Here is a 57,671-nt window from a genome sequence, read left to right on the forward strand (position 1 = left end):
CAGGCGTTATTTACTGATCGCCTGATTGGGGTGGTGCGCGCTGGACATCCGCTGAGCCGGGCCGAGGTGAGTGCTGTCGCTTACGCGGCGGGCGCGCACATTGGTGTTTCCTTGCGGGGCCTGGATCACAGCGCCATCGAACAGGCCTTGGGGCCTATGAACCTGATACGGGAAATCGCGATTACCGTACCGGGTTTCTCCACCGCGCTGGGCCTCGCCCGGTCCAGCGATCTGATCGCCAGCGTGCCTGAGCGCTATACCACCCGCCTGCGTGCCGGCATGCACAGCTTTGCGCTGCCGTTTGCGGTGCCGACATTCACGATTTCCATGCTTTGGCACCCCCGAATGGATGCCGATCCTGTGCACCGCTGGTTTCGCGGTTGTCTGCGGGAAGTGTGTTCAGGCAAAACCGTAGATATCTAGCCGCCATTAATTAGTAGCGTTTCGCTGGCACTTAGTTGCTAGAAGTGCGACGTGATTGGCAAATAGGTGGTTAACCTCATTTAATATTTAAATAGAGTTTTGTCCTACAATCTTTAATGTCGCCGTCGAAATACCTGTACTAACGGGGCGCCGTGTATCTTTTGCCGTTGTTGAAGGCATGAGTGTGAAAAGGGGGCAAAAAAATTCGCTGGACGTTTGATTTCCAATTGTGTCAGTTTTCTTGCGTCCTCATTGGGCGAGTGATAGGACGCTCTCGCCAGAGATTGTTCTATCTGACAAAAACTGTTCCATTGCAAACAAGGAAGTGTGTTTATGTCGAAAATCAAAACCAGCGCTATTGACTCTACCGAACAACTGCTCTGGGCGCCGCAGTCACTGGCGGCGGCGAGCAATGCATTCAATCAGATCAATAGTTTCAGCCACCAATACGATCGGGGCGGCAACCTGACCGTCAATGGCAAACCCTCGTACTCCGTGGACGAAGCTGCCACCCAGTTGCTGCGCGACGGTGCGGCCTACCAGGACCGGGACGCCAGCGGCAAGATCGAGCTGACCTACACGTTCCTGACCTCCGCCTCCTCAAGCACCATGAACAAGCACGGCATCAGCGGTTTCAGTCAGTTCAGCGCCCAACAGAAAGGCCAGGCGGTCCTGGCCATGCAGTCTTGGGCGGACGTGGCCAATGTCACGTTCACCGAGAGAGCCAGCGGTGGCGACGGCCACATGACCTTCGGCAACTACAGCAGCGGCCAGGACGGCGCGGCGGCATTTGCCTATCTGCCGGGCACGGGCGCCGGTTATGACGGGACCTCCTGGTACCTGATCAACAGCCGCTACACCCAGAACAAGAACCCTGAACTGAACAACTATGGCCGCCAGACCCTGACCCACGAAATCGGTCACAGCCTGGGTCTGGCGCACCCTGGCGACTATAACGCCGGTGAAGGCAGCCCGACCTACGATGACGCCACCTATGGTCAGGACACCCGTGGCTATAGCCTCATGAGTTACTGGAGTGAAAGCAACACCAGCCAGGACTTCAGCAAGGGCGGCGTCGAAGCCTATGCCTCGGGTCCGCTGATGGATGACATCGCCGCGATTCAGAAGCTCTACGGTGCCAACACCAGCACCCGGACCGGCGACTCAACCTACGGCTTCAACTCCAACACCGGTCGCGACTTCTACAGCGCATCCTCGTCTTCGGACAAAGTGGTGTTCTCGATATGGGACGCCGGTGGCCGCGACACCCTGGATTTCTCGGGTTTTACGCAGAACCAGAAAATCAACCTCAATGGCGCCTCGTTTTCCGACGTTGGCGGCATGGTGGGTAACGTGTCCATCGCTCAGGGGGTGACCATCGAGAATGCCATTGGCGGCTCGGGCGGTGACTTGCTGATCGGCAACGGCGTGGCCAACGAACTCAAGGGCGGTGCCGGCAATGACATTCTTTGGGGCGCGGGCGGTGCCGACAAACTGTGGGGCGGTTCGGGCTCGGACACCTTCGTGTTCGCCGCCAGTTCTGACTCACGGCCAGGTGCGGTCGATCAGATCCTCGATTTCGTCAGCGGCCTGGACAAGATCGACCTGACCGGCATCACCCAGGGCGCAGGCCTGCACTTCGTGAACGCGTTCACCGGTGCAGCGGGTGATGCGGTGCTCTCGACATCGGGTGGCAACAGCCTGCTGTCGGTGGACTTCTCCGGGCACGGCGTGGCTGACTTCCTGGTCAGTACCGTGGGCCAGGCGGCTGTCTCGGATATCGTGGCCTGATGCCCCTATCCCGTGGGAGCGGCCAGCGCTCTTGCGGGATCCCTCAGGATTGAACAGATGTGCAGAAATCCCAAACCCCGTGGTGCCCAGGCAACTGCCTGGTTACTCGCTACGCTGATGATGTTTACCGGAGAAGTCACCATGGCGCGCAGCCTGTTGTTAGCAGAACCCTCACAGTTGGCCGGTCAGTGGCAGGCTGTTCTGTCGGGGCCGCAGGCGTCTGCGCAAACCCCGCCGCCCGAGGACCCACCGTCCAGCATCTGTCTTGTCGAGCTGCGGGCGGATCAAACCCTGGGCGGGCAAACCGATTGCCTGGGCAAGTGGCTGGGGGATGAGCCGGTCCGTTGGTTCACCGAGCCCGACGGCCTTTCACTGATTGGCAAGCAGAACACCCGGGTTCACTTGCAACTGCATCAAGAACAACACTATCAAGTCACATTGAAGTCAGGTCGGAGGGTGACGCTCGAACGGAGTCCGTCCCAAGCCACGCCTTAACAAGTTAGTACAGTTGCCGAAGACTCCAGGTGTGCTTGTTTAAACAGGCCTGCACCCTGACGCGGTCCGATGTAAACCATTTAAAGATTGGCAAGTTGAATAACCTGGCAAAGCCAACAGCAAGGATAACTTCATGAGCATGGCAAGGAGCACGGCCACGGTGCCGTTGTTTAGAGCGCTGGCCGATTATAAAAACATTCTGGTCAGCGTCGGTTGTTTTACCGCCCTGATCAATGTCCTGATGTTGGCGCCTTCGATTTATATGCTCCAAGTGTATGACCGGGGCCTGTCATCCCAAAACGAAACCACGCTGTGGATGTTGTCGTTAATGGTGGTGGGCTTTTTCGTATTTATCGGGCTGCTGGAAATGGTCCGCAGCTTCATCGTCATCCGCATCGGCAGCCAGTTGGAAAGACGCTTCAACCTTCAGGTGTACAAGGCCGCGTTCGAGCGAAACCTGAGCCAGGGCGAGGGCAACGCCGGGCAGTCGCTGGGAGACCTTACCCATATCCGCCAGTTCGTCACGGGACCTGCGCTGTTCGCATTCTTCGACGCTCCGTGGTTTCCGGTGTATTTGCTGGTGATCTATCTGTTCAACGTCTGGCTCGGCGTGTTCGCCACCGTCGGCACGTTGCTGCTCATTGGCCTGGCCTGTCTGAACGAAACCATGACTAAAAAGCCCTTGGGGCAGGCCAGTGTTTACTCGCAACAGTCCAGCCAACTGGCGACCAGCCACTTGCACAACGCCGAGACCATCCAGGCCATGGGCATGCTCGGCGCATTGCGCGGCCGCTGGTTCGCCGTGCATTCGCGCTTTCTCGGTCTGCAAAACCAGGCCAGCGATACCGGCGCGGTGATCAGCTCCCTGAGCAAGACCCTGCGCCTGTGCCTGCAATCGCTGGTGCTGGGGTTGGGCGCGCTGCTGGTGATCAAGGGCGACATGACCGCTGGAATGATGATTGCTGGCTCGATCCTGATGGGCCGGGTGTTGAGCCCCATCGACCAGTTGATCGCCGTGTGGAAGCAGTGGAGCGGAGCCAAACTGGCTTATCGCCGTCTCGACGCGCTGTTGCAGGCTTACCCAACCCAGGACGAGGCGATGACATTGCCATCGCCCAAGGGCCAGGTGAGTTTCGAACAGGTCAGTGCCGGCCCGCCGGGGCAGCGCAACGCGACGCTGCATCAGCTCGGTTTCAGCCTGAGCGCCGGGGAAGTGCTCGGGGTACTCGGGGCGTCGGGGTCCGGCAAATCCACCCTGGCCCGCGTGCTGGTGGGTGTATGGCCCACCTTCGCTGGCACAGTGCGGCTGGACGGGGCTGACATCCATCGCTGGAATCGCGACCAGCTTGGCCCGCACATCGGCTATCTGCCCCAGGACATTGAGCTGTTCAGCGGCAGCATTGCCGAGAACATTGCCCGTTTCCGCCAGGCCGACCCGCAAAAAGTCGTCGCCGCCGCGCAACAGGCCGGCGTGCATGAGCTGATCCTGCGCATGCCTCAAGGCTACGACACTCTGCTGGGAGAGGATGGCAGCGGTTTGTCCGGCGGCCAGAAACAGCGCGTCGCCCTGGCCCGGGCAATGTATGACCAGCCGAGTCTGGTGGTGCTCGATGAACCCAATTCCAATCTCGACACGGTTGGCGAAGCAGCACTGGCCAGCGCCATCGCGCAGATGAAAGCCCAGGGCACCACCGTCGTGCTGGTGACCCATCGCTCCTCGGCGCTGGCCCAGGCCGACAAGCTGCTGGTGCTCAATGAAGGCCACTTACAAGCGTTCGGTCCAAGCCAGGAGGTGCTACGGGCATTGTCCGGCCAGCCACAATTGCAACGCGACAAACCCCAGGCAGCCCCCAACGGACTGAGCATGAGTCGCCAGTACCCGGCAGCCAGCAAACCCAGCGGCGCATGAGCAAGGATCGCGACATGAATCTGCAACACTCTCAAGACCTCGAACGGCCCGAGCGCGATGCCCGTTTCTTCGCCCGCCTGGGGTGGGCACTGGCAATCATTGGCGCCGGCAGTTTTTTCACCTGGGCCAGCCTGGCGCCGCTGGACCAAGGTATTGCGGTGCAAGGCACCGTGGTGGTGTCCGGCAAGCGCAAGGCCGTGCAATCGATGAGCAGCGGCGTGGTCAGCCGGATCCTGGTGCGTGAAGGCGAGGCGGTTAAACAGGGCCAGCCACTGTTCCGCCTGGACCAGACTCAGACAGCGGCCGATGTGCAATCGCTGCAAGCCCAGTACCGCATGGCTTGGGCGAGCCTGGCACGTTGGCAAAGCGAGCGGGACAACCTCCCGCAGGTCAGCTTTCCGGCTGAATTGAGCCACGACCCCGACCCACGCTTGGCGCTGGTACTCGAAGGCCAGCGGCAGTTGTTCAGCAGCCGACGCGTAGCGGTGGCCCGGGAGCAGGCCGCGCTGCGCGCTAATATCGAAGGCGCCACGGCGCAGCTGGCGGGCATGCGCCGGGCGCGCAATGACCTCAATGCCCAGGCCCAGTCCCTGCGCCAGCAGCTAAGCAACCTGCAACCGTTGGCGGATAACGGCTACATCCCGCGCAACCGTCTGCTGGATTATCAACGGCAACTGTCGCAAGTGCAGCAGGAACTGGCGCAGAACAGTGGCGAAAGCGGCCGGGTGGAGCAGGGCATCGTCGAGTCCCGCCTCACGCTTGAGCAACACAATGAGGAATACCAGAAGGAAGTGCGCAGTCAGTTGGCCGAGGCGCAACTCAAGAGCGAAACCCTGCAACAGCAACTCAAGTCTGCCGCGTTTGAGCTGCAGCACAGCGAGATCCTTGCCACCGCCGACGGCATCGCCGTGAACCTGGGCGTACACACTGAAGGCGCCGTGGTCCGTCAAGGCGATACCTTGCTGGAAATCGTGCCCCAAGGCACGCGACTGGAAGTCGAAGGGCACCTGCCGGTCAACCTGATCGACAAGGTTGGCACCCATTTGCCAGTGGACATTCTCTTCACCGCGTTCAACCAGAACCGCACACCGAGGGTACCGGGGGAGGTCAGCCTGATTTCCGCCGACCAGATGATCGATGAAAAGACCGCAGAGCCGTATTACGTCCTGCGCAGCAGCGTCAGCGAAGTGGCGATGGAAAAACTCAACGGGCTGGTGATCAAGCCCGGAATGCCGGCGCAAATGTTCGTGCGCACGGGTGAGCGCTCGCTCATGAACTACCTGTTCAAACCGCTGCTCGACCGAGCCGGCTCCGCGTTGACCGAAGAATAAGGATATCTGGGGGTATGAAGGGACTTTACTGGCTCGCCGCGCTGGCGGCGGTTATCTGCAACAGTGCCTGGGCCATGGGCCCATTCGAGTTTTATGAACAAGCCCTGCGCAATGACCCGGTCTACCTGGGCGCGATCAAGGAGCGCGATGCCGGCCTGGAAAACCGCGCCATTGGCCGCGCCGGGCTGCTGCCGCACCTGGGCTACAGCTACAACAAGGGACGTAACCAGTCCAAGGTCACCTACCTCAACGAGCGCGGCGCCAGCCAGCATGACGACCGCAACTACAGCAGCTACGGCTCCAGCCTGACCCTGCAACAACCTTTGTTGGACTACGAGGCCTACGCCGCCTATCGCAAAGGCGTGGCCCAGGCGCTGTTCGCCGACGAAAACTTTCGTGGCAAGAGCCAGGAGTTGCTGGTGCGGGTGTTGAGCGCCTACACCCAGGCGTTGTTCGCCCAGGATCAGATCGACATTGCCCAGGCCAGGAAAAAGGCTTTCGAACAGCAGTTTCATCAGAACGAGCACCTGTTTGCCCAAGGCGAAGGCACCCGCACCGACATCCTTGAAGCGGAGTCGCGCTATGAGTTGGCGATTGCCGAAGAGATCGAGGCCCGCAACGAGCAGGACGCTTCCCTGCGCGAACTTGGCTCGTTGATTGGCGTCCCGACCCTGAACATCGGCGACCTGGCGCCCCTGAGGGAAACGTTCCAGACCTTTGCCTTGCAACCGGCCAGTTTCCAGACATGGCACGAACTGGCCGTGAGCAACAATCCGACCCTGACGTCCCAGCGCCAGGCCGTGGACGTGGCGCGCTTCGAAGTCGAACGCAACCGCGCCGGACACCTGCCCAAGGTCAGCGCCTACGCGACGATGCGCCAGAACGAGTCGGAAAGCGGTAACACCTACAACCAGCGCTATGACACCAACACCATTGGTCTTGAGATCAGCGTGCCGCTGTACGCCGGTGGCGGGGTGTCGGCGTCGACCCGCCAGGCCAGTCGCAACATGGAGCGGGCCGAATATGAACTGGACGCCAAGACCCGGGAAACCCTGATCGAACTGCGCCGCCAGTTCAGCGCCTGCATGTCGGGGGTGAACAAACTGCGGGCATACCGCAAAGCCCTCAGCGCCGCCGAGGCGTTGGTGGTCTCGACCCGGCAAAGCATCCTCGGCGGCGAACGGGTCAACCTCGATGCCCTGAACGCCGAACAACAGCTCTACACCACCCGACGCGACCTGGCCCAGGCCCGTTATGACTACCTCATGGCCTGGACAAAGTTGCACTACTACGCCGGCACCTTGGGCGCGCAGGACCTGGCGCAGGTGGATGAGGCGTTTGTGTCCCCGGCGCTGACCCAGTGATTGGCAGCGCTGTAAGAACTTCGCCGGTTTCAGCAACCGTTCCAACAACAAAAAAAGAGGTCATCACAATGGGTATCTACGACTATAAAAACCTCGGCACCACCGAGTCCAAGGCGCTGGTCAGCGATGCAATGGCGATCATGCTGTATTCCTACCACAACCTGGACCACGGTTTTTCCGCCGGCTACCAGCAGAACGGCTTCGGTGCGGGACTGCCCGCCACGCTGGTGACGGCGTTGCTGGGCGGCACCGATTCGCAAGGGGTGATCCCCGGCGTGCCGTGGAACCCCGACTCGGAGCAACTCGCCCTGGAGGCGGTGCAAAAGGCCGGCTGGACCCCGATCAGCGCATCGCAGCTGGGCTACACCGGCAAAGTGGATGGCCGTGGCACTTTTTTTGGTGAGAAGGCTGGCTACACCACCGCGCAGGTGGAAATTCTCGGCAAGTACGACGCCGATGGACAACTGACGGAAATCGGGGTGTCGTTTCGTGGCACCAGCGGCCCACGGGAAACCCTGATCAGCGACTCCATTGGCGACGTCATCAGCGATCTGATGGCGGCGTTCGGGCCTCAGGACTACGCGAAAAACTACGTCGGCCAAGCGTTCGGCAACTTGCTCGGGGACGTCGCGGCGTTCGCCCAGGCCCACGGCCTGACGGGCCAGGACGTGCTGGTCAGTGGCCACAGCCTCGGTGGGCTGGCGGTCAACAGCCTGGCGGACTTGAGCGCCAGCCAATGGTCGGGGTTCTACAGCAGCGCCAATTACATCGCCTACGCCTCGCCAACCCAAAGCAGCACCGACAAAGTGCTGAACATCGGTTATGAAAACGATCCGGTGTTCCGGGCACTGGACGGCTCCACGTTCACCCCTGCGTCGGTGGGCGTGCATGATGCCCAGCAGGAGTCAGCCACCAACAACATCGTCAGCTTCAACGACCATTACGCCTCGGCGGCCTGGAACGTGTTGCCGTTTTCTATCCTCAACATCCCCACCTGGATATCCCACCTGCCCACCGGTTACGGCGATGGCATGGGCCGGATCCTCGATTCGGCGTTCTACGACCTCACCGAGAAAGACTCCACCGTCATCGTCGCCAACCTGTCGGATCCCGCACGCAGCAATACGTGGGTCCAGGACCTCAATCGCAACGCTGAAACCCACACCGGCAGCACGTTCATCATCGGCAGCGAGCGTGATGACCTGATCCAGGGCGGGCGGGGCAATGACTATCTGGAGGGCCGCGCCGGCAACGACACCTTTCGCGACGAGGGTGGGTACAACGTGATATTGGGCGGGCAGGGCAGCAACACCCTGCAACTGCAGTCCTCGGTGAAAGATGCAAGCTTCGTCCAGGACGGCGCCGGGACCTTGTACGTGCGCGATGCCCAGGGTGCAATCAGCATGGCCCGCGACATCGACACGCTCGTCAGCAAAGAGCCTGGTTTGTTCTGGGGCCTGCTCAAGGACGAGGTCAGCCACAGTGTCACGGCCAACGGTCTGGTGGCGGGCGGCAAGCTGACGGCGTATGCATCGTCGACCACAGGCACCTCGGCTGACGATACCTTGACCGCCCGATCATCGGGGGACTGGCTGTTCGGGCATGACGGCGACGATGTGCTACTGGGCGGCACGGGTCACGACACCTTTGTCGGCGGGTCGGGCAATGACCGGCTGCAATCGGGCGGCGGCACTGACACGTTCTTTTTCAATGACGCGTTCGGCCACGACCTGATCAGCGGTTATGATGCCGGCGACACACTGGTGTTCCTTGGCGTGCAGGGCGCCGGGGAAGGTTACGACTACCGCCAGCACCTGTCTCAGGTCGGCAATGACACGCTGCTGGAGGTGGGTGACAGTTCCGTGACCCTGGTGGGGGTCAATCCGAGCCAGGTAGGAGGCGAATTTGTGTTCGCCTGATCCAAGGTTGTTTTGAGCACGTTGTGCTGAGGGGATGCGTGTGTCCCCTCGGCACAAGGGGAGTGCAGCAGTGAGCAGCAAACAAGCCTCACAACCGCTGCCTGCGATTGAGGGATCAGATGATGCGGCGAAAAGGCGGGCCGATCCGTTGCGAAGAAGGCAGTCCGACACCCGCAATGGGCACCGGATTCAGCCGATGACATGGGATCAGGCCCTCTCCGGGCGAAGAGGGCTGCAATAAACTCAGTCTTCCTTGCGAACTGTCGCCACTTCATCGGCGCGGACCCGGACTTTCTTGCCGGAAATGTCTTCGAACTCGTAGAAACCGTCGGCGGTACGGGTGTTGGGGGCATCCTTGGTCAAATACTGGGTACCGTTCTGCAAGGTCACCACCGTGGGTGACGAGCAGCCGGCCAGAGCCAGGAGCGCAGCGGCGACCAAGGGCAGACCCAGAATCCTGATGTTCATATCCGTAACCTCTCAATCAAAAAGACGCAGTTCAGTTGATTAGACCGCGGCATCACTGTGTTGACCGCCATTGGTCTCGCTTGCCGTAGGAAAGTTCATCACCGACTGCAGGATTTCCCTGCTAAATGCAGGTGACCACTCATCTTTTGCAGTTGCCTGGCCCCGCCGCAGCTGATATCTGTACGCATAACCAGTATTCCAGCAGGCATGGCACCTCTTTCCGTGACAAATAACCCTCTCGACGACCCGTTCTACTACCTGAACAACTTTCAGCAGGTGCTCGCCTGGCTGACGCAGCGTTATGCCGACGTGCTCAGCGCCGAGGAGCAACGTTTCATCGAGCATTTCGCCACTTTGCCTCGTGCGTCCCAGGGGGTGTTGGTGCGCATGGTGATGCGCAAGGGCCTGCGCTTTCGCCATAGCAAGCTGCATTACCCTGAGATCGGTGATATTGGCAGCGCCATCGAACCGCTGTTGGCACAGGGTTGGGTCGAGGAGCAGGCGCCTCTTGGCCTTGTCGAGCTGTTCGAGGTGCTGCTTAAACAGGAAATCATCCTGTGCCTGGGTCACCTGATCGAACAACCCAAGGCGACAAAGGGCCAGTGGTTGGAGTCCTTGCAGGGTCATTTCGATCAACCACAGCCTTTTCGCAGCTGGTGCCCGCAACTCGAAGACCGTCTTTTCAGCCTGACGATCATGGACCTCTGCGACCGGCTGCGGTTGCTGTTTTTCGGCAATCTCTATCAGGACTGGTCAGAGTTCGTGCTGGCGGACCTGGGCATCTTCACCTATGAAACCGTCGAGTTCAGTGCCCAATCCCGTGGTCTGCGCAGCCGCCAGGATGTCGATGCCTGCCTCTTCCTGCACGAATGTCAGCAGCGTTTCGAAGCCGGCGAGCCTCTTGAAGAGATCGTTGCCCAAATCCATGCCCTGAACCTGGACAATCCGTGGCTGGAGCGACGCCGGGGCAAGCTGCTGTTCCAGATCGGCCAGCACGGCGAGCGCACCGGTGATTTCACCCTGGCTTTACGCATCTATCACGATTGCAGCTACCCCGGCGCACGGCTGCGGATGATCCGGGTACTGGAGCGCATCGGCGAGTACGCCCAGGCCCTTGAATGGGGTGAAGCGGCCGCTAAGGCGCCGCAAAGCGCCGCCGAAACCCAGGCACTGCTCAGGATCCTGCCCCGGCTGCGCCGCAAGCTGGGCAGGCCTCCGGTGCCGCGAACCATGGCGCGCAAGGTGGAGCGGCTGGACCTGCACCTGCCTCGTGTCGATCCAGCCTTGTCGGTGGAGTATCACGTTCAGGCCCATCTGCACGATGAAACCGCGCCGGTGCACTACGTGGAGAACAGCCTGATCAATTCGCTGTTTGGCCTGCTGTGCTGGCCGGTGATTTTTGCCCCGTTGCCGGGGGCGTTTTTCCACCCGTTCCAGCGCGGGCCGGTGGACCTGCTCAACGAAGACTTTCACGACCGACGCGCCGAGCTGTTCGCCGCCTGTTTCGCGCAACTCGACGATGGACGCTACCGGGACACCATTGTCCGTCGTTACACAGAAAAATGGGGGGTGCAGTCGCCTTTCGTATTCTGGGGCGCGCTGTCCGAAGAGCTGCTCAATCAAGCCCTCGACTGCCTGCCTGCCGAACACCTCAAGCACTGGTTCAGCCGCCTGCTGCTGGATATCAAGGCCAACCGCGCCGGCATGCCGGACCTGATCCAGTTCTGGCCGCAGCACAAAACCTATCGCATGATCGAAGTCAAAGGCCCCGGCGACCGCCTGCAAGACAATCAATTGCGCTGGCTGGAGTTCTGTCATGAACACCAGATGCCGATCGCCGTCTGTTATGTGCAGTGGGCGGAGCAGGGCGCATGACCTTGGAACCGGGCTACAGCATCGCCGTTCGCGCGCTGTGCGAGTTCACCGCCAAGACCGGCGACCTGGACCTGCGCTTTACGCCGTCGCCCACGGCCATGGAAGGGATCGTCGGCCATCGCACCGTGGCCGCGCGGCGTAGCGAGGGTTACCAGGCCGAAGTTAGCCTGGAGGGCCGCTACCAGACGCTCAAGATCAAAGGCCGGGCCGATGGCTACGACCCGGCCTGCAACCGTATCGAAGAAGTGAAGACCTACCGGGGCGACCTGGACAAGCAACCGGCCAATCATCGCCAGTTGCATTGGGCCCAGGCGAAAATCTACGGCTGGCTGATGTGCCAGAAGTTGCAACTGCCGCGGATCGACGTGGCGCTGGTCTACTTCGACATCGTCAGCGAAAAGGAAACCTGCCTCACCCAAAGCTTCGAAGCGACGCAGCTTGAGATTTTCTTTGAACAACAGTGCGCGCTGTTCCTCGCCTGGGCCGAACAGGAAATGGCTCACCGACAGGCGCGCAACCTGGGGGCTCAGACGCTGGCATTTCCCCACGTCGGCTTCAGGACCGGGCAACGACACCTGGCTGAGTCGGTGTTCAAGGCCGTCAGCACCGGCCGCTGCCTGATGGCCCAGGCGCCCACCGGCATTGGCAAAACCGTTGGCACCTTGTTCCCGATGCTCAAGGCGCTGGCGCCACAGCGACTGGACAAGGTGTTCTTCCTTACGGCCAAGACCCCAGGGCGCAAACTGGCGCTGGATGCGGCCCGGGTGATCACCCAAAGTGCACCGTCGATGCCGTTGCGGGTGCTGGAGATGATCGCCCGGGACAAAGCCTGCGAGCATCCGGACAAAGCTTGCCATGGCGAAGCCTGCCCGTTGGCCCGCGGGTTCTATGATCGGCTGCCGCGCGCCCGCGCGGCGGCGAGCCAGGTCACGCTGCTCGATCAGGCGGCGTTGCGCGATGTTGCCTTGGCCCATGATATCTGCCCGTACTACCTGAGCCAGGAGATGGCCCGCTGGGCAGACGTGGTGGTCGCTGACTACAACTATTACTTTGACTTCAGTGCCTTGCTCTTCGGCCTTGCCCAGGCCAATGGCTGGACCGTCGCGACCCTGGTGGATGAAGCCCACAATCTGGTGGAACGGGGCCGGCAGATGTACAGCGCGACCCTCGATCAATCCAACCTGGCAGTGGTGCGCAAAACCGCTCCCGAAGCGCTGAAGAAAGCCTTGCAACGAGTCAGCCGCCAGTGGAACGCGCTGCATGAGTCGCAGATCGCGGTCTATCAGGCCTATGAAAAACCACCGGATAAATTGCTCCAGGCTCTGTCGCTGTGTACCACGGCTATCAGCGATTATCTCAATGACCATCCCCAGGGCCTGGATAGCGGTTTACAGGCGTTTTACTTCGATGCCTTGCAGTTTGCCCGTGTGGCGGAAGCCTTCGATGAGCATTTTCTGTTCGACATACACAAGCGCGAATATGGGCGCCAACGAAGCGCATCGACCCTGTGCCTGCGCAATGTAGTGCCGGCCGCTTTCCTGCGACCCAGGCTGACGGCGGCCCGTAGCAGCGTGCTGTTTTCCGCCACCCTGAGCCCCCGCAATTACTACAGCGACCTGTTGGGGACCCCGGCCGACACCGTATGGATCGATGTGGAATCGCCATTCCAGGCGCAACAGCTCGATGTACAGATTGTCAGCCGGATCTCCACCCGGTTTGCCCATCGCCATGCGTCCCTGGAACCTATCGTCGCGTTGATGGCTCGCCAGTTCAGCGAGCGTCCGGGCAATTACCTGGCCTTCTTCAGCAGTTTTGATTACTTGCAACAAGTGGCCGGACTGTTTGCCGAGCGCCACCCGCAGATTGCCACCTGGTCACAATCACGCGGCATGGGCGAAGCGCCCCGGCAGGCGTTCCTTGAGCGATTCATGGAACACAGCCAGGGCATCGGGTTCGCGGTGTTGGGCGGCGCGTTCGGGGAGGGCATTGATTTACCGGGCTCCCGCCTGATCGGTGCGTTCATCGCAACCCTGGGGCTGGCGCAGTTCAACCCGGTCAACGAGCAGATGAAGCAGCGCATGGCGGCTATTTTTGGCGACGGTTACGACTACACCTATCTGTACCCCGGTCTGCAAAAAGTGGTGCAGGCTGCTGGCCGTGTCATCCGAACGCAGCAGGATCGTGGGGTGGTGATGTTGATCGACGATCGATTTGCTGAGGCGAGGGTGCAGCACTTGTTGCCGCGCTGGTGGTCAGTTAGTCAAGAGCGGCACAACTGCTGTGGGAGTGAGCTTGCTCCCACAGAGGATCTGTGGTGAATCTCATATCGCGAACAAGCTGCTGATTCCCACGGATTTAATCACTATTTCCGATGCCGCACTTGCTCCATACTTCGCAAAAAATCCTTCTGGATGCCTTGGCCAAAAAAATGCTTGAAGACGCCCCCAAGACCGCACTCATCAACCAGGAACAGCGTTTTCGCCTGCTCATCGACGCCGTGGTCGACTACGCCATCTACATGACCGACCCGTCGGGCATCATCACCAGTTGGAACTCCGGCGCCCGGCGTTTCAAAGGCTACGAGGAGTCCGAGATTCTCGGCCAGCACTTCTCACGCTTCTACACCGATCAGGATCGCGCAGACGGTCTTCCGCAACGGGCGCTGGACACGGCCTTGCACGAGGGCCGTTTCGAAGGTGAGGGCTGGCGGGTGCGCAAGGACGGAACGCTGTTCTGGTCCCATGTCGTTATTGACCCGATCATCGATAGCCAAAGCGGCGACTTGCTCGGCTTTGCCAAGATCACCCGCGACCTGACCGATCGCAAGATGGCCGAGGAAACCCTCAAGCAAAGTGAGCAGCAGTTTCGCCTGCTGGTACAAAGTGTCACCGATTATGCCATCTACATGCTCAACCCTGACGGCCAGGTGACCAACTGGAACCTGGGCGCGCAACGGATCAAGGGCTATCTTCCGACGGAAGCCATCGGCCGGCATTTTTCGATGTTCTACACCCCCGAGGACCGCGAGGCCGGTGAGCCACAGCGCGCCTTGAGCATCGCCGCCAGTGAAGGGCGCTTCGAAAAAAGGGGCTGGCGATTACGCAAGGATGGCACGCGGTTCATGGCTCATGTGGTCATTGACGCAATCCGCAGCGACACGGGGACGCTTCTGGGTTTTGCCAAAATCACCCGCGACATCACCGATGCCACCCGCGCGCAGCAAGCCTTGGAGCAGGCTCGTGAAGCGCTGTTCCAGTCCCAAAAACTGCAAGCCATCGGCCAGCTCACCGGTGGTATCGCCCATGACTTCAATAATCTGCTGACGGTAATCCTCGGCAACCTGGAAATCGTGCGCAAGCGCATGCCCGGCGATCCGAAACTCACCCAATTGCTGGATAACGCCACCCAGGGCGCGCTTCGCGGTGTTTCGCTGACGCAACGAATGCTGGCGTTCGCCCGCAGGCAGAAACTGACCTCTGAATCGGTGGAGCTATCCACGCTGGTACAGGGCATCAGTGGTTTGTTGCAAAGCTCCATTGGCCCGTCGATACACATCCAGACCGACTTTGCTCAAGCGCTTTCACCGGTGCTGGCCGATGTCAACCAACTGGAACTGGCCATCCTGAACCTGGCGACCAACGCTCGGGATGCCATGCCGCATGGGGGGCGGATACTCATCACTGCCCAGGAGCGCTCAGGCACCGAGGCAGGAAAGGACACACCGATGGCGCCAAGGCGATACATTTGCCTGTCCGTCACCGACGAGGGCGAGGGCATGGACGAAGCGACGCTGGCGTCGGCCGTGGAGCCGTTTTTCACCACCAAAGGCGTAGGCAAGGGCACGGGCCTGGGTCTGTCCATGGTGCACGGGTTGGCCGAGCAACTGGGCGGCCGCCTGATGCTCAAGAGCCGCATAGGCGAGGGCACTACCGCTGAGCTGTGGTTGCCGGTGGCTGACGATTCGGCGCCAGACAAGGCCCCGCCTCAGACCACGACGACACAGCCGGTGAACGAGCTACGGGTGCTGGTAGTGGACGATGACAGCCTGGTGCTGACCAGCACCCGGCTGCTGATCGAAGACCTGGGCCACCGCGTGTTTTGCGCCCCATCAGCGGCTCAGGCGCTGCGAATGTATGAACTCAATCCGGACATCGATCTGGTGATCACCGACATGGCCATGCCGCAGATGGACGGTGCGCAGTTGGCGAAACTGCTGCGTGACCGTCAACCGAATCTGCCCATCATCCTGGCCACCGGCTACGCCGAACGGTTGGAAGGATTCGCCACGCAACTGCCGCGGCTGACCAAACCGTTCAAGCAGATCGACCTGGTGCAGGTCATTGCCCAGACGATGAAATAGACCCCACACCTGGGCCTGCCGCAGGTTCATTGAGTATTTTTCTTGAACCCTCGCAAGTTCATCGCACACAGGCAGAACTGCAGCACGATCAACGCATAGGCGTCCGAGTGCAGCCCCCAGACGACCCACAGGATATTGCTCGCAATAAAACAACTGAACCCGGCTACCCGCCGCCGAGCTTGGCGCGAACCGATCAGCCACGCGGCCAGAACCGTCACTACCATCGCTGGCCATTGCACCCACCCAAGATAGTCCACAGATCCCTCCTCATGCTTTTGGTGATTTAGAGACCCCGACACTTGAAAAGCGTTTCGTGAACGCAAAGGTTGCCTCTGGTCCATCGGCTTGAACTTGCCTGTCGGCCATTTCCTCTAATGAGTCCAACCCACACCCGAGGCGCAGCCTGCGCAATGCCCAGAATACTCACCAGTCAGACGCCGGATGAAGAACTGACGGAACACAATGCCAAGCTGTTCGGCTCGCCCAAGGAACGCCTGGATTTTTATCGCCGGGAGATCCAGTATGAAACCAGCATCCTGGCCAATCGGACCGATGCGTACCTGGCCGCCCAGTCTTTCCTGGTGATCGCCTTTGCCTCATGCATGGCCAACCTGAATCCGGAGTGGGGCAAGTTGTTCACCTTGATCGTGCCGCCGTTCCTGGCTCTGCTGGGTTTCTTGAGCTCGCTCAACGCCTGGCCGGGGATTCGCGCGGCTTACCAGATCATCGACCATTGGCACTTCAAGCAAAGCGAGTTGCTGCGCGCAGAGCCGTTAATGGGCCTGGCCTACGACGAATCCCCACTGTTCAGCGAGCAGGAATCGACCCACAAGGGTTATCGCAAGTCGTTGCTGTTTTCGGTGCGTACGCCATGGATCTTTGCCACGTTCTGGGTGTTGCTGGGGGTGTACTCGGTTTATATCCAGGTGAGTGATCCAGGGGGCTGAGGGCTCAGCTCGATTTTTTGTGGCGCTCATACCAGGCCAGTATGGGTTGGGTACTCAAGCCATGGACCAAAATACTCAGGGCCACCACCGACAGCGTGATATTGATACATAGCCGCACCATCTCTGGCTGTAAATCATGGTTTACGGCATAGAACAGATAAAACAGACTGCCGATGCCGCGTATGCCGAACCAGCCAATCAGCAGCCGTTGTGGCCTGTCCAGCAGCCGCCCCCAAGGCATCATCAACAGGCTCAACGGACGAATCACGGCAAACAGCAGGCCGCCAATGACCAGCGCCCGCCAGTCCCAGTGAGTGGCAAGTACCACGCCCAATAGCGTCACCAAAAATACTTCCATGGAGCGCTCCACCAGACTGCCGAAGGCGAGCATGTCGCTCATCATGACTCCCGCGGCCACCTGACCATCCTCCAGAGACTCGGCGTCACCCCGAACCGCGTCCCGGGGGGTGACAGCTTCATGCCCCACGACCGGTTGCACCAGGTGTTCTGCCGGAAGTGAGTGTTCATCCGTCGATTGCACCTCGGCCTGGCGCAGGCCCAGGCCGGCGGCGAACACCGAAAGAAAGCCATAACCCTGGAGGGCTTCGGCCACGACGTAGGCCAGGGCAATCAGCGCCAGGGCCAGGTAATCGTTGGGCGAGAGCGTGCTGTCGGCGTTCTTGATGCGCATCGACAGGGTCAACCAGCCGATACCCCGGCCCATCCAGTAACCGGTGAGCAAACCGACCGGCACCGCCCACAACACATCCTGCAGCATCCAGTCACCGAGAAAGCCAAGGTCGTCCTCGCGTAGCAACAACAAGCCCAGGATCACAAAAGGGAAGGCCGTGCCGTCGTTCAAACCGGCTTCCCCCGACAGGCCAAACCGCACTTGATCATCATCCCGGGCATCGTTGACCTGCACCAGCGCCGCGAGCACCGGATCAGTGGGCGCCAGGATCGCACCGATCAACAACGAAACACCCCAACCGAGACCAAACAGGTAATGCAGCGTCAGCGTCAGGCCCGCGATGGTCAGGATCATCACTGGGCCGGCCAGCGTGTAGGCCACCCGCCAGCTTCGGTGCTTGAGGGGCAAGCGAAGCTTGAGGCCGCTGACGAACAGCGAAAACACCACCGCGATTTCCGTCAGGTGCTCCATCCAGGCCGAGGAATCGGCAATGTCCAGCCTCAATAGCTCCAGGCCCGCCGGCCCGATAGCAACGCCCAAGCCCAGGCATATCGCCGAGGTGGTCACCGGCATCCAGCGCAGGTAGGAGGAGGTCAGGGCCAAGGTCAGCAACACGGCGCCGAGCACCGCTACCCATACCGTGAAAATCATTGTTGCTCCTTGGGTAGCCTCGAGGGATAGCTTTGAGAAATAGCTTCTAGAGATAGCCCCGAGGTGAAACAGACACCGTGAAGCCAGTATCCGGCTCCTGTCACTCATTCGAGGGCCGCAACCAAGCGTGGGTTCCCGTCGAAGCGCAACGGCTCCGTTTATCCGGCAGCCTTTCAACTCAAGGGAATTTTTCGTCGTTTCCGGTGCTCTGCAAAATTAGAGACGTGCTGATTCAGCGTCCTGCCGAGAACCCAAGAGGCCCTTATGACTGCGCTGACACCCCTCCAATCCCGGCCTGCCACCGTGCATTCGTTTGCTGATGCCGGGAACGTACGCCAATGCTATGAACGGCTGCTCCATGGCCCCGACGATGCTGACAAGCAAGCCGTCGCCCACGCCTTCCTCCAGCAATGCGTGGCGCAGGCTGCGGCACTGCCCCTGGAAACGCCAGATGATCCCATGGCCCTGCCAACCTGGGTCGAGCAGCACAGAGCCGGTGTAGCCCGCCAGTACGCCGACTACCTGGAGCGACGCAAAAACGCTGGCCCACGAGAGTTTTTCACCTGCAAGGCCCACGCCTTGTATTTCCTGCAGGCCGTCGCGCCCACCAAACTGGTGGACGGCGCCTGGTTGTATGGCGTGCTCAAGCATTGGCACGACCACCGTTTTGAAGGGCTGTTGTGCACCTATCTGGAAGAGTTGGGGGACGGCAATCCGTCGCAGAACCATGTGGTGATCTATCGCAAGCTGCTCGCCGAACACGACCTCTCGGACGCGCCGGACATTGAAGACGATCGCTACCTGCAAGGTGCCGTTCAGTTGGCCCTGGGGTACGCCGGGGATCAATACCTGCCCGAAGTGATCGGTTACAACCTGGGCTACGAACAATTGCCCCTGCACCTGTTGATCAGCGCTTATGAGCTGAGCGAACTGGACATCGACCCCTATTACTTCACCCTCCACGTGACGATTGACAATGCGAGCACCGGTCATGCCCACAAGGCCATCCAGTCGCTGCTGCAACTGATGCCGGTGGAGGCGGACCGCGAAGACTTCTGGCGACGGGTCACCCTGGGTTATCGCCTCAATGACCTGGGGCAAGGCAGCCGGACGATCATCGAGTCGTTCGACCTGTATCGCGAAGTACTGGACATGCTCGAACGCAAACGTCCGTTCGGCCAGCACATGCATTCCGACTACTGCAAGTTCGAAGGCAAGACCGTCAATCAATGGCTCTCGGCCCCAGGACAGCTGGAAGGCTTCCTGACAGCGATGCAAAACAAAGGCTGGATCAAACGTCATGAAGACCCGCAGAACAGCCGCTTCTGGACGCTGATCGAAGGGGCGGGCGCGGCCATGTTCGGTGTGTTCAGCCCCTATGAAAAACAGTTGCTGCACGACTGGATCGCCGGTGACTGGATGAAGGCCGGGGCGAGGAAAAGCCCACGACGCAGCCATGGCGCGGCCTGCGAGCCGCAAATGCCGATCGAGGATCCCGATGTGCAGAGCCTGCAACAGACCCTGCGCGGCCAGACGCCGGACGCACAGATGCAGACCCTCCTGCCTTGGCTCTCGGCTCGCTGCCACAGCCATCCGGCGGGATTGCTGGCGACGCGTCGATTCATCGAACTCAAATCCGCACTGCGTTAGGAGCCCTGCATGAATCAGGAAGAACGCCTGTCAGAACCCGACCTGGCGCTATTGCAACTGGGACGGCGCCTGCAAGCCGATGGCTATCGCTTCATCACCCCGACGCCCCTGACCCATGAGCGGGTCAACCAACGGCCTGGCAATGAACGTTCCAGGACACTGAGGGATGTGTTTGGCTGGTCCCGCCCGTTTGTCCCTGGGCTGATCAGCGCCGATGAACAGCGTCAATTACAGGAAGCCGAGGTGCTGGAAGCGCGCGACGGCCTGCTGCACAGCCGCGTGCGTTGGTCGAGCCTGGATGGCCTGTTGTTCGCCCATTCGCAATTTCCGACCGAAGCCAACGACGCGGTGTTTTTCGGCCCCGACAGCTACCGTTTCGCCCAACTGATCCATACTTATCTGCAACAGAACTTCACGGCGGTGCATCGGGCCGTGGACATTGGCTGTGGCGCCGGCGTCGGGGCGATGGTCATTGCCCACGCCCGGCGCGAGGCACAGGTGCTGGCCGTGGACATCAATCCGATGGCCCTGCGCCTGAGCGCGGTCAACGCGGCGCTGGCCGAGGTATCCAACGTCGAGATCGCCCGCAGCGATGTGCTCCAGGATGTGGAGGGCGATTTCGACCTGATCGTCGCCAATCCACCTTACATGGCTGACCCCAGCGAACGGGCCTACCGCCATGGCGGCGGAACACTGGGCGCCGGGCTGTCGCTGCGCATCGTCGAACAGGCCCTGCCACGACTCACGCCCGGGGGCTCGCTGGTGCTCTACACCGGCGTGGCGATGGTCGATGGTCGTGATCCGTTTCTCGAGGCCTTGGCGCCTTGGCGCGACTCGCCGGATTTCGGCTGGACCTACAAGGAATTGGACCCGGACGTGTTTGGTGAGGAACTGCTCACGCCGGGTTACCAGGACGTGGAAAGGATCGCCGTGGTGGCGTTGGTTGTAACTCGCATCGGCGCGGGTATCGGAGGGACTATCGATGAACAGGCGACTGAAGTTCGGCATTGAAGAGGAGTATTTCATCACCGATCTGCAAACCCGTTGCATGCCAGACCAGCCACCGGCAGAGGTTGTCGTGGCGTGTCAGGCGCTCCTGGGCAAGCATTTCGCCCATGAAATGTTCCAGTGTCAGATCGAGATGGCGTCGCCTGTTTTTCGCAACCTGCCCGAGGCGGCCGATTACCTTTCCCAAGTCCGCACAGGCCTGACCCAGCGGCTGGCACCCCATGGCCTGGGCCTGCTCAGCGCCGGCTCTCATCCCATGGCAACCCTGGGCCTGCAACCCACCGACGAATTGCACTTCCAGCAACTGTTCGACGATTACCAACGGGTAGCCCGCCGGAGCGTGGTCTCGGGTCTGCATGTACATGTCGAGGTACCGGCCGATCAGGATCGGGTGCGGGTCATGAACGAGGTGCTGCCTTGGCTGCCAATGTTTCTGGCCCTGAGCGCTTCGTCGCCATTCTGGAACGGCGCCTACAGTGGGTTCAGCAGCTATCGCCAGGTCGCTTGCGATGAATGGCCGCGCATGGGCGTGCCAGAGTTCTTCGAGAACGAGTCGGCATTTGCCGGCTACGTCGACATGCTCATGCGCACCGGATCCATTCGCCAGCCCAGCGATTGCTGGTGGGTGATGCGGCCTTCGTCGCGTTATCCCACGCTGGAACTGCGAATCTGCGATGCCTGCCCGCGCGTTGAAGATGTCCTGTGCCTGGCCTCGCTGTTTCGCCTGATGGTGACCCATGCCATAGCGCAGCCGCGTCCCGGCGCGGATTTCAGCCTGATGTCCCACTGGATCCTCAAGGAAAATCGCTGGCGGGCCAAGCGTCATGGAATCCTCGCCGAATTCATTCTCGAGGGGCAGGAGCAGCCGATGATGATCGGGGAATGGATCACACTGGCGGAGCAGACCTTTGGCGAAACGGCCGCCGCCCTGGGCGTCGAGGATGTGTTCAAGCAAGCACGCCGTATCGTCCAGGAAGGCACCAGCGCTGATCGGCAAATCGTGCTCTACGAACAAGGGTTGCTGCTGGGCGACTCCACCGAGCATGCATTGAGCCGGGTCGTCGATCAATTGTTGTCAGAAACTGCCGGGATGCCCGTGGCCAACCCCTCGCTGTTGCAAGTGGCAGGTGGTCCATGAGCAGCAAGACCCTGGATGACTACAACCGGATGCGTGACTTCTCCGCCACCTCGGAACCGGCGGCCAAGCGTTCACGCAAATCGGCGAAAACCGCCCATGCCTTGCAGTTCTGCATTCAAAAACACGACGCCTCGCGGCTGCATTATGACTTTCGGCTGGAGCTGGACGGTGCACTCAAGAGCTGGGCGGTTCCCAAGGGGCCGTCCCTGGACCCCAAGGTCAAGCGCCTGGCGGTGCATGTCGAAGACCATCCGCTGGATTACGCAACGTTCGAAGGCAATATTCCCGAAGGCCATTATGGCGCTGGCGACGTCATTGTCTGGGACCGCGGCGTGTGGATTCCCCAGGGCGATGTCCATGAGGCCTATGAAAAAGGCCGGCTCAAGTTCGAGCTGCAAGGGGAAAAACTCAGCGGCCTGTGGAACCTGGTGCGTACCCACATGCCCGGCAAGCAGGAGCAGTGGTTCCTGATCAAGCACCAGGACGCGGCGGCCCGCCCCGAAAGCGAATACGACGTGGTCCAGGCTGAGCCGGACAGCGTGCTCAGCGATCGCACCATCGTACCCAGGCGCCGTGGCAAGGCAGCCGCCGAGGTCAAGGCAGTCAAGCCACCTGAAAAGGCCACCAAGGCGAAGTCGCCGAAAAAAACCTCGAAAACCACCCTCAGCGGCGCGATTGCCGGGCCCGTTCCCGAGACGCTCAAACCGGAACTGGCCACGCTGGTGGAAAGCGCGCCTGACGGCGAATGGCTCTATGAAATCAAGTTCGACGGTTACCGCGTCATGGCCCGTATTGAAAACGGCGACGTCAGACTGATCACCCGCAACGGCCATGATTGGACCCACAAGCTGCCCAAGCAGGCCGAGGCGCTGGCCGGATTGGGACTGGCGTCCGCCTGGCTCGACGGTGAAATGGTGGTGGCCAATGAGCAAGGCGTTCCAGACTTCCAGGCCCTGCAGAACGCTTTTGACGCCGGCAGCAGTAGCAAGATCGCTTATTACCTGTTCGATCTGCCTTACCTCAATGGCATGGACCTGCGCAAAGTGCCGGTGGAACAACGCCGGGCCGCGTTGGCCGCGGTGCTTAAGCGCAACGAAGATCCGTTGCTGCGTTTTTCCGATGCCTTTGAAGAAACCCCTGAAGCCTTGCTCAACAGCGCTTGCCAAATGCAGATGGAAGGATTGATCGGTAAACGAATGGGCAGTGCCTACGCTTCCCGGCGCAGCAACGACTGGATCAAGCTCAAGTGCAAGAATCGCCAGGAGTTCATCGTCGTCGGTTTCAGCGACCCCAAGGGCGCCCGCAACGGCTTCGGTGCCTTGTTGCTAGGGCTGCACGATGCCGACAGCGGCCAACTGCGCTATGCCGGCAAGGTCGGCACAGGGTTCAACGAACAAACCCTCAAAAGCATTCACCAACAGTTGTTGCCCCTGGAAAGAAAGAAGACTGCGGTGGTCAACCCACCCACCGGATATGACGCCAAAGGTGTGCACTGGCTTGAGCCGACTTTGCTGGCGGAAGTGGCGTTTGCCGAGATGACCAAGGAAGGCTCGGTGCGCCACGCCGTGTTTCATGGTTTGCGCAACGATAAACCGGCCAAGGCGATCACCCAGGAGCTTGCCAAACCCGTGAAGAAGACCGCCGAAAAAACCAAAGCCCCAGCCAAAGACGCACCTGAAGCGGGGCCAACCAAATCCGGCACGAAAACCAAAGCCAAGAGCAAAGCCACTCAGCCGCCAGCCATGGACGGCAAGGTCCGCATCACCCACCCGGAGCGTGTCATCGATGCCAGCAGCGGCACGACCAAGCTGCAACTGGCCGAGTACTACGCCAGCGTCGCCGAATTCATTCTGCCGGAACTGGCCGAGCGCCCGGTGGCACTGGTCAGGGCACCGGATGGTATTGCCGGTGAGTTGTTTTTCCAGAAAAACGCCGAGCGTCTGGCGATCCCGGGCATCACCAGCCTGGACAAATCCGTGACCGGACAGCCGGTGATGATCATCAATAACCCCGAAGCGTTGATCGGCGCGGTGCAGATGAGCACGGTGGAGCTGCACACCTGGAATGCCACTTCGGTGGACCTGGACAAGCCTGATCGCTTCGTCCTTGATCTTGACCCCGATCCAGCGTTGCCCTGGAAAAGCATGGTGGAGGCGACGCAACTGACCTTGTCGGTGCTCGATGAATTGGGGCTCAAGGCATTTCTCAAGACCAGCGGCGGCAAGGGGATCCACATTGTGGTGCCCTTGACCCGCAAGTTGGGCTGGGACGAGGTCAAGGGCTTCAGTCATGCGATTGTCAGCCACATGGCCAAGCTGTTGCCGGATCGATTCTCGGCGGTCTCGGGGCCGAAGAACCGGGTAGGGCGGATCTTCATCGACTATCTGCGTAACGGTCTTGGCGCCACCACCATCTGCGCCTATGCCGCCCGTACCCGTGAAGGGTTGCCCGTGTCGGTGCCGATCTTTCGCGAGGAAGTGGCCGAGCTCAAAGGCGCGAATCTGTGGAACGTGCACAACGTCCATGAGCGTTTGGCGCAAGTGGGTCACGAGCCTTGGGCGGGTTTGAAGAAGACCCGCCAAAGCATCACCGCCGACATGCGCCGGCGCATTGGTATGAAAAAGACCGATAAGTAGCCTTGCTCGGTGCCTCCCGGACTCATCAGCTCACTGGCACGCGCAGATATTCCGGCTGCAACACGTTGAACCACAGCAGGATCATTTCCACCAGGATGGTCACCAGCACCAACAGTCCTACGCCCCACACGCTGGCCGAATACAACAGGCCTTGGTCCTTGTTGAGATTCATGAACTTGGGCAGTCCGACAAACAGCAAAAAGGTCGAGTACACCGACGCCATTGCCAGCACGATCACCGCCAGCCAGCGGTTGGGGTAGAGCCCGAAAATCCCGGCCAGGAAGTATGGCGTGGCGGTGTAGGCGACGAAACCGATGCACTGGTTGACCGTCGGACGGGCATCGAAGGTGCGGGACATCCAGCGGATGAACACCCCCATGAGCATTACGCCGGCCACGATGGTCAGGTACAGCAGCACACACAGTTGAAGGGCGCTGGCAGTGCTGAGCCGAACCGTTTCATTTTCGGCCAGGCTCCAGCCGGTCCAGGTGATCCCGATGAACAAACACACCACGGGAATCAGGGCGAGTAACAGCAGATGAGCCAGATAATGGCGCGGCTGAGCTTGCTCCTGTTCGCGGATGTCTTTCCAGGCAAACTCGGGATGGGTAAACAGTTTGACGAAAGGGGCGGACATGGCGACCTCCTGATCAGTACAGCCTCTGGTGAGGCCCATACGGATTTGAGGTACCGGATCGGCCGGGGGTTCATTTATTTGGAGGTCGCGTGGGGCGGCATGATCAGAGGGAATGAATCAATACGGCCGGGGTCAATCCATCAGCACCTCCTGAAGGACTGTATGCCATGACTGTTGCTTGCTCCCTGGTTGATTATTTGCGTGAACACCGGCTGCGCCTGACGACGGCCGAGTCCTGCACGGCCGGCAAGATCGTCACCCTGCTGGCCGAAGTGCCCGGCAGCGGCTCGCTGATTGAAAGCGGTTACGTGGTGTATTCCCCGGAGGCGAAACAACGATTGCTGGGGGTCAACCCGTGCACCATCGAGACCTTCAATCTCACCAGCTGTGAGGTGGCCGAGGAAATGGCCCTCGGCGCCCTGCGCGACGCCAATGCCAACGTCGCCGTGGCGACCACCGGCATTCTCGGGCCGGATGACATGGACGGCATTCCGGCCGGCACCGTCTGTTTTGCCTGGGCGTTCGATATGGGCGGCGAGCGGGCGCTGTTCAGTCGCCAGGAAAGGTTTTTCGGAACGCGCAACCAGGTCCAACTGTGGTCCGCCGAACATGCGCTTGTGCAGTTGCGGCACTTTCATCAACGCGCGCTGGCGGGTGAGCGCAGATAGGGGAGCACCATGAGCCATCCCACTGAACCCGAGGAATTGCGCAGCCGCGAGTTCCCGGTCCACGAAGACATGGCCTACCAGCTCAAGGTTTGGCGTTTCGAGCGGGTGGGCTGGTACGTGTTGGTATTGCTGGTGATCCTGACGCTGCTTGGCCTGTTCTCTCGTGGCCCGTTGAGCACCCGAGATGTACGCAGCGGTGATGGCCGACTTGGCGTCGAGTACGAAATGTTCCACCGCAACGGCTCCACCAATCCCATGGTGATTCATCTGAAGGGGCAGCCCAACGCTGTGCTGGAGGTGGAACTGGTCGGCCAGTGGCTGGAGGGTTTCGAAGTGCAAACCCTCCAGCCCCAGCCCGTGCGCTCGGCGAGTGCGGAGCGGGGCCTGAAGCTTTGGGTCCAGGCGGATGCCAAGGGAGAGGCCAGCCTGTATCTGTCACTGCTGGGCGATGGGCTGGGGCGCTATCACAGTCGTATCGCCACGCCCGGTGGCGTCGCGGTCAGTTTCGATCAATTCATTTTCCCCTAGGTGACGTATGGACTCTGTGTTGCGAGCTGCCGCGATTTATGTGGCGTTGCTGGTGCTGTTCAAGATCGCCGGGCGTCGCTCGCTGGCGGAGATCACCACGTTTGATTTTGTCCTGTTGATGATCATCGGCGAGGCCACCCAGCAGGCATTGCTGGGGGACGATTTCTCGTTGACCAATTCGTTGATGGTGATCGTGACGCTGATCGCCATCGATGTGGGCTTGTCGTTGCTCAAGCAACGCTCCCAATGGGTCTCGCAACTGATTGATGGCGGCCCGACCATTATTGTGGAGGATGGGCGAATACTGAAGGCGCGCATGCGCCATGCCCGACTCATAGAAGAAGACATCATGGAAGCGGCACGGTCGAGCCAGGGGATCGAGAAACTGGAGCAGATCAAGTTCGCCATTATCGAACGTAACGGCAAGATTTCGGTGATCGCCAAGGAGCAGTGAGCCGGCCGCCCCAACACACTTCACAATATTTGTGGCGAGGGTTAAATCCCCTCACCACAACAACTGCGTATCACTGCGGGACTCACAGGATCGGCTTGCCGCCCGTAATCCCATACCGGGAACCGGAAATGTAGCTCGCCTCATCCGAAGCCAGCAGTACATAGATCGGTGCCACTTCCACCGGCTGGCCAGGGCGACCAAGGGGCGTCTGGGAACCGAAATTCTGCACTTCTTCCTCAGGCATTGTCGCGACAATCAACGGTGTCCAGATCGGCCCTGGCGCCACGCTGTTCACTCGGATGCCCTTGGGCCCGAGCATCTGCGCCAGACCGCCAGTGAAGTTGGCGATGGCGCCTTTGGTGGTGGCATAGGCCAGCAGAGTCGGCTTGGGCATGTCGGAGTTGACTGAACTGGTGTTGATGATCGAGCCACCCGCTTTCATGTGCGGGACGGCGGCCTGGCAGATCCTGAACATCGAGGTGATGTTGATATCGAAAGTGCGCACCCACTCCTCGTCGGGGATGTCTTCCAGGTTTTCGTGGGTCATCTGGAACGCGGCGTTGTTGACCAGAATGTCGATATGCCCGAAGCGGGCGACGGTTTCGTCGACGATCTTGCGGCATTGGGCCTTGTCCGCCAGATCGCCGGGCAGCAACAGGCATTGGCGGCCGGCCTGTTCTACCCAACGGGCAGTTTCCCTGGCGTCTTCATGCTCGTCCAGGTAGGAAATGGCAACGTCTGCGCCCTCGCGGGCGAAGGCAATCGCCACGGCCCGACCGATGCCGCTGTCGGCGCCCGTGATCAACGCGATCTTGCTTTCCAGGCGCCCGGAACCGGCGTAGCTCTGTTCTCCGCAGTCTGGATACGGGTCCATCTTGCGTTGAGTGCCGGGCACCGGTTGGCTTTGTTTTGGAAAGGGCGGGGTAGGGTAGTCAGTCATGTCATTCTCCACGCTGGATGGGTTGGCGATGGAGGGTGGACTGTGTGCCTTCACGCAGAGTTCGGTCCGATTCTATGCCCGGTCGATGAGCGCGAGGCGTTTTGTTGATCGATGATCAGCATCGGCTAATGTTGGGAAAGTACGAATAAGGAGCGGGGCATATGTTCAGTCACATACAGATCGGTGCGCGGGACCTGCCAGCCATGGTCGCGTTTTATGATGCCGTGCTTGGCTGCCTGGGGTTGGTGCGCATGCCAAGCGAAAACGACTCGGGCCCGCCGGGAGAAGGCTGGCATCAACCTGGCAAGCATTGGCCCCAGGTGTTCGTGCAACTGCCGTTCAATGGTTTGCCCGCGACCTGGGGCAATGGCATGCAAGTGAGTTTTGCCGCCGACTCACCGCAAACCGTGCACGCCGCCTGGGCCCAGGCCATTGCCCTGGGCGGCACCGACGAAGGCCCGCCGGGCCCGCGCCCCCAATACTCGGCAGGGTATTTCGGGGCATATTGTCGGGATCCGGAGGGGAACAAGTTGTGCTTTGTTTATGCGCCGGATATGGATGAGTGACTGAGCACCCAGTTTCTTGGGTGAACCTATTTGTGGCGAGGGGATTTATCCCCGCTGGGCTGCGCGGCAGCCCCAATGAAAAGCCCATGAAATTAGCCTGACACACCGAGTGATCCGTTTTAGGGCTGCTACGCAGCCCAGCGGGGATAAATCCCCTCGCCACAGATGAGTTCCAGTCAAGTGGATGAATTAGCCTCTGGCCTTCAGGCTTCGCTCCATCCGCGTAATTCCTTCCTCCAGCAGCGCCCGTGGGCAGCCGAAGTTCAAACGCACGAACTGCCCGGCATCGTCGCCAAAATCCAGTCCGGCGCTCAGTCCTACCTTGGCTTCTTTCAGGAAGAAGCCCTGCGGGTCGTCCAACCCCAGTCCCGAGCAATCCAGCCAGGCCAGGTAAGTGCCCTGGGGCACGGTCATGGTGATGCCTGGCAGGCGGGTCTTCACGGCGTCGACCAGGTAGTCGCGGTTGGCTTGCAGGTAGGTCTTCAATTCTTCCAGCCACGGGCCAGCTTCGCTGTAGGCCGCGCGGGTCGCTTCAAGGCCCAAGGCGTTGACGCTATCGACCATGCCGGCCCGGGCGCCGTTGACCCGCTCGCGGATCTTGGCGTTCTGAATGATGGCGAATGAAGTTTTCAGCCCGGCAATGTTGTAGGCCTTGCTGGCCGACATCAGGGTGATGGTGCGCTCGGCAATCTCCGGGCTGAGGGTGGCGGTGGGGATGTGTACACGACCATCAAAGCACAGCTCGGCATGGATTTCGTCAGAGATGATCCAGGCATTCTGCTCCAGGCAGATATCCGCCACGGCCTTGAGTTCTCCCCGGGCAAACACCTTGCCCAGCGGGTTGTGAGGGTTACTCAGCAACAATGCACCGCCACCCTGCAACGCGTCGCGCAGCGCGGCCAGGGGCGTGTGAAATTCACCGTTGAGCGGGTTGAACGGCAGTTCAACCTTGTTCAGTTGCCAGTGAGCGGGGGCATTGCGCAGCGGCGGGTAATTGGGCACCTGTACCACAACGTTCTGCGCCGGCTCCACCAGGGCATGCAGCGCCATGTTGAAGCCTGGTTCGACACCCGGCAGGAAGACGATCTGCTGCGGCTCGACGCGCCAGGCGTATTTGTTCCAGAGGTCCGCAACGATGGCGGCGCGCAGTGAGTCCTGGGCCACGCTGTAGCCGAGCATCGGGTGTTCGAGACGTTTGTGCAGCGCGTCGATGACCACCGGCGGAGCAGGGAAATCCATATCAGCCACCCACATGGGCAACACATCGGCGGGGTAGCGACTCCACTTGGTACTACCGGTACCGTGGCGCTCCAATACCGTGTCGAAATCGAAAGTCATGGTGGTTCCATCAGGTCTGGGATTGAGATGGCGAACATCATAAAGCAAAGACCAGTAGAAAAAGGTAGATGGCTCAGTGCCACTAATCGAGGGTAATCAGCTACAGTTCCATTCCGACACGCCGATAAGACCTGAGACCAGCATTGGTAACGGACCCTCCAAGCCCCCGAAAAGGACAGCCCCATGACATCGCCCGTGCGCTTTAACGATCACTACCGTAAAGCTGATCGCATCATGCTGGGGCTGCTCTGGCTCACTCTGCTGTATTCCCTATGCCTGGCATTCATGCATTCGACGTTCAGCCAGGCGTTGCTGGTAGGGGCGACGACTTGCCTGGTGACCACCGTGCTTTATCGCGGCCTGGCCGGCACCCGCGCCATGCGTTGTGTCATCGCCGTGGCGTTAATGGTCATGGCGGCTTTGCACATCAACCAGACCCGTGGCGTGATCGAGTTTCACTTCGGGATTTTCGTACTGCTGGCGGTGCTGACGTTCTACCGCGACTGGCTGCCAATCGTAGTGGCCGCCGTCACCATCGCCGTTCACCACGTCGGTTTTCACTGGCTCCAGCATCAAGGCTATCCGGTGTTCGTCATGGATGGCCACAGCGGCTGGGCGATGATCTTCATCCATGCCTTCTACGTGGTGGTGGAAAGTGTGATCCTGATTTACCTGGCGAACCAGAGCCTGGTCGACGCCACAGACAATCAGGACGTGCTCGACAAAGTGTTGGCCGCCGCCATGCAGTTGAGCAGTGACACCCAGACCCAGCGCAACCGGGGGGACAAAGTCTCTTCGTCCGAGCGTTTCGATCATTTCCTGCAGCAGATCACCAATCTGGTAGACGGCGTGGTGCGCGATACCCGCAACCTTTCGGACTTGGGCCAGGACCTTTCTCAAGTCGGCCAGACACTGGAGCACGGCGCCAGGCATCAGCTCAATGAAGTGGCACAGATGAGCGGCGCGATTGGCCATTTGGTCCAGGCCATGGACCGCATTGCCGGGCATGTCGGCCAGACGGTACAACGCGCCGGCCAGGCCAGTGAACAGGTCAGCCGCGGGCGCAGCACCGTTGACCAGAGCCGCGAGGAGATTGTCGAGTTGGCCGGTCGCCTCAACCTGACCAACGAAACCGTGCAAGGCCTGGCCGAGCAAGCGCAACAGATCGGCCAGGTGCTGGACGTCATTAACAGCATCGCCGAACAAACCAACCTGCTGGCCCTCAACGCCGCCATCGAGGCCGCCCGAGCCGGGGAGCAAGGACGCGGTTTTGCGGTAGTGGCGGACGAAGTCCGGACCCTGTCGCAAAAGACCTCAACGTCCACCACGGAAATCCAGCAGATCATCGCCAAGCTGCAACAGGGCAGCCGTCAGGCAGCCCTCGCCATGCAAGACAGCCAGGAAGGGGTACAACGCTGCGTATCGGCCAGCCACCTCGCCTCGCAACTGCTGCATGCAGTGGTAGAGGACATCGCGGCGATCAACCACTTCAACGACCTGATCGCCAGCACCACCCAGGAACAGTCCGAGGCCTCGAAGGGCATCAATGAACGCTTGCAAAGTGTCCAGGCCGTCGCTGAGCGCAACGCCGATAACATTGGCATTCTGACTCGGAGCAGCCAGTGCCTGCCACCGTTGGCGGAACGCTTGGCGGTGTTGGGGCAGGCGTTTCATCGTAAAGGTGAGGCGGTTTGAGGTTTTTCTCGCTGGGTCTTTCCAATCCACACCCGGTAAAGAAGGCCGGCGATCGACGGCAAAACGCACCTGACCTAGCAGGACGCCATCATTTTGATATTTTTTTTAGTTTGGAGAAAAGTGTGCGGTTTAGAGCGCTTGTGATTAGTTTTTTATTGATACTGGCCGGGTGTACCAACATTAAAGTTGAACCGGTAGAGCGCCAATATCAAATTTCGAAGATTTGTATTGAAGAGAATCCAAAAGTTGTCGTTAGCGACTTTGTCGATGGTTTGCAACTCCTCTTACGCAAGCACCATATCGAGAGCCATCTCTATACCCGATCTGTGCCGAGCACCTGCGAGTACCGTTTGACCTACACCGCGATTCGCTCGTGGGATTTTTCTGCCTACCTGTCCGATGCCAGTATTTCTCTTTATAAGGGCAATCAAAAAATCGGCTTTGCGCACTATCATCTGACGGGGGAGGGAGGATTCGATCCGTCTAAAGTGGCAACGGTCGAGGAAAAAATGGAGCCGGTGATCAATCAGTTGTTGGGGCAGAACAAATGAGCGCGACAATAAAAAAAATAACAGGGCTGGTACTCCTGCTCCTATTGACCGGCTGCGGCCATACAACTTCCAACCAGCCCTATTTCGAGCCTCCGTTGCCACCTCAAGGTAAAGCGCTCGTTTATCTGGCGCGGACGCATGTCATTCAAGGCAGCTTCTATGACAGCATATTCAGCATTAATGACAGCGCGGTAGTGGGCCTCAATGAACGGACCTATTCCTGGGTCTTCGTGAGCCCCGGCCAGCACAAGATAGCTGCTGGACAGAACAACCATCCCCGAAACGTATTCCTGAACCTCCAGATCGAGGAGGGTAACGAGTATTTCGTTGAATACACTCAGGAACACATGGTTGAGCTTATTCGGGCTCGGAATATGCAGGAAGGAAAAGCAATGGTCAGGGGCTATTCGTACATCCCCGTACGATAGTGCATCTGGAAATTCACTCCGTCACGTCATCTTGAACGGCAGCTCGCGCATTGGCTTGCCTGTCAGACTGGCAATGGCATTGGCAAAAGCCGGGGCCAACGCCGGCAGGCCGGGCTCACCCATCCCCGTGGGTGGTTCGGCGCTTGGCACGATGTGCACGGCAAACTCCGGCATGTCGGTGATGCGCGGCACGCTGAAGTCAGCGAAATTGCTCTGCTGCACGACGCCGTCTTTCAAAGTGACGGCGCCACCCGGCAGGCACATCGACAACCCCATCAGCGCAGCGCCTTGTACCTGGGCTTCCACGCTGCGTGGGTTGACGACCAGGTTGCAATGGACGCCTGCGGTCGCCCGGTGCAGTACCGGACGCCCGTCCTGCACCGACGCTTCGACGACGTAAGCCACCACCGAACTGAACGACTCGTGCACCGCCACGCCCCAGGCATGACCAGCAGGTAGCGGGCGTTTACCGTACTCGCTCTTATCCACCGCCAACTGCAACGCCGCACGATGGCGTGGGCTTTGATCGCCAAACAGTTTCATCCTGTAAGCCACTGGATCCTGCTTGGTCGTCCGGGCGATCTCGTCGATCAGCGTTTCCATCACGAAGGCCGTATGGGTGGAACCCACGCTGCGCCACCACAGCACGGGTACATTGAGTTTCGGGTGATGAACTGTCAGGCGCATCGGCAGCGGATAGGGATTGCGCATCCCTTCAGTCGCGGTAGGGTCGATGCCGTTCTTCACCCGCCCACCAAACACCGTACCGGTCATGATGGATTGTCCGACCAGGGCGTGATCCCAGGCCAGCACCTTGCCGTTGTCGTCAAATCCGATGCGCGCACGGTGCAGGTGCATGGGGCGATAGTAGCCCCCCTTGATGTCGTCCTCCCGGCTCCAGAGGGTGCGGATAGGGGCGTTGACCCCGGCGGTGCGTGCGGCCTTGGCGACCTCGCAAGCCAGCACGGCGAAATCGTTGGTGGGCACGCCGCGCCGGCCAAAACCACCGCCGGCGGTCTGCACGTTCACCTTGATCTGCTCTGGCTTGAGGTCCAGCACCTTGGCAGCCGCGGCACCATCACCGCCGGGGAACTGCGTACCGACCCACAGTTGGGCGCCATCGCCCGCTAGCTGCACGGTGCAATTGAGGGGCTCCATCGGAGCATGGGCGAGGTAAGGAAACACGAACTCGGCGTCCAGTTGATGCGGCGCGGTAGCAAGCGGCGTCATGTCAGCATCAAAGTGCAGCGGGCCGGGCTGGCTGGCCAGTTCCCGGTATTGAGCCAATTGTTTCTCGCTGTCCACTTTTTCTACAGCGTTCACATCCCACTCCACTTTCAGCGCATCGCGTGCCAGCTTTGCCTGCCAGTAACTGTCGGCGACCACCGCAACACCTTCGGCACCGCCGTCAAGCGGTACGCGCAACACGGCTTTCACACCCCGGGTTGCACGCGCCGCACTGTCATCCAAAGAGGCGATTCGGGCACCGAACACCGGTGGTCGGGCGACCACGGCAGTGAGCTGCCCAGGCAGGTGCATGTCGATGCCAAAATCCTGCTGGCCGCTGCTCTTGGCCTTCGCATCGATGCGTGTCGTGGCCTGGCCAATGATGCGGAAGTCCTTGGGATCCTTGAGCGTGATCGTTTCCGGCACGGGCAGCGCCATTGCGGCTTCGGCCAGTTCGCCGTAGCTCGCTTTGCGCCCGGCTGGACCGAGCACCATGCCGGCCTGGGTGCTCAGGCTGGCCACGTCCACGTTCCAGCGCGCTGCCGCAGCAGCAAGCAACATTGCCCGAGCCCGGGCACCCAGTTCGCGGTATTGGGTATAGCTGTTCTTGATCGAATTGGAGCCGCCAGTGAGGTGCATACCAAAGATCGGATCCTGGTAAGCCCCGTCACTGCTGCCGTTGCGGGCTCGCACCAGATTCCAGTCGGCATCGAGTTCCTCGGCAAGAATCATCGGCAGGCTGGTCTGCACGCCCTGGCCAAACTCCAGGCGGTTGATCGTCACCGTCACCATGCCGTCAGGTGCGATCTGTACGAATGCGGAAGGCTGCTGAGTCGGTTTGAGCGGCCCTACGGCAGCACCATTGGCTTCTTGCGCCAGGGCCAGGTGCGGAAAAGCGCCCAGGGCCAGGCCACCGATGCCGACAATCTTGAGGAAGCTGCGGCGGGGAAGGGTGGTAGGGCCGTCAGCCTGATCGCGTTCAAGCATATGTTGCAGGGCGCGAGGGAGCTCGTCGGAAAAAATTTCGTTCAACATGGTGGGCTCCGATCAGGCAAGGGTTTTGGCCGCATCTGCCACAGCAGCACGGATGCGGGCGTACGTGCCACAACGGCAGATGTTGCCAGCCATGGCCGAGTCGATTTCGGCCGCCGTAGGCTGCTTGCCCTTGGGCTGGGCTTTGAGAAACGCCGTGGCGCTCATGATCTGACCGCTCTGACAGTAGCCGCATTGCGCCACATCGTGCTTGACCCAGGCCTCATGCACGGCGGTGCCGACCGGGTCACTGCCATCTGTGGCCGCTTCGATGGTGGTGATCTTCTTGCCTTGGGCAGCGGAGATTGGCGTCACGCAGGAACGAATGGCCTGCCCATCCAGGTGAACGGTGCAGGCGCCACACAGGGCTGCACCACAACCAAATTTGGTGCCAGTCATGCCCAGCGTGTCGCGCAGGGTCCAGAGAATCGGGGTGCCTGGGTCTACGTCGACCGTATACTCACGGCCATTGATGTTGAGGGCGCTCATAGCGATTCCAGCTCCAGAAGGTTTGGCTCTGGTTAACTATAGGAAGCAATCCAGGGGGCTGGTTGCATAATCCGCGCGAATGATTGCCCAATCGTGCGAATCAGCCGACGTTGGGAAAACGCTGATAAAGAGCCAGGAGAGTTTCACGCAAGTTCGACTCCCTGGCCCTGAATAGCGCTGGGCGCTTACATCAACGGAATGCTGTAACTCACGATCAGGCGATTCTGGTCCTGGTCGCGAGCCACTTCACTTCTGGACATCGCGTTGCGCCAGCCAAAGCCCAGGTTCTTCAGCGTACCGCTCTGGATCACATAGTCCAGGGAGAGATCGCGTTCCCACTCACTGGCGTCCTGGCCGCTGGCGGTCTGGATATTGTCGCCCTTGAGGTACATCACCGACGCCTTCAAGCCTGGAACGCCAAGCGCTGCGAAGTCGTAGGCATACTGGGCGAATGCCGTGCGCTCACCCGCCTGGATGAACGTCTGAATAGTGCGGTCGGTGTAGAGATAAAGGCTGGCGCCGGCTTCGCCTTTATCCACCAGGCCACCCTGGTTGAGTTGGGCAAAGTTGCTGTCTTCGGAAACGCTTTGATAGCCCGCGGTAATGGCATGGCCACCCAGCGAGTAAATGAACGCCGCACTCCAGGTATCGTTGTCGATTTCGCCGCTACCGTCCTTGGTGTAGCCGCCCAGTTTGTAGCCACTGGCGCGACCGGCGGCGCTGCTGTTCTTGCCATCGGACGTGGTCTTGAAGTAGCGCAAATCGGTTTTCAGCGAACCGTATTCGCCCAGCGGCAACACATGCAACAACCCGGCGAAATGCTGTTGGTAATAGTCTTCGAGATTGGCGTAGTAATACTGTGCGGTCAGATCCTTGGTCAGTTTGTAATCGCCACCGGCAAAGGTGAATTTATTGCTTTCCTGGCTGCCGCCCGCAACGGCCAGCCCGGCGCGGTCACTCGATGCACGCCCGGTGGCGTGTTCCAGTTGGCCGGCGGTGAACGTCAGGTTGTCGATTTCATTGCTGGTGACTTGGCCACCTTCGAAAGTTTGTGGCAACAGGCGGCCATCGTTGGACACCAGGATCGGCAGTTTCGGTTGCAAGGTGCCGTAGCGCAGTTCGGTCTTGGAGACGCGCATCTTCGCCGTTGCGCCGAGACGAGCCCATTGGTCGGCAGCCTTGTCCCCGTCGTTGGGAAACATCGAGCTGCCAACATGGCGGCCCGCGCCACTGTCGAGTTTCAAACCCAGCAGACCGATGGCATCCAGACCAAACCCCACAGTGCCGTCGGTAAACCCGGACTGATAATTGAGCATGAAGGCCTGGCCCCATTCCTCAGTCTTCGAGGGCGCGGCGGCACCGTCACGGTTGTCGTTGTTGAAGTACAAATTGCGCAAGTTCAAGTTGGCTTTACTGTCGCTGATAAAATCAGCAGACGCCAACGGGCTCATGACAATACTCACGCCGCCGGTTAATAAACTCAGTACTTTGAATAGAGCTTTCATCAGGACGAACTCCAGCGCGGAACCTTTGTTCCGGGCACAGTGAAAAGGCAGCAGGAAGCCGTCGGCCGATCACATGATTGGCCGATGCGTTCAATAACTCGTTAGAAAATCTTCAATGAATAGAGTGGGTAGGGATTAAATCTCCAAAGCAAGCCATCAGTGAAAGTCCCTGGGTTATCAGTCGATCAATCCATGAGCGTCATAAAACGGATACGGTCCGCGATACTCGCCAAACACGCCGTTATGGGTCACCAGTGCCTGCCCATGCCAGTGGTGCAGCAGATACCCGGGCGGTTCCAGATTGAAATGCGCGGGAGCGGTTGGCTGTAGATCCAGGACGATTTGATGTGAGGTACCGGGGCACACGCAACTCAGGCTGCCGCCGAAACGCCGTTGCATCGGCCGATGCAAATGTCCGCACAGCAAGCGCTCCACCTGCGGGTGTCGGGCAATGACCTGCTCCAGTGCCGCCGCGTTGATGAACGGTTCACGGTCCATATGGCCAATCCCGCTTACAAACGGCGGGTGATGCAGAACCAATAGCGTCGGCGCATCGGGGCGACGCGCCAGTTGTTCATCGAGCCAGCGCAATTGGCTGTCCAGTAGCTGACCGCCATGGGCACCGGGAATGGTGGTGTCCAGACCGATAAGGCGTATCGGATGCTCCTCCACCACCCAGTCCAGGGGGGCGTCAGCCCGTATCGGCAGGTAGCGGTGGTCGGCAAATGCCGCCCGCAAATGCTCGCGATTGTCGTGGTTACCAGGCACCAGGTAGCAAGGCATGTGCAGGCGCGCCAGTTCAGGGTGCAGCGCGGCATATTCATCAGGGCGGCCGAAGTCCACCAGATCGCCACTGACCACCACGATGTCGGGACGCGGTACCTGGGTGTTCAAATGATCAACCGCACGACGCAGCGCAGCGCGGGTATCGACAACGCCGTAAGTCAGTTTTTGCCCGGCTTTAAGGTGCAGATCACTGATCTGCGCGATGAGAAACGGATGATTCAAAATAAGCCCTCTGCAAACACAAAGATCACGATGACAGGGTGAACAACACTTGTGGCTCGACGGCCAGGGCAATCAGGGCACCGGGGGCGTGGATAGCGCTATCGGTGCTGTCCACCAGCAAAGGCTGAGCCGCGCCAACATCCACCAGCAGACGGCTTTGAGCCCCCTGGAAAAACTGGCCCACCAGACGCCCGTGCAGATGCCCCTCGTTGTCCATCACCCGCAAATGCTCGGGGCGGCAATAGACAGTGGCGGGCAGATCGGCACCATTCCACGGCAACTCACCGCCACTGACCTTCAAGCCATGGAGCGTGTGCTCGATCACCGAAAAAGCATTGAGATTGCCGACAAAACGGGCGACGAAAGCGTTGGCAGGTTGCTGATAGATGTCCCGCGGGCTGGCCAGTTGCGCGACGCGGCCGTGCTCCATGACCAGGATGCGATCTCCCAGCGCCATGGCTTCGCCCTGATCGTGGGTGACGAACACAGCGGTAATGCCCAAGCCGCGTAGCAACTGGGCCAATTCGCTGCGCAGGCGTTCACGTAACTGCGCGTCCAGTGCCGCCAACGGTTCGTCGAGCAACAACACCCGGGGCCTGGGTGCCAGGGCGCGGGCGAGGGCGACTCGCTGGCGCTGACCGCCGGACAACTCGTGGATACTGCGCTTGCCGTGATCCTGCAAGCCGACAAGTTCCAGCAATTCCAAACAGCGCTTGTTGCGCTCGGCGGGTGACACACCGCGAACTTTCAGGCCATAAACAATGTTGCCGGACACATCCAGATTGGGAAACAGCGCATAGTTCTGAAACACCATGCCCACGTCGCGACGTTCGATGGGGAGGCGGGTGACGTCACTGTCGCCAAAAAATACCTGGCCCACGTCCGGACGCTCGAGACCTGCGATCAGGCGCAGGGTGGTGGTTTTACCGCAACCGGACGGGCCGAGGATCGCCAGGGTTTCTCCAGCATCAATGGTCAGGTCCAGGTCATGTACGGCAACGGTGCCGTCAGAGAACGCCTTGCGACAACCCTTCAGGCGAATGGTGGTTCCGCTCATCGATTTTCTCCACGGGAAAGACGCGCGCTGATGGCCTGCAGCGCAACAAGCAGCGGCACAATCATCAGCAGGAATATAAGGGTGTAGGCGCTGGCGACTTCCAGCCTGGCCGAGGCATAGCTGTCGGCCAGGCCCACCGGCAAGGTTTTGGTCATCGGGGTGTGGAGCATCCAGGTCAGGTTGAACTCACCCAACGACAGGGTGACGACCATCAAGACCCCGGCGAGAATCCCTGCCCGACAGTTGGGCACCACCACGCTGAAGAAGCGCCGGATCGGCCCGGCGCCCAGGCTGGCGGCGGCTTCTTCCAGGACCGGCAGGTGCTGGCGTTGCATCACCGCCATCACCGGTCGCACCAGAAATGGCAGGGTGAACAGCACATGGCCGACGAGAATGAATAACCAACTGCTGCGAAACCCGCCGAACTGACCATAGGTGAGCAGCAATGCCAAGGCACTGGCCAGACCGGGCATCGCTACCGGCAACACCATCAGTTCCTCGAACGCGCGGCTGAAGCGGTTGTTCATCCGTACCAGTGCGTAAGCCGCCGGCACACCCACCACACAGACACACAGCGCACAGGCGGCGGCCAGTTGCAGGGACAGCCAGACCGTCGGCGAATACGCCTGCCAGACTTGCAGCAGCCAGTCGAAGGTCAGGCCGCTGGACAGCCCCTGGAAGTAATTGCGCGTCAGCCCGGCCAGCAGCGACATCACCACGGGCACCAACATGAAAGCGCACACCAGCAAGGTAAACATCAGTTGCCCGACAAACAGCGTTGAGCGTTTCACAAGACCGTCCTCGAATCTTTGGCCAGCCGCCGGGCCAGCAACAGGACCGCCCAGGTCACCAGCCCCAACACCACCGACAGCGCAGCGGCCACGGCGAAATTGGCGTAGTTGGTAAACACGTTGTAGATCGCCACTGGCGTCACGTTGAGCCGGGTACCCAGGGTGAAGGCGGTACCGAACGCGCCCATGGAGGTGGCAAAGCAAATCGCCCCGCAGGAGACCAATGCCGGTGCCAGGCCGGGGACAATGACATCACAGAGCACACGCCAATGACTGGCCCCCAGTGAACGGGCGGCCTCTTCCAGGCTGCGATCCAGGCTTTCACAAGCAGCCATCACCGTAAGAATCACCCGCGGAATCGAGAAGTACAGGTAGCCGATGCACAAGCCCATCAACGAGTAGGCAAACACCCAGCGCTCACCCACCAGGCCGAGACCCAGGCTGGCGAACAAGCCTTGGCGGCCGGCCAGCAGGATCACCAGAAAACCAACGACCACCCCGGGAAATGCCAGCGGGAAGGTCAGCAACGCGACGAGTACCGAACGGCCGAAGAAACGCTGGCGACTGAGAAAAAAACCACTGAAGCCGCCCACCAACAGCGCTGCGAGGGTCGTTGCCAGTGCCAGCAGGCAGGTCTGCGCCAGACTGCCCAGGTATTGCGCGCTGCTCAGCACCTGCCAATAACCGCTGTCGCTGCCATCGCGACTTTGCCCACCGAGCAGGACCAGGTGCGCCAGCGGCAACAACCAGAAGGCCAACAGCACCGCCGCCGCTGGCGCAAGCGCCCAGGCAGCGGTCGGCCGCAAGCGCGGCACCATGGCCCAGCCCGACCGTACGTCCCGGGCTTTTACTGCCGAGGCGGTCACTTACTTGACCTCGCTCAGATAACGTGCGGAAAAGGCTTCCTGCGCCGCGGCCATCTGCTCGTAGTTGACCACGCCGGCCCGGGCGTAATCGCTGTCGGGCAGGAACTGCGCGGCGACGTCGGCAGGCATTTTCATCGCCCGCACCGGCCGCAGGTACGCCTTGGCCCAGAGCGCCTGGCCTTGCTCGGACAAAACGAAATCCAGGACCTTCTCGGCGTTGGCCCGATGGGGGGCGTTGTCAACGATGCTCATCACGTAAGGCACGCTGATGCTGCCTTCCTTGGGAATCACGAAGGCAACGTTGGCCTTGTCTTTGTAACGAGCCCGATAGGCGTTGAAGTCGTAGTCCACCAGAATCGGCAACTCCCCGGACAGCACCCGCGCATAAGCCGTCTGCTTGGGCACGATCGGCGAGTTTTTCGCCAGCTTTTGGAAGTAGTCGATGGCTGGGGCGAAGTTATCCAGATTACCGCCCATGGCCTGGTTGATCGCTACCGCCGAGACGTAACCGACGAAAGCGCTGGACGGGTCAAGGTAGCCGACCATGCCTTTGTACTCAGGCTTGAGCAGGTCGGCCCAGCTTTGTGGCACGGGCAGGCCGCCCAGCGCATCGACGTTGACCATGATGCCCAGGGTGCCGGAGTGAATGGCAAACCAGTGCCCGTCGGGATCCTTCAAACCCGCCGGGATCTGCTCCCAGCCCTTGGGTTTATACGTGCCGACCACCCCGGCTTTTTGCGCCTGCAAACCGAACGTCACGCCGTAATACACCACATCCGCCACCGGCGCGGCCTTCTCGGCGACCAGTTGCGCCAATGACTGTCCGGAGTTCTTGTTGTCCAGCGGAACCTGCACGCCAGTGGTATCGGCAATCGCCTTGAGCTGCGTGCCCCAGTCAGCCCATTCTGGTGGACAGTTGTAGCAAATCGCCGTTTCGCCGGCCTGGGCCAGGCTGGCCGCGCCGCATAACAGCAGTGTCGCCAGGGTTTTACGCAAGTGGATCATCAAGCGTCTCCTCGTAGGGTTGAGTACTTTCGCCCGGCCGGATATGGCAGGGCAGACAATGGGAAACCGGGGTGGCGCCAGCGATCTGCGCCAACAATTGATCAATCACGGTGCAGGCCAGTGCCTCGATGGGCTGAACAACACTGCACAGCGTCGGGTGCATTTGGGTGCCAAGGGCGATGCCGTCAAAGCCGATAACCGAGAGTTGCCGGGGCACTTGCCAGCCGTTGCGGCGCAGTTCGGCGATCAAGCTGATTGCCAGCAAATCGTTGGAACAGAGCAGCGCACTGAGCGCCTGGGGGCCATGCAATAACGGCTCGATGGCGGCGAAGTCAGCCTGGGTATGGGCGGGCATTTCAATCACCGGCAGGCTGGTGAGACCGGCCCCACGCATTGCCTCGCAATAACCGGCATAACGCAGGCGAGCACGGTCCGATTGCAGGGCAGGGCCGGCGACCATGCCAATCCGCGTGTGCCCGGCCTCCAGCAGATAGCGGGTGGCGAGCGCCATGCCTGCGCGGTTGTCCACCGACACCGCGCTGTAATCCGGATTACCCGGCTGGTGATAAGCCAGCACAAAAGGCGTGTCCTCGCTGTCCAGGCTTTGCAGCACCCGGTTGCTCTCGGCGTCGGTTACCGTGAGGACCAGGCCATCGACGCGCTGGCGCAACAACTCCTCGACGACCGCGCTTTCGCGCTCGCTGCTGTAATCGGTGGTTGCCAACAACAGGTTGTACCCATGCACGCGCGCAGCGCGCTCCATCGCCTGAAACTGCTCGGCGAACACCGGATTGAGCAGGTTAGGTACCACGACACCGATCAGCTTGGTCACTTGCAGGCGCAGTTGGCGACCAAGGCGGTTGGGCCGAAAACCCAGCTGGCGCGCCGCGGCGAAGACTTGTTCCCGGGTAGCCGGACGGACCACTTCAGGGGAGGCAAAGGCTCGCGCCGCGGTCGCCCGCGAAACCCCTGCCAGCCGTGCAACTTCTTTCAAATCAGTCATTGTCACTCGCTTGAGATCGATCTCATTGGCGAGGACATTACTCAGGGTGTATGGCGTTTCGGCGACGCAGTGATGACAATTTGATGTCAGCCACTGATGTCTATCGGTGAGGGCTATCCAGGACGCATGCTGGGCTAACGCGGATAAAAATGTGGGAGCGGCTTGCTCGCGAAAGCGGTGTGACAGCCGACCTCTATGTGTCTGATACACCGTATTCGCGCAGATTCAGCGCATGAGTCGCACCCAGACCATCAAGGCGACGACGAAGTGACTCATCGCTTGGCGAGCAGCCCAAGGCATTGTTGCAATACTGGCGATACGTCTCCGGCGCGGTAGCTCACGACGATGGGTGAAGTGGCGCTGCTGTCCAGCAGCGAGGTGTAGCCAATGTCATCGCGGTGCAGTCTTTGCACCGAGGCGGGTACCAGGGTAATACCGATGCCTGCTGCCACAAGGCCGATGGCGGTCTGCAGCTCGTTCACCGTTTGCACCACCCGGATCCGCAAGCCCTGTGCGGCGAAGATGCCCAAGACGTGGTCGGCATAGCTCGGGCGCGGGGTGCCCGGGTAGAGGACAAAAGGTTCTGCTGCCAGTTGCTCCAGGGTGGCCGGTCCCGAGAGCAGCGGGTGACCTGCCGGCAGGGCTGCGACCAACGGGTCCTGGCGCAGAATTTCCTGGGTGATGGTGGGATCATCGAACAGCATCCTGCCAAAACCAATGTCGATGCGGCCACTTTTCAGCGCTTCGAGCTGCTGCAGGGTGATGAGTTCCGAGAGCCCCAATTCCACATCGCCGAGGTTACGCAACTGACGGATCAACTCAGGTAACGCGCCGTATAGCGTGGAAGGGGCAAAGCCAATACCCAGCCAGCGTTTCTGGCCTGCTGCGACGCGACGCGTATCGTCGCCAATGCGCACCAGCTGTTCCAGCAGTTGGCTGGAGTGCTCATGAAAGAACCGACCCGCTTCGGTCAACCTCAGCGGCCTGGAACGTTCAAGCAACGCCACCCCCAGTTCATTCTCCAGTTGCTGGATCTGGCGACTCAGCGGTGGCTGGGCAATGTTCAACTGCTCAGCGGCGCGAGTGAAATTCAGGGTTTGCGCCAGCACGCGGAAGTAACGCAAATGACGAAGTTCCACGATACCTCCAAGGTATAAAGCGAGACTTAATCAATATTGGACGGTCTGCTTCCCCAGCGTCAATCTTTGTCCAAGAACAAACACAACGCCGACGGAAAGATTATGACTGCTGTCACCCTCGAACGCTTCGATACCCAAATTGTTGACCTACCCACGATCAGGCCACACAAATTGGCCATGCATACCATGCATGGCCAGACGCTGGTCATTCTGCGGATCCAGTCCAGTGACGGCATCATCGGCGTCGGCGAGGCCACGACCATCGGCGGCTTGGCGTACGCCGGGGAAAGCCCGGAAAGCATCAAGGTGAACCTCGACAAATGGTTCGCACCGCTGCTGATAGGGCAAGACGCGAGCAATCTCAACGCGGCCATGCAACGGGTTGACCGGGTCATTCGTGGCAACACGTTCGCGCGTTCAGCGGTGGAAACCGCGCTGCTCGACGCCCAAGGCAAGCGCCTTGGACTGCCGGTGGCGGAATTGCTCGGCGGACGTGTACGCGACGGTGTGGAAGTGGCCTGGACGCTGGCCAGCGGCGACACCGGCCGAGACATCGAAGAGGCCGAACACATGCTCGATGTACGTCGTCACCGGCATTTCAAACTGAAGATCGGTGCCGCAGAGCCGGCTCACGACATCGCCCATGTCGCGGCGATCAAGCGTGCCCTGGGTGACCGCGCCAGTGTGCGCGTCGACATCAACCAGGCATGGAGCGAAGCGCTGGCCATACGGGCCTGTCGACTGTTGGCCGATGCGGGTGTCGAGCTGATCGAACAACCCTTGTCCCGACACGACCGGCCGGGCATGGCCCGCCTCAGTGCCCACAGCCCGATCCCGCTGATGGCCGATGAGGCGATCGAGTCGGTGCAAGACAGCTTTGCCCTCGCGCAGATGGGCTCCGCTTCGATTTTTGCCCTGAAAATCGCCAAGACCGGCGGCCCCCGGGCAGTGTTGCGTACTGCTGCGATTGCCGAAGCCGCCGGTATCGGGCTGTACGGCGGTACGATGCTCGAAGGCAGCGTCGGCACGCTGGCGGCCGCTCATGCCTTTGCCACGCTGGACAAGCTGGAATGGCATACCGAGCTGTTCGGACCGCTGCTGTTGACCGAAGATATCCTGGTGGAACCGCCTGTCTATCGGGACTTTCAGCTCATGATCCCGCGCACGCCCGGTTTGGGCATCGAGCTGGATGAACAACGGCTTGCGCGTTTTGCGCGCCGCTGACCTGCCCAAGCCAAGAGGATACCCACGAGATGCTTTTCCACGTACGCATGACCGTCAGGCTCCCAGCCGATATGCCGGCTGAAACAGCCGCTCAGCTCAAGGCCGACGAGAAAGAACTTGCGCAGCGCCTGCAACACGAAGGCACCTGGCGTCATCTGTGGCGCCTGGCCGGACTCTACGCCAACGTCAGTGTGTTTGATGTGCCGGATAACCAGGCGTTGCATGACACCCTGATGCAATTGCCGCTGTACCCCTACATGGAGATCGACGTGACACCGATGTGCCGACATCCATCTTCGATCCATGCCGACGACCGCTGAGTTCACCCGATTCGCAGCACTGACATCGACAAGAACAAATAATACTGATGAGGGCCAAAGCCATGACCGTTCGTATCTCCCAAACCGCTGAAGTGCAGCAATTCCTCGAGAAAGCATCCGGTTTCGACCAGCCCACCGGGAGCCAGCGGATGAAGCAGGTGGTGCATCGTGTCTTGAACGACTCGATCAAGCTCATCGAGGACCTTCAGGTAACCCCCGAAGAGTTCTGGAAGGCTGTCAACTACCTGAACGATTTGGGCCACCGCCAGGAGGCTGGCCTGGTCGTCGCGGGGCTGGGGCTCGAACATTACCTGGACATGCTGATGGACGCCGAAGATGAACAGGCCGGCCATGTCGGCGGCACGCCACGGACCATTGAGGGCCCGCTGTATGTGGCCGGCGCGCCGCTGTCGGAGCACTTTGCCCGCCTCGATGACGGCCAGGACCCGGGCACGGTGTTGTTCATGACCGGCCAGGTACGCGACACCGATGGCGAGCCCCTGGTCAACGCGGTGGTCGATGTCTGGCACGCGAATACCGGCGGTACCTACTCCTATTTCGACCCTTCGCAGTCCGAATTCAACTTGCGTCGGCGGATCCTGACGGACGCCCAGGGACGCTATCGTTTCCAAAGTATCGTGCCGTCTGGCTACGGCTGCCCGCCGGATGGTCCGACCCAGCAATTGCTTGACCAGCTGGGGCGTCATGGTCAGCGGCCTGCACACATTCATTTCTTCATTTCGGCGCCTGGACATCGTCACCTGACGACGCAAATCAACCTGGCTGGGGACCGATACCTGCACGATGATTTTGCTTATGCAACCCGTGACGAATTGATCGCCGAGATCCGCTTCAGCGACGATGCCAACGGCCAGCGGGCGGATATCGAGTTCGACTTTGTCCTTCAACCGACCGCCGCGCCCAAAGACGAAAGCCGTCCCGAGCGAGTGCGAGCGCTGGAGGTGTGATTCACCGTTACGCCTGACACCAAGCCCCCGCAGCGATTGCTGACGGGGGCTTTGTGGCTTCAGCCTGGTCTTGAGCAAACAACAAAAAGAGGCGCAAACATGACCGTGTTATTGAGTGAGCGCAGCCAGATTTTCGACCGTGCAGATGCCCATGCCGTGTCGGATTACGTTAACCAGCACGTGGGCAGTCACTGCATTCGCCTGCCGCCCAAAGGCCGCCCTCAGGCCAGCATCAGCCATCGCACGTTTTCGAGCCTGGACTTGTGTCGTATCAGTTATGGCGCCCCCGTGCGAGTCACCTCGACGGCGCTGGAGACCATCTATCACCTGCAGATCCTGCTTAACGGCCATTGCCGGTCCGCCGCCCGAGGCCAGGAGCAGATTTTCCGGACCGGCGAAATTCTGCTGATCAACCCGGATGACCCTGTCGATCTGACGTATTCGGCCGACTGCGAGAAATTCATCGTCAAATTGCCCGTCAGGCTGCTGGAGAACGCCTGCCTGGAGCAGCATTGGACACTTCCCCAGCAAGGGATCCGGTTCGTGACCGAGCGCCATGAGCTCAAAGAGATGAGTGGTTTTGTGCAACTGCTGGGGCTGATCTGCCATGAAGCCGAAAACGCGGCGCAAGGGGAGGTCCAGTGCCTGTACGAGCGGATCGTCGCCAACAAGTTGCTGGCGCTGCTGGCAAGCAACGTCTTGAGAGTCGCCCCCCAGGCTGAAGAGGGCAAGGGATTCGAGCGCGTGCGGCAGTTCATCGAGGAGCACCTGACCCAAGACATCAGCGTCGAACAGTTGATGGCCGTCGCCCGGGTCAGCGAGCGCTCGCTGTACACGCTGTTCGAGCGCCAGGTCGGCGTTTCACCACGGGACTATATGCGCCAGCGCAAGCTGGAAAGGGTGCATGCGCAGTTGAACAGCGCGACCGCCCGCAGCGTGACCGAAGTCGCGCTGGATCACGGTTTCCTGCACCTGGGGCGTTTCTCCGAGGCCTACCGCAAGCGCTTTGGCGAGCTGCCGTCGCAGACCTGGCGGCGCCAGCGCCAGCACGTTGCGCCAAGCGGATAGCGATTGGCAGCCAGCGGATATTGACGCCGCAAGCGAACACGTAGGGTGAGGGGGCCTGATACAAGAACAACCGAGGGCCTACCCCATGATCAGCACGCTCGACAGACTCGCCCGTCAACTCAGCGAATCCGTTCAGGAAGATCCCGCTACCGGGGTCTTCCGTTGCCGCCGCGACATCTTCACCGACACCGAACTGTTCGCCCTGGAGATGAAGCATATTTTTGAAAGTGGTTGGGTCTACCTGGCGCATGAAAGCCAGGTACCGGACATCAACGACTACTTCACCACCTACATGGGCCGCCAACCCGTCGTCGTCACCCGCGACAAACAAGGGACGCTGCACGGCCTGGTCAATGCCTGCGCCCACCGGGGCGCCATGCTGTGCCGGCGCAAACAGGGCAACAAAGGCTCATTCACGTGCCCGTTCCACGGCTGGACCTTCAGCAATGCCGGCAAGCTGCTTAAAGTCAAAGATGCCAAGACCGGCGCCTACCCTGACAGTTTCGACTGCGACGGCTCCCATGACCTCAAGCGCCTGGGCCGTTTCGAGAATTATCGCGGCTTCCTGTTCGGCAGTCTCAGCGAAGCGGTTCCGGCACTGAGTGATTACCTGGGCGAAACCCGGGTCATCATCGACCAGATGGTCGACCAGGCGCCCGAAGGGCTGGAAGTGCTGCGCGGCAGCTCGTCCTACACCTACGATGGCAACTGGAAATTGCAGATCGAGAACGGTGCCGACGGCTATCACGTCAGCTCGGTGCATTGGAATTACTCGGCAACCATGGGCCGCCGCAACTATGAGGCCGAAGGCACCCGCACCGTGGATGCCAATGGCTGGTCGAAGAGCCTGGGTGGGGTCTATGCCTTCGAACATGGGCACATCCTGCTGTGGACTCGCCTGCTCAACCCCGAAGTGCGTCCGGTGCATGCGCACCGTGAGGCACTCGCCGAGCGCCTGGGCCAGGAGCGTGCCGACTTCATCGTCGACCAGACCCGCAACCTGTGCCTGTACCCCAACGTTTACTTGATGGACCAGTTCTCGACGCAGATCCGCGTCGTGCGGCCCCTCTCAGTCGACAAGACCGAAGTGACGATCTACTGCATGGCGCCCAAGGGCGAAAGTGCCCATGAGCGCACGACCCGCATTCGCCAGTACGAGGATTTTTTCAACGTCAGTGGCATGGGCACGCCCGACGACCTGGAAGAGTTCCGTGCCTGCCAGACCGGTTATCAGGGGGCGACAAGCCTGTGGAATGACCTGAGCCGCGGCGCAAAGCAGTGGATCGAGGGGGCTGACGAGAATGCTCGCGCCATGGGCATGAACCCGCAGCTCAGCGGGGTGAAAACCGAGGACGAGGGGTTGTTCGTCCGTCAACACGCCCACTGGGCCGCCAGCCTGCAACGAGCGATTGAGTTGGAGCGACAAGGCCTGATTGCCACCGACAAGGAGGTGCGCTCGTGAGCATGTCCCGTGACAGCCTGCTGGCTTTTCTCTACCGCGAAGCACGCCTGCTGGATGATCGCCAGTGGGACGAATGGCTGGAGTGCTACTCGCCCAAAGTCGAGTTCTGGATGCCGGCGTGGGATGACCACGACACGCTGACGCAGGACCCGCAAAGTGAGATTTCGCTGGTGTATTACCCCTGCCGCGACGGCCTGGAAGACCGAGTTTTCCGCATCAAGACCGAACGCTCCAGTGCCAGCACGCCGGAGCCGCGAACCGTGCATTTCATCACCAACCTCGAGGTACTGGCTGAAGACGCCGGATACGTGGAGCTGCGTTTCAACTGGCAAACCCTCAGCCATCGCTACAAGACCACGGATACGTATTTCGGCACATCTTTCTATCGCCTGGACATCAGCGCTGAACAGCCGCTGATCACACGCAAGAAAGTGGTGCTGAAAAACGACTACATCCATCAGGTCATCGACATCTATCACTTCTGAGGACAGCGCCATGACGTACTCCATAGCCCTCAATTTTGAAGACGGGGTGACCCGTTTCATCGACTGCAAAGTGGGTGAGAAGGTGCTGGATGCCGCCTTTCGCCAACGTATCAACCTGCCCATGGATTGCTCGGACGGTGTTTGCGGCACCTGCAAATGCCGCTGCGAGACCGGCGCCTATGATCTGGGCGACGAGTACATTGACGATGCGCTGACGGAGGACGAAGCGCAGGAACGGCAAGTCCTGACCTGCCAGATGGTGCCGCAATCCGACTGTGTCATCGCCGTGCCGGTGCCTTCCAGCGCTTGCAAGACCGGCACCACCCGGTACGCTGCCAGCGTCGCCGGCATTGCCCGGCATGCCGATGCCGCGGTGGAAATCAGCTTCGAGCTGGACCAGGCCGCGATTTTCCTGCCCGGTCAGTACGTCAATATAGAGGTGCCGGGCAGTGGTCAGACCCGCTCGTATTCCTTCAGCAGTCGGCCAGGCGAAAAGCACGCCAGTTTCTTGATAAAGCATGTTCCCGGCGGCTTGATGAGCAGTTGGCTGGAACGTGCCCGGCAAGCCGAGACAGTTGCCATGACAGGGCCGTTGGGCAGCTTCTATCTACGTGAGGTTACTCGGCCACTGTTGTTCCTGGCCGGAGGTACCGGGCTTGCACCGTTCCTGTCGATGCTTGAAGTACTCGCCGAACGTGCGGAAACGCAACTGGTGTCATTGATCTACGGTGTGACTCGCGATCAGGACCTGGTGATGGTCGAGGCCCTGGAAGCCTTCGCCGCGCGCCTGCCGAACTTCAGTTTCGTAACCTGCGTGGCGGACCCCGGAACCGCTCATCCTCGCCAAGGCTATGTCACCCAGCACATGGCGCCAGCCGTGCTCAACAACGGTGATGTCGACGTGTACCTCTGCGGGCCACCGCCGATGGTTGATGCCGTACGCCGGCATTTCAAGGAACAAGGTGTCACCCCGGCGAGCTTTCACTACGAGAAGTTCACCCCCAACGCCATCGTTGACGCCGCCTGAGGACACTGAAATGAACCCACGTTTCAACGAAAAGGTTGCGCTGGTCACCGGTGCAGCCCAGGGCATCGGTCGGTGTGTTGCCGAGCGATTGCTGGAGGAGGGCGCGTTGCTGGTTGCCGTCGACCGCTCTGAACTGGTCCACGAACTGCAGCATGAACATGCGCTGACCTTGACGGCTGACCTGGAGCAATACGCGGAGTGCGCACAGGTAATGGCCACGACCAAAGCGCGTTTCGGGCGTATAGACATCCTGATCAACAACGTTGGCGGGACGATCTGGGCCAAACCGTTTGAGCACTACGCCGAACATGAAATCGAAGCCGAAGTACGTCGTTCCTTGTTCCCGACGCTGTGGTGCTGCCACAGCGTATTGCCCTGCATGCTCGAACAGGGTAGCGGCGTGATCGTCAACGTTTCATCGATTGCCACGCGCAGCGTCAATCGCGTTCCGTACGGCGCGGCCAAAGGCGGCGTCAATGCGCTGACTGCCTGTCTGGCGCTAGAAACCGCCGGCAGCGGCATCCGGGTCAATGCCACGGCCCCCGGCGGCACCGAAGCGCCGGCGCGCCGCATTCCTCGCAACAGTCAGCCGCAAAGCGAGCAGGAGCGGGTCTGGTACCAACAAATCGTCGATCAGACCATCGACAGCAGCCCGATGAAACGCTACGGGACCCTCGATGAGCAAGTCGGCGCCATTCTGTTCCTGGCATCAGATGAGGCTTCCTACATCACCGGCGTGACATTGCCGGTAGGGGGCGGCGACCTGGGCTGACGCTGCGGCAGTACCTACGGATCTCACACACAACAAAAATAATGAGAGTAAAGCCATGCGGACCATCGACGTACATTCGATCATCGACAACGCCCCTTTCGGGCGCTTCCATTGGCTGGTCATGGGCTTATGCGCCTTGCTGTTGATCTTTGACGGCTATGACCTGTTCATCTACGGCGTGGTCTTGCCAGCGATCATGAAGGAGTGGGGGCTGACGCCTCTGCAGGCCGGCGCGCTGGGCAGCTATGCACTGTTTGGCATGATGTTCGGTGCTTTGGCATTCGGCAGTCTGGCCGACAAGATCGGCCGCAAGAAAGGCATCACCATCTGCTTCGCGCTGTTCAGCATGGCGACGGTGATCAATGGTTTCGCCAGCACGCCCGGCGAGTTCGGCGTATGCCGTTTCATCGCCGGGCTTGGATGTGGCGGGCTGATGCCCAACGCGGTCGCGCTGATGAACGAGTACGCGCCGAAAAAAATGCGCAGTACCTTGGTTGCGTTGATGTTCAGCGGCTATTCCCTCGGCGGCATGCTGTCGGCCGGTGTCGGTATCTTCATGCTGCCGCGTTTTGGTTGGTCGTCGATGTTCTTCGTCGCGACCCTGCCATTGTTGCTTCTGCCGTTGATTCTTCACTACCTCCCGGAGTCCATTGGCTTTCTCATCCGCCAGGGCCGCACCGAACAGGCCCGTGAGCTGCTCGAGCGCCTGGCGCCAGGGAGCGACATCAGCGTCGAAGACACGCTTCAACTAAATGAAACCAAGGGCAAGGGCGCATCAGTACTGGAGCTGTTCAGGGATGGCCTCGGTGTAAGAACGGTGGCGATCTGGGTGGCGTTTTTCTGTTGCCTGCTGATGGTCTACGCATTGAGCTCGTGGCTGCCCAAGCTGATGGCCAACTCCGGCTACAGCCTGGGTTCAAGCCTGTCGTTCTTGCTGGCGTTGAATTTTGGCGGCATGGCAGGCGCGATTCTGGGAGGGTGGCTTGGGGATCGGCTGAATCTGGTGAAAGTCATGATCGGATTCTTTCTTGCTGCCGCACTCTCCATCAGCCTGCTGGGTATCAACAGCCCGATGCCGGTGCTGTACCTGCTCATCTTCATCGCCGGTGCTACCACTATCGGCACGCAAATCCTGTTGTACGCCGGTGCCGCACAGCTTTATGGCTTGAACATTCGCTCCACGGGCCTGGGCTGGGCCTCCGGAATTGGTCGCAACGGCGCAATCGTCGGTCCGCTCTTGGGCGGCGCACTGATGGGGATCGAATTGCCCCTGCAACTGAACTTCATGGCCTTTGCCGTTCCGGGCGCCATTGCGGCACTGGCAATGACCGCGTTCGCCCTGAACGAACGTCGCACCCTGCCTGCTGCGATTGAAGCACCCTCGGTAAAGGCCTGACGCCGAGCGTAATAGCCCGCACGTCATGACGGCGGGATCATGAGCTGTCGATAAATAACAATAATTAAGAGCACAACATGAATCAGCAAACCATACCGCGTTTCTGGCTTTCACTCCTGGGCGTGCCACTCGTCGCGTCGGCGGCGGACCAAGGCTTGCTCGAAGGTTCCACCGCCACCTTGCAAGCTCGCAACTATTACTTCAGCCGGGACTATTCCGACATCGTCGGCGCAAATCGGCAATCCAAGGCCGAGGAGTGGGGACAGGGTTTCATCCTGACGTTCAAATCCGGCTACACACAGGGGCCTGTGGGGTTCGGCATAGATGCGCTAGGGACGCTGGGCCTCAAGCTCGACAGCAGCCCTGACCGGGTCAATACCGGGTTGTTGCCGGTCACGGACGATGGTCGTGCGGCTGACGATTACAGCCGTCTGGGCCTGACGTTCAAAGCGAAAGTCTCTAAAACCGAACTGAAGGTCGGGGAGCTACAACCGAATCTTCCGATACTTGCCTTCAGCGACATACGTCTGCTGCCCCCGAGTTATCAGGGGGTGAGCATCAGCTCCAGCGAGATCAGTGGCCTGACTGTACAAGCAGGTCACTTGACGACGACCAGCCTGCGCAACGAAGCCGGCGACGAAAAAATGCTCGCCATGCTGGGCCATGTGCCTCAACGCCAGGCTGACAGCGATGCTTTCAACTACCTCGGCGGCGACTACAGCTTCAACAGCAATCGCACCAGCGTCAGCCTCTGGCACGGCCAGCTGAAAGACATCTATGCCCAGGATTTCATTGGTTTCAAGCACAGCCAGCCCATGGGCGACTGGGTTCTGGGCGCCAATCTCGGCTATTACGATGCCAGCGAGGACGGCAGTGAAATGCTGGGAAAAATCGATAACCAGGCGTTCTTTTCGTTGCTGTCTGCGAAACGTGGTGGCCACACCTTTTATGTCGGTTACCAGGCGATGTATGGCGACAGTGCGTTCCCCAGGGTTTTCGCCAACGTCACGCCTCTGGGTAACGAGGTGCCAACTTATGAGTTCGCCTATACCGATGAGCGTTCCTGGCAGGCTCGTTACGACTATGACTTCGCTGCAATGGGGGTGCCTGGCCTCACGACGACGGTGCGCTACATCACGGGTGACAACGTGAACACCGGCGCGGGTTTTGAGGGCAAGGATCGCGAGCGCGACCTGGATATCGGCTACGCGTTCCAGAACGGTTTTTTAAGCGGCTTGGGGGTACGCGTGCGCAACGTCATGGCGCGTTCTAACTACCGCAGCGACATCGACGAGAACCGGTTGATCGTCAGTTACACCTGGAAGCTGCTCTGACCTGCTCGGTGCATCCGATACCATCCCGGCAGGTGCACATGACCCGATAAGCGACGCTGTTGCGTGGGATCTTCAGTCCGACAGGGACTGCGAGCGCCCGACAGACGCTGCGGGATCTGCAGCGCCTGGAGGACTCCACGCGTGGCGAATGCCCGGGGAACCTATTCAGATCAAGGGGCCTTGTTCTCGATCAAGCAGTTCCCACCATCCACCACAATGACTTCGCCCGTGAGGTAGCTCGCCTCTGAAGACGCAAGGAACGCAACCACTGCAGCCACCTCTTCGGGACGTCCGGCCCGGCCCATCGGTGTGTAACCTGCCGCCTTGGCTTCCTCGGCAGTGGTCGACCCTGTGGTGATCCAGCCGGGAGCGACGCTGTTTACCGTGATCCCTTGCTGGGCGACTTCCAGCGCCAGGCTCATGCTCATTCCAACCATCGCGGCCTTTGCGGCGCTGTAAGCCGCTTCACCGGGGTTGCTGCAGCGGGTGCCGGTAGTGGAACTGATGTTGACGATGCGCCCGTAACGGCGCACCCGCATCCCGGGCAGCGCCGCCCGTGTAAGCAGAAAAGCCGTGGTCAAGTTTCGCGCCAGTGTAAGGTTCCAGGTGTGCAGATCCATGGTTTCCAAGTCGGAAAAAAACTCCGGGCTTCCTTGCATGGCCATACCCGCGTTGTTGACCAGAATATCGATCTGCCCCCAGAGGGACTCTGCCCACGCCATGAACTCACGTACATGGTTTTCATCGGTAAGATCGAGGGCCCGCCCTTCGACTTCGAACCCTTCGGCGCGCAGTTCTGCGACTCGATCATTGATTCGCGCACTGCTGGCGGTGACGATCAGTTTGGCACCAGCAGTACCCAGTCTGCGCGCGATCGCCATGCCGATCCCAATCTCACTTCCAACCCCACTGACAAGGGCTACAGGGTTCTGTCTGGTTGCGTTTGGCATGGTGTCTCCAGAGGTTGTAGGTGATTGCCGGGTGTCATATATACACCCAGATCAATCTCCGAATGCCGCCCCTTATAGCGCCTTGCTCGAATCAAGCAAATTGCGGAAGCCAAAGCGCGATCTGCGGAAACAGGATCAAGAGCGCGATCAACACAAGTAATACGAAACAGAAAGGCAAGGTGCCGAAGACCACATCCAGGAATTTGCCTTTATTACGAATACTTTGCACCACGAACAGATTCATCCCGAATGGCGGGGTGATTTGTCCCATCTCGCACAGGATGATGAGTATCACGCCGAACCACAGCGGATCGAAACCCAAGGCGATAATGACTGGCACCACCAGCGGTGCGGTGGTGATCAACATGGCCAGCGTGTCCATAAAGCAGCCGAGGATGATGTAGAACAGGATGATGGCCAGCAGCGTGCCCATCGGCGACATGTCGAGGCCCGTCACGAAACTGACCAGGGTTGATGTCAGCCCGATGGATGACAGCACGAAATTGAGGAAGAACGCCGACAAGGTAATGAAGATGATCATCCCGGTCGTGCGCATGGTTGACTCGAAGGCTTGTCCCAGGTTTTGCCAGGTGAAGGCGCGCCGCCACAGGCCCAGGGCGAACGCGGCGATGACCCCCAGGGCCGCCGATTCACTGGCGGTCGCGAAACCGCTGTAGATGGCCCCGACCACCAGGGCGAAGATGGCCAGCGGCGGCAGCAGGTCTGGAAGGCTGTCCAGCCGTTCGGCCCAGGTCGAGTGTTCCTTTTTGCCGCCCAAATCGGGCCGGATGAGGCACGCCAACACGATGATCGCCACGAACATGAAGCTGAGCAGGATGCCCGGGATCGTAGCCGCCAAGTACAACTTGGGCACTGAGAGATTGGCGATCAGCGCGAACAGAATCATGTTGATCGAGGGCGGAATCAAAATACCGAGCGTACCGCCGGCGGCAATCGAGCCGAGGAACAGCGGGGCAGGGTAGCCTTTACGTTCCTGCTCCGGCAGGGCGAGGGTCGAGATGGTGGCCGCGGTCGCCACGCTGGAGCCGCTGGTTGCCGAGAACAGTGCCGAGGCGCCAATGTTCGAATTCATCAAGCCACCGGGCAGCCAGGAAAGCCACTTGGCGACGGCACCGTACATGCGCCCGGCGACGCCCGAGCACACCAGTAACTCGCCCATGAGTATGTAGAGCGGGATAGCGACCAACAAAAATTCGGCGCTGGTGCTCCAGGCAATTTCGCCTATGGCGTTGCTGAGCGGCAATGTCGAGAACAGTTCTGACAACGAAAGGCCCAGCAAGCCGACGCTGACCGCCGCAGCCACGCTCAAGCCGAGCAGGGCCAGTAGGGTGAAGAGGGTAAAGGCGAGCATTTAGTGCGCTCCATTCGACGGGGTCGTTGTGTGCCCTGGTGCGGGACGGTGGGTTTCTTCTTGAATGTCCTCCTCGACGGAATGGATGCCGATCAGCGCACCGATCGACGCCCATCGTTGTTGGCGCAGTTGGATCACGCTGGCCCAGCCCAACACCCCGATGGTCAGGGCAAAGAACAGGTAGCCGGCGAACCAGACGGCTTGAGGTACCCACTGCGGGATTTGCAGCGGTGTGGTGGACGTCGAGCGGTACTGGATGGAATCCCACAGTACGTCCCATGCGTGGAACAGCACGGTGCCGACGAAAAGCGCCATACAGCTCAACGCCAGCAGATCCAGGGAGGTCCTGAATTTGAGGGGCAGGCGCGAGTAGACGATGTCCACCCGGATATGGGAGCGTTTTAACAAGGCGATGGGAAAGGCCCAGGTGCTGACAATGGCCAGGACATAGCCGGCTATTTCGTCGGCGCCGCCCATGGACAGGCCGATGGTCTTGCGCAGGATCAGGTCAATGCCGATCATCAGTGCGGTGCCCATCAGGGCAATACCGCCAAGCCAGGCGCTTAGCCTGGCAATGCTGTTCACGAGACGGATAGCAGAAAATTCAGTGCGTTTCATGGAGGGGGTTCTCCGCAAACGTGGGGGCGTTCAGAACGCGCAACAAGCTTTGTCGCGCAGCTCCATAGGTATTCAACGGATGTGCACGGGTCAGGGGTTGTGCAGGCTAACGCCAAGGGACGCGCCTGCCGTGGCATTCCAACGCTCGACACACTGCGCACCGCAACGCTTGCCCCAATCGTTGGCAATCTTGAGAACGGCGTCCTGCAGAATCTTCTGCTCGGCATTTGTCGGGGTGCTGACCTGCATATGGGCCGGACGGTGAATCTGGCAGTCAGGCGCGCCGATGTTGCAGGCCAATGCAGAGTGATTTTCTTTGGCGGTTTCTTCCCACAACCGGTCTTCCAGGACCTGGGATTGTGCCTGGAGCAAACGTTGTACAGGCTCGGGCAACGCCTGCCAGCGCTTCAAGCCAATGGCATAGAAGCCAACCGACCAGTCCACCGGCAGGTTGTAGAGGTGATTGGCCACGTCGTACCACCTGGCCGCATTGCCTGAGCCAATGCCCGTTACCGCACAGTCAATGACGCCGGTCTGCATGGCCGTCACCACCTCGGCGAACGGCAAGGTCATGGGCGATCCGCCGAGCGCCTTGATCAACTCGGACATATTGCGCCCGCGTACGCGAATCTTGCGCCCCTTGAGGTCGGCGATGGAATTGACGGGGTCACGACAGAAGAACACCTGCGCCGTGTAAGGCACCGTCGCCAACAGCTTGACGCCATGTCGTTCGGCCATGCGTTCTGCCAACACTGGTTTGAACGCTGTCGAAACCCGATGGGAGGTTTCGATATCGGTGGCCATGCCGGGCAGGTCGATCCCTTCGAAAAAGGCGTCGTCGCCGGCCACGAAAGCAAAGACGCCCATGCCGATTTCAACCGCGCCAGAGCGGATCAAACGCACCATCTCAGCGCCTTTGAGACCGCTTTCCGATAGCCCCCTGAGACGCGCCGTGACGGTGCCCCCCGAACTGTCGGGCAGGGTCTTGTTCCAGAACGGTTTCTCCACCGCACGGAAGGTGTAATTGTGGCTGCCACCGCCAATCACATTGAAGTGGGTGGTCGCCTGGGTGTCCGCCAAGGCTGCGGGCCC

52 protein-coding genes (2 of these 52 running past the window's edge) are annotated in these 57,671 nt (G+C 60.3%); 32 read left to right on the forward strand and 20 right to left on the reverse strand.

Annotation, left to right across the window (positions count from 1 at the left end; all coding sequences use genetic code 11):
* The 7 genes from MA884_RS08970 to MA884_RS09000 all read left to right on the forward strand — a co-directional run.
* On the forward strand, positions 1–423 hold the 3' portion of the coding sequence (locus MA884_RS08970) for a LysR family transcriptional regulator (protein WP_256230121.1). 483 nt of this gene lie to the left of the window's left edge; 423 of the gene's 906 nt are visible here — the last part of the coding sequence; its start codon lies beyond the left edge, outside the window; its stop codon occupies positions 421–423.
* A gap of 333 nt (positions 424–756) precedes the next feature.
* Complete coding sequence (locus tag MA884_RS08975) at positions 757–2,214, forward strand: serralysin family metalloprotease (protein ID WP_256230122.1); 1,458 nt, start codon at positions 757–759, stop codon at positions 2,212–2,214.
* A 57-nt stretch (positions 2,215–2,271) separates the two neighbouring features.
* A complete protein-coding gene (locus tag MA884_RS08980; RefSeq protein ID WP_256230123.1) occupies positions 2,272–2,709 on the forward strand; it encodes an AprI/Inh family metalloprotease inhibitor in 438 nt (145 codons plus the stop codon).
* Positions 2,710–2,842: 133 nt separating this feature from the next.
* Positions 2,843–4,618 (forward strand): type I secretion system permease/ATPase, encoded by a 1,776-nt coding sequence (locus tag MA884_RS08985; RefSeq protein ID WP_256230124.1) that lies wholly within the window; start codon positions 2,843–2,845, stop codon positions 4,616–4,618.
* Positions 4,615–5,949: an HlyD family type I secretion periplasmic adaptor subunit gene (locus MA884_RS08990; protein WP_256230125.1), complete on the forward strand. Its 1,335-nt coding sequence runs from the start codon at positions 4,615–4,617 to the stop codon at positions 5,947–5,949. The genes MA884_RS08985 and MA884_RS08990 overlap by 4 nt, the downstream gene beginning before the upstream one ends.
* Before the next feature lie 14 nt (positions 5,950–5,963).
* Positions 5,964–7,313 (forward strand): TolC family outer membrane protein, encoded by a 1,350-nt coding sequence (locus tag MA884_RS08995; protein WP_256230126.1) that lies wholly within the window; start codon positions 5,964–5,966, stop codon positions 7,311–7,313.
* A gap of 68 nt (positions 7,314–7,381) precedes the next feature.
* On the forward strand, positions 7,382–9,232 hold the full coding sequence (locus MA884_RS09000) for a polyurethanase (RefSeq protein ID WP_256230127.1): 1,851 nt from the start codon (positions 7,382–7,384) through the stop codon (positions 9,230–9,232).
* A gap of 243 nt (positions 9,233–9,475) precedes the next feature.
* Here the strand turns inward: MA884_RS09000 and MA884_RS09005 are convergent, their stop codons facing one another.
* Positions 9,476–9,700 carry a YgdI/YgdR family lipoprotein gene (locus MA884_RS09005; RefSeq protein WP_173406954.1) on the reverse strand — a complete coding sequence of 75 codons (225 nt, stop codon included), beginning with the start codon at positions 9,698–9,700 and terminating at the stop codon, positions 9,476–9,478.
* A gap of 207 nt (positions 9,701–9,907) precedes the next feature.
* Here MA884_RS09005 and MA884_RS09010 point away from each other — a divergent pair, with 207 nt between their 5' ends.
* The 3 genes from MA884_RS09010 to MA884_RS09020 all read left to right on the forward strand — a co-directional run bounded on the left by MA884_RS09010 (position 9,908) and on the right by MA884_RS09020 (position 15,935).
* Positions 9,908–11,575, forward strand: coding sequence for a VRR-NUC domain-containing protein (locus MA884_RS09010; RefSeq protein ID WP_256230128.1), 1,668 nt, complete (start codon positions 9,908–9,910; stop codon positions 11,573–11,575).
* Complete coding sequence (locus MA884_RS09015) at positions 11,572–13,893, forward strand: ATP-dependent DNA helicase (RefSeq protein WP_256230129.1); 2,322 nt, start codon at positions 11,572–11,574, stop codon at positions 13,891–13,893. Before MA884_RS09010 ends, MA884_RS09015 begins: the two co-directional genes overlap by 4 nt.
* A gap of 110 nt (positions 13,894–14,003) precedes the next feature.
* The gene (locus tag MA884_RS09020; RefSeq protein WP_256230130.1) at positions 14,004–15,935 is read left to right on the forward strand and encodes a PAS domain-containing sensor histidine kinase; all 1,932 of its coding nucleotides are present in this window, start codon (positions 14,004–14,006) and stop codon (positions 15,933–15,935) included.
* Positions 15,936–15,961: 26 nt separating this feature from the next.
* Here MA884_RS09020 and MA884_RS09025 read toward each other — a convergent pair whose 3' ends face one another.
* Positions 15,962–16,192, reverse strand: coding sequence for a hypothetical protein (locus tag MA884_RS09025; RefSeq protein ID WP_256230131.1), 231 nt, complete (start codon positions 16,190–16,192; stop codon positions 15,962–15,964).
* Between the two features lie 153 nt (positions 16,193–16,345).
* Here MA884_RS09025 and MA884_RS09030 point away from each other — a divergent pair, with 153 nt between their 5' ends.
* A complete protein-coding gene (locus MA884_RS09030) occupies positions 16,346–16,882 on the forward strand; it encodes a hypothetical protein (RefSeq protein ID WP_256230132.1) in 537 nt (178 codons plus the stop codon).
* Between the two features lie 4 nt (positions 16,883–16,886).
* Here the strand turns inward: MA884_RS09030 and MA884_RS09035 are convergent, their stop codons facing one another.
* Positions 16,887–18,224: a sodium:proton antiporter gene (locus MA884_RS09035; protein ID WP_256230133.1), complete on the reverse strand. Its 1,338-nt coding sequence runs from the start codon at positions 18,222–18,224 to the stop codon at positions 16,887–16,889.
* Positions 18,225–18,488: 264 nt separating this feature from the next.
* Between MA884_RS09035 and MA884_RS09040 the strand changes: the two genes are divergently transcribed.
* The 4 genes from MA884_RS09040 to ligD are packed head-to-tail and all read left to right on the forward strand — an operon-like array spanning position 18,489 to position 24,656.
* A complete protein-coding gene (locus MA884_RS09040) occupies positions 18,489–19,874 on the forward strand; it encodes an iron-containing redox enzyme family protein (protein ID WP_256230134.1) in 1,386 nt (461 codons plus the stop codon).
* Between the two features lie 9 nt (positions 19,875–19,883).
* On the forward strand, positions 19,884–20,885 hold the full coding sequence (locus tag MA884_RS09045; RefSeq protein WP_256230135.1) for a class I SAM-dependent methyltransferase: 1,002 nt from the start codon (positions 19,884–19,886) through the stop codon (positions 20,883–20,885).
* Positions 20,857–22,020, forward strand: coding sequence for a carboxylate-amine ligase (locus MA884_RS09050; protein WP_256230136.1), 1,164 nt, complete (start codon positions 20,857–20,859; stop codon positions 22,018–22,020). Before MA884_RS09045 ends, MA884_RS09050 begins: the two co-directional genes overlap by 29 nt.
* Positions 22,017–24,656, forward strand: coding sequence for a DNA ligase D (gene ligD / locus MA884_RS09055; protein ID WP_256230137.1), 2,640 nt, complete (start codon positions 22,017–22,019; stop codon positions 24,654–24,656). The genes MA884_RS09050 and ligD overlap by 4 nt, the downstream gene beginning before the upstream one ends.
* A 25-nt stretch (positions 24,657–24,681) precedes the next feature.
* Here the strand turns inward: ligD and MA884_RS09060 are convergent, their stop codons facing one another.
* Complete coding sequence (locus tag MA884_RS09060; protein WP_256230138.1) at positions 24,682–25,293, reverse strand: Yip1 family protein; 612 nt, start codon at positions 25,291–25,293, stop codon at positions 24,682–24,684.
* A 167-nt stretch (positions 25,294–25,460) separates the two neighbouring features.
* Here MA884_RS09060 and MA884_RS09065 point away from each other — a divergent pair, with 167 nt between their 5' ends.
* From MA884_RS09065 to MA884_RS09075, 3 genes are read left to right on the forward strand one after another with little or no spacing between them, the layout of a single operon-like run.
* Complete coding sequence (locus tag MA884_RS09065; protein WP_256230139.1) at positions 25,461–25,961, forward strand: CinA family protein; 501 nt, start codon at positions 25,461–25,463, stop codon at positions 25,959–25,961.
* Positions 25,962–25,970: 9 nt separating this feature from the next.
* The gene (locus tag MA884_RS09070) at positions 25,971–26,489 is read left to right on the forward strand and encodes a hypothetical protein (RefSeq protein ID WP_256230140.1); all 519 of its coding nucleotides are present in this window, start codon (positions 25,971–25,973) and stop codon (positions 26,487–26,489) included.
* A 7-nt stretch (positions 26,490–26,496) separates the two neighbouring features.
* Positions 26,497–26,943: a DUF421 domain-containing protein gene (locus MA884_RS09075; RefSeq protein ID WP_256230141.1), complete on the forward strand. Its 447-nt coding sequence runs from the start codon at positions 26,497–26,499 to the stop codon at positions 26,941–26,943.
* Between the two features lie 82 nt (positions 26,944–27,025).
* On the opposite strand, the gene MA884_RS09080 is transcribed toward MA884_RS09075, so the two are convergent.
* Entirely contained in the window at positions 27,026–27,883 is an 858-nt protein-coding gene (locus MA884_RS09080; RefSeq protein WP_256230142.1) for an SDR family oxidoreductase, read from the reverse strand.
* Positions 27,884–28,044: 161 nt separating this feature from the next.
* Between MA884_RS09080 and MA884_RS09085 the strand changes: the two genes are divergently transcribed.
* Entirely contained in the window at positions 28,045–28,449 is a 405-nt protein-coding gene (locus MA884_RS09085) for a VOC family protein (protein WP_256230143.1), read from the forward strand.
* Between the two features lie 189 nt (positions 28,450–28,638).
* Here the strand turns inward: MA884_RS09085 and MA884_RS09090 are convergent, their stop codons facing one another.
* Positions 28,639–29,787 (reverse strand): MalY/PatB family protein, encoded by a 1,149-nt coding sequence (locus tag MA884_RS09090; RefSeq protein ID WP_256230144.1) that lies wholly within the window; start codon positions 29,785–29,787, stop codon positions 28,639–28,641.
* 183 nt (positions 29,788–29,970) lie between these two features.
* Here MA884_RS09090 and MA884_RS09095 point away from each other — a divergent pair, with 183 nt between their 5' ends.
* Genes MA884_RS09095 through MA884_RS09105 form a run of 3 tightly spaced genes read left to right on the forward strand, consistent with a single transcriptional unit; the run spans position 29,971 to position 32,461 of the window.
* Positions 29,971–31,482, forward strand: coding sequence for a methyl-accepting chemotaxis protein (locus MA884_RS09095; RefSeq protein WP_256230145.1), 1,512 nt, complete (start codon positions 29,971–29,973; stop codon positions 31,480–31,482).
* Entirely contained in the window at positions 31,479–32,033 is a 555-nt protein-coding gene (locus MA884_RS09100; protein WP_256230146.1) for an Sbal_3080 family lipoprotein, read from the forward strand. The genes MA884_RS09095 and MA884_RS09100 overlap by 4 nt, the downstream gene beginning before the upstream one ends.
* Positions 32,030–32,461 (forward strand): DUF2846 domain-containing protein, encoded by a 432-nt coding sequence (locus tag MA884_RS09105; RefSeq protein ID WP_256230147.1) that lies wholly within the window; start codon positions 32,030–32,032, stop codon positions 32,459–32,461. The genes MA884_RS09100 and MA884_RS09105 overlap by 4 nt, the downstream gene beginning before the upstream one ends.
* A gap of 21 nt (positions 32,462–32,482) precedes the next feature.
* On the opposite strand, the gene MA884_RS09110 is transcribed toward MA884_RS09105, so the two are convergent.
* From MA884_RS09110 to MA884_RS09155, 10 genes are all read right to left on the reverse strand, one after another.
* A complete protein-coding gene (locus MA884_RS09110) occupies positions 32,483–34,723 on the reverse strand; it encodes a xanthine dehydrogenase family protein molybdopterin-binding subunit (RefSeq protein WP_256230148.1) in 2,241 nt (746 codons plus the stop codon).
* A 12-nt stretch (positions 34,724–34,735) separates the two neighbouring features.
* Positions 34,736–35,209: a (2Fe-2S)-binding protein gene (locus MA884_RS09115; protein ID WP_256230149.1), complete on the reverse strand. Its 474-nt coding sequence runs from the start codon at positions 35,207–35,209 to the stop codon at positions 34,736–34,738.
* A gap of 185 nt (positions 35,210–35,394) precedes the next feature.
* A complete protein-coding gene (locus tag MA884_RS09120; protein WP_256230150.1) occupies positions 35,395–36,714 on the reverse strand; it encodes an OprD family porin in 1,320 nt (439 codons plus the stop codon).
* Between the two features lie 177 nt (positions 36,715–36,891).
* Positions 36,892–37,722, reverse strand: a complete 831-nt coding sequence (locus MA884_RS09125; protein WP_256230151.1) for a phosphodiesterase — start codon at positions 37,720–37,722, stop codon at positions 36,892–36,894.
* A 25-nt stretch (positions 37,723–37,747) separates the two neighbouring features.
* On the reverse strand, positions 37,748–38,779 hold the full coding sequence (locus MA884_RS09130) for an ABC transporter ATP-binding protein (RefSeq protein ID WP_256230152.1): 1,032 nt from the start codon (positions 38,777–38,779) through the stop codon (positions 37,748–37,750).
* On the reverse strand, positions 38,776–39,570 hold the full coding sequence (locus MA884_RS09135) for an ABC transporter permease subunit (RefSeq protein ID WP_256230153.1): 795 nt from the start codon (positions 39,568–39,570) through the stop codon (positions 38,776–38,778). The genes MA884_RS09130 and MA884_RS09135 overlap by 4 nt, the downstream gene beginning before the upstream one ends.
* Complete coding sequence (locus tag MA884_RS09140; protein ID WP_256230275.1) at positions 39,567–40,388, reverse strand: iron ABC transporter permease; 822 nt, start codon at positions 40,386–40,388, stop codon at positions 39,567–39,569. The genes MA884_RS09135 and MA884_RS09140 overlap by 4 nt, the downstream gene beginning before the upstream one ends.
* A 48-nt stretch (positions 40,389–40,436) precedes the next feature.
* A complete protein-coding gene (locus MA884_RS09145) occupies positions 40,437–41,441 on the reverse strand; it encodes an ABC transporter substrate-binding protein (RefSeq protein WP_256230154.1) in 1,005 nt (334 codons plus the stop codon).
* Positions 41,425–42,444, reverse strand: coding sequence for a LacI family DNA-binding transcriptional regulator (locus MA884_RS09150; RefSeq protein WP_256230155.1), 1,020 nt, complete (start codon positions 42,442–42,444; stop codon positions 41,425–41,427). Before MA884_RS09150 ends, MA884_RS09145 begins: the two co-directional genes overlap by 17 nt.
* Positions 42,445–42,716: 272 nt before the next feature.
* The gene (locus MA884_RS09155; protein WP_256230156.1) at positions 42,717–43,583 is read right to left on the reverse strand and encodes a LysR family transcriptional regulator; all 867 of its coding nucleotides are present in this window, start codon (positions 43,581–43,583) and stop codon (positions 42,717–42,719) included.
* A 102-nt stretch (positions 43,584–43,685) separates the two neighbouring features.
* Between MA884_RS09155 and MA884_RS09160 the strand changes: the two genes are divergently transcribed.
* The 10 genes from MA884_RS09160 to MA884_RS09205 all read left to right on the forward strand — a co-directional run bounded on the left by MA884_RS09160 (position 43,686) and on the right by MA884_RS09205 (position 53,639).
* Positions 43,686–44,807, forward strand: a complete 1,122-nt coding sequence (locus tag MA884_RS09160) for a muconate cycloisomerase family protein (protein WP_256230157.1) — start codon at positions 43,686–43,688, stop codon at positions 44,805–44,807.
* 29 nt (positions 44,808–44,836) lie between these two features.
* A complete protein-coding gene (catC, locus tag MA884_RS09165) occupies positions 44,837–45,127 on the forward strand; it encodes a muconolactone Delta-isomerase (RefSeq protein WP_014338349.1) in 291 nt (96 codons plus the stop codon).
* Between the two features lie 62 nt (positions 45,128–45,189).
* Positions 45,190–46,095, forward strand: coding sequence for a catechol 1,2-dioxygenase (catA, locus tag MA884_RS09170; RefSeq protein WP_256230158.1), 906 nt, complete (start codon positions 45,190–45,192; stop codon positions 46,093–46,095).
* Positions 46,096–46,194: 99 nt separating this feature from the next.
* The gene (locus MA884_RS09175; RefSeq protein WP_256230159.1) at positions 46,195–47,163 is read left to right on the forward strand and encodes an AraC family transcriptional regulator; all 969 of its coding nucleotides are present in this window, start codon (positions 46,195–46,197) and stop codon (positions 47,161–47,163) included.
* Positions 47,164–47,248: 85 nt separating this feature from the next.
* Positions 47,249–48,625 carry a Rieske 2Fe-2S domain-containing protein gene (locus MA884_RS09180; protein ID WP_256230160.1) on the forward strand — a complete coding sequence of 459 codons (1,377 nt, stop codon included), beginning with the start codon at positions 47,249–47,251 and terminating at the stop codon, positions 48,623–48,625.
* On the forward strand, positions 48,622–49,110 hold the full coding sequence (benB, locus tag MA884_RS09185; protein WP_371134753.1) for a benzoate 1,2-dioxygenase small subunit: 489 nt from the start codon (positions 48,622–48,624) through the stop codon (positions 49,108–49,110). The genes MA884_RS09180 and benB overlap by 4 nt, the downstream gene beginning before the upstream one ends.
* A gap of 10 nt (positions 49,111–49,120) precedes the next feature.
* On the forward strand, positions 49,121–50,137 hold the full coding sequence (gene benC / locus MA884_RS09190) for a benzoate 1,2-dioxygenase electron transfer component BenC (protein WP_256230161.1): 1,017 nt from the start codon (positions 49,121–49,123) through the stop codon (positions 50,135–50,137).
* 10 nt (positions 50,138–50,147) lie between these two features.
* Positions 50,148–50,909 carry a 1,6-dihydroxycyclohexa-2,4-diene-1-carboxylate dehydrogenase gene (locus MA884_RS09195; protein WP_256230162.1) on the forward strand — a complete coding sequence of 254 codons (762 nt, stop codon included), beginning with the start codon at positions 50,148–50,150 and terminating at the stop codon, positions 50,907–50,909.
* A 55-nt stretch (positions 50,910–50,964) separates the two neighbouring features.
* On the forward strand, positions 50,965–52,305 hold the full coding sequence (locus MA884_RS09200) for an MFS transporter (RefSeq protein WP_256230163.1): 1,341 nt from the start codon (positions 50,965–50,967) through the stop codon (positions 52,303–52,305).
* Positions 52,306–52,382: 77 nt separating this feature from the next.
* Positions 52,383–53,639 carry an OprD family porin gene (locus MA884_RS09205; protein WP_256230164.1) on the forward strand — a complete coding sequence of 419 codons (1,257 nt, stop codon included), beginning with the start codon at positions 52,383–52,385 and terminating at the stop codon, positions 53,637–53,639.
* Positions 53,640–53,809: 170 nt separating this feature from the next.
* Here the strand turns inward: MA884_RS09205 and MA884_RS09210 are convergent, their stop codons facing one another.
* The 4 genes from MA884_RS09210 to MA884_RS09225 form a co-directional block, all read right to left on the reverse strand.
* Positions 53,810–54,589, reverse strand: coding sequence for an SDR family NAD(P)-dependent oxidoreductase (locus tag MA884_RS09210; protein WP_256230165.1), 780 nt, complete (start codon positions 54,587–54,589; stop codon positions 53,810–53,812).
* A 91-nt stretch (positions 54,590–54,680) separates the two neighbouring features.
* Positions 54,681–55,961 (reverse strand): TRAP transporter large permease, encoded by a 1,281-nt coding sequence (locus tag MA884_RS09215; protein ID WP_256230166.1) that lies wholly within the window; start codon positions 55,959–55,961, stop codon positions 54,681–54,683.
* A complete protein-coding gene (locus MA884_RS09220) occupies positions 55,962–56,579 on the reverse strand; it encodes a TRAP transporter small permease subunit (protein ID WP_256230167.1) in 618 nt (205 codons plus the stop codon). It lies immediately after the preceding gene.
* Between the two features lie 90 nt (positions 56,580–56,669).
* Positions 56,670–57,671: the 3' portion of a TRAP transporter substrate-binding protein gene (locus tag MA884_RS09225; protein WP_256230169.1), read on the reverse strand. 54 nt of this gene lie beyond the right edge of the window; 1,002 of the gene's 1,056 nt are visible here — the last part of the coding sequence; the start codon falls outside the window, past its right edge; the stop codon is at positions 56,670–56,672.

This window comes from Pseudomonas sp. Q11, from assembly GCF_024494355.1.
Classification (GTDB): domain Bacteria; phylum Pseudomonadota; class Gammaproteobacteria; order Pseudomonadales; family Pseudomonadaceae; genus Aquipseudomonas; species Aquipseudomonas hefeiensis.

What these genes read in the sequence shown, in the direction of transcription:
- MA884_RS09200 (WP_256230163.1), top strand. Translation starts at nt 50,965, where the DNA reads ATGCGGACCATCGACGTACATTCGATCATCGACAACGCCCCTTTCGGG.
- MA884_RS09140 (WP_256230275.1), bottom strand. Translation starts at nt 40,388, where the DNA reads ATGGTGCCGCGCTTGCGGCCGACCGCTGCCTGGGCGCTTGCGCCAGCG.
- MA884_RS09105 (WP_256230147.1), top strand. Translation starts at nt 32,030, where the DNA reads ATGAGCGCGACAATAAAAAAAATAACAGGGCTGGTACTCCTGCTCCTA.
- MA884_RS09115 (WP_256230149.1), bottom strand. Translation starts at nt 35,209, where the DNA reads ATGAGCGCCCTCAACATCAATGGCCGTGAGTATACGGTCGACGTAGAC.
- MA884_RS09110 (WP_256230148.1), bottom strand. Translation starts at nt 34,723, where the DNA reads ATGTTGAACGAAATTTTTTCCGACGAGCTCCCTCGCGCCCTGCAACAT.
- MA884_RS09150 (WP_256230155.1), bottom strand. Translation starts at nt 42,444, where the DNA reads ATGACTGATTTGAAAGAAGTTGCACGGCTGGCAGGGGTTTCGCGGGCG.
- MA884_RS09180 (WP_256230160.1), top strand. Translation starts at nt 47,249, where the DNA reads ATGATCAGCACGCTCGACAGACTCGCCCGTCAACTCAGCGAATCCGTT.
- MA884_RS09070 (WP_256230140.1), top strand. Translation starts at nt 25,971, where the DNA reads ATGAGCCATCCCACTGAACCCGAGGAATTGCGCAGCCGCGAGTTCCCG.
- MA884_RS08980 (WP_256230123.1), top strand. Translation starts at nt 2,272, where the DNA reads ATGTGCAGAAATCCCAAACCCCGTGGTGCCCAGGCAACTGCCTGGTTA.
- MA884_RS09095 (WP_256230145.1), top strand. Translation starts at nt 29,971, where the DNA reads ATGACATCGCCCGTGCGCTTTAACGATCACTACCGTAAAGCTGATCGC.
- MA884_RS09090 (WP_256230144.1), bottom strand. Translation starts at nt 29,787, where the DNA reads ATGACTTTCGATTTCGACACGGTATTGGAGCGCCACGGTACCGGTAGT.
- MA884_RS09130 (WP_256230152.1), bottom strand. Translation starts at nt 38,779, where the DNA reads ATGAGCGGAACCACCATTCGCCTGAAGGGTTGTCGCAAGGCGTTCTCT.
- MA884_RS09065 (WP_256230139.1), top strand. Translation starts at nt 25,461, where the DNA reads ATGACTGTTGCTTGCTCCCTGGTTGATTATTTGCGTGAACACCGGCTG.
- MA884_RS09000 (WP_256230127.1), top strand. Translation starts at nt 7,382, where the DNA reads ATGGGTATCTACGACTATAAAAACCTCGGCACCACCGAGTCCAAGGCG.
- MA884_RS09220 (WP_256230167.1), bottom strand. Translation starts at nt 56,579, where the DNA reads ATGAAACGCACTGAATTTTCTGCTATCCGTCTCGTGAACAGCATTGCC.
- MA884_RS09085 (WP_256230143.1), top strand. Translation starts at nt 28,045, where the DNA reads ATGTTCAGTCACATACAGATCGGTGCGCGGGACCTGCCAGCCATGGTC.
- MA884_RS09080 (WP_256230142.1), bottom strand. Translation starts at nt 27,883, where the DNA reads ATGACTGACTACCCTACCCCGCCCTTTCCAAAACAAAGCCAACCGGTG.
- catC (WP_014338349.1), top strand. Translation starts at nt 44,837, where the DNA reads ATGCTTTTCCACGTACGCATGACCGTCAGGCTCCCAGCCGATATGCCG.
- MA884_RS09060 (WP_256230138.1), bottom strand. Translation starts at nt 25,293, where the DNA reads ATGTCCGCCCCTTTCGTCAAACTGTTTACCCATCCCGAGTTTGCCTGG.
- benC (WP_256230161.1), top strand. Translation starts at nt 49,121, where the DNA reads ATGACGTACTCCATAGCCCTCAATTTTGAAGACGGGGTGACCCGTTTC.
- MA884_RS08985 (WP_256230124.1), top strand. Translation starts at nt 2,843, where the DNA reads ATGAGCATGGCAAGGAGCACGGCCACGGTGCCGTTGTTTAGAGCGCTG.
- MA884_RS08990 (WP_256230125.1), top strand. Translation starts at nt 4,615, where the DNA reads ATGAGCAAGGATCGCGACATGAATCTGCAACACTCTCAAGACCTCGAA.
- MA884_RS09205 (WP_256230164.1), top strand. Translation starts at nt 52,383, where the DNA reads ATGAATCAGCAAACCATACCGCGTTTCTGGCTTTCACTCCTGGGCGTG.
- MA884_RS09020 (WP_256230130.1), top strand. Translation starts at nt 14,004, where the DNA reads ATGCTTGAAGACGCCCCCAAGACCGCACTCATCAACCAGGAACAGCGT.
- MA884_RS09120 (WP_256230150.1), bottom strand. Translation starts at nt 36,714, where the DNA reads ATGAAAGCTCTATTCAAAGTACTGAGTTTATTAACCGGCGGCGTGAGT.
- MA884_RS09175 (WP_256230159.1), top strand. Translation starts at nt 46,195, where the DNA reads ATGACCGTGTTATTGAGTGAGCGCAGCCAGATTTTCGACCGTGCAGAT.
- MA884_RS09035 (WP_256230133.1), bottom strand. Translation starts at nt 18,224, where the DNA reads ATGATTTTCACGGTATGGGTAGCGGTGCTCGGCGCCGTGTTGCTGACC.
- ligD (WP_256230137.1), top strand. Translation starts at nt 22,017, where the DNA reads ATGAGCAGCAAGACCCTGGATGACTACAACCGGATGCGTGACTTCTCC.
- MA884_RS09040 (WP_256230134.1), top strand. Translation starts at nt 18,489, where the DNA reads ATGACTGCGCTGACACCCCTCCAATCCCGGCCTGCCACCGTGCATTCG.
- MA884_RS09015 (WP_256230129.1), top strand. Translation starts at nt 11,572, where the DNA reads ATGACCTTGGAACCGGGCTACAGCATCGCCGTTCGCGCGCTGTGCGAG.
- MA884_RS09005 (WP_173406954.1), bottom strand. Translation starts at nt 9,700, where the DNA reads ATGAACATCAGGATTCTGGGTCTGCCCTTGGTCGCCGCTGCGCTCCTG.
- MA884_RS09210 (WP_256230165.1), bottom strand. Translation starts at nt 54,589, where the DNA reads ATGCCAAACGCAACCAGACAGAACCCTGTAGCCCTTGTCAGTGGGGTT.
- MA884_RS09145 (WP_256230154.1), bottom strand. Translation starts at nt 41,441, where the DNA reads ATGATCCACTTGCGTAAAACCCTGGCGACACTGCTGTTATGCGGCGCG.
- MA884_RS09045 (WP_256230135.1), top strand. Translation starts at nt 19,884, where the DNA reads ATGAATCAGGAAGAACGCCTGTCAGAACCCGACCTGGCGCTATTGCAA.
- MA884_RS09215 (WP_256230166.1), bottom strand. Translation starts at nt 55,961, where the DNA reads ATGCTCGCCTTTACCCTCTTCACCCTACTGGCCCTGCTCGGCTTGAGC.
- catA (WP_256230158.1), top strand. Translation starts at nt 45,190, where the DNA reads ATGACCGTTCGTATCTCCCAAACCGCTGAAGTGCAGCAATTCCTCGAG.
- MA884_RS08975 (WP_256230122.1), top strand. Translation starts at nt 757, where the DNA reads ATGTCGAAAATCAAAACCAGCGCTATTGACTCTACCGAACAACTGCTC.
- MA884_RS08995 (WP_256230126.1), top strand. Translation starts at nt 5,964, where the DNA reads ATGAAGGGACTTTACTGGCTCGCCGCGCTGGCGGCGGTTATCTGCAAC.
- MA884_RS09195 (WP_256230162.1), top strand. Translation starts at nt 50,148, where the DNA reads ATGAACCCACGTTTCAACGAAAAGGTTGCGCTGGTCACCGGTGCAGCC.
- MA884_RS09030 (WP_256230132.1), top strand. Translation starts at nt 16,346, where the DNA reads ATGCCCAGAATACTCACCAGTCAGACGCCGGATGAAGAACTGACGGAA.
- MA884_RS09075 (WP_256230141.1), top strand. Translation starts at nt 26,497, where the DNA reads ATGGACTCTGTGTTGCGAGCTGCCGCGATTTATGTGGCGTTGCTGGTG.
- MA884_RS09010 (WP_256230128.1), top strand. Translation starts at nt 9,908, where the DNA reads ATGGCACCTCTTTCCGTGACAAATAACCCTCTCGACGACCCGTTCTAC.
- MA884_RS09160 (WP_256230157.1), top strand. Translation starts at nt 43,686, where the DNA reads ATGACTGCTGTCACCCTCGAACGCTTCGATACCCAAATTGTTGACCTA.
- MA884_RS09050 (WP_256230136.1), top strand. Translation starts at nt 20,857, where the DNA reads ATGAACAGGCGACTGAAGTTCGGCATTGAAGAGGAGTATTTCATCACC.